The organism is Rhizobium sp. Rhizsp42 (genome assembly GCF_047304155.1).
GTDB lineage: Bacteria > Pseudomonadota > Alphaproteobacteria > Rhizobiales > Rhizobiaceae > Rhizobium.
In genome coordinates, this window is sequence record NZ_JBGLYS010000023.1 from 1 (window position 1) to 57,193 (window position 57,193).

50 protein-coding genes, 1 tRNA gene and 1 riboswitch (1 of these 52 cut by a window edge) are annotated in these 57,193 nt (G+C 62.7%); of the genes, 19 read left to right on the forward strand and 32 right to left on the reverse strand.

Annotated elements, in window-relative coordinates:
- Positions 1-53: 53 nt before the first annotated feature.
- Both ACCD05_RS20295 and ACCD05_RS20300 read left to right on the forward strand, forming a co-directional pair.
- Positions 54-935 (forward strand): ABC transporter permease, encoded by an 882-nt coding sequence (locus tag ACCD05_RS20295; protein ID WP_413394870.1) that lies wholly within the window; start codon positions 54-56, stop codon positions 933-935.
- Positions 932-1,726, forward strand: a complete 795-nt coding sequence (locus ACCD05_RS20300) for an ABC transporter ATP-binding protein (RefSeq protein WP_112536912.1) — start codon at positions 932-934, stop codon at positions 1,724-1,726. Before ACCD05_RS20295 ends, ACCD05_RS20300 begins: the two co-directional genes overlap by 4 nt.
- 60 nt (positions 1,727-1,786) lie before the next feature.
- Here ACCD05_RS20300 and ACCD05_RS20305 read toward each other — a convergent pair whose 3' ends face one another.
- Positions 1,787-2,416, reverse strand: coding sequence for a LysE family translocator (locus ACCD05_RS20305; RefSeq protein ID WP_413394873.1), 630 nt, complete (start codon positions 2,414-2,416; stop codon positions 1,787-1,789).
- Positions 2,417-2,514: 98 nt separating this feature from the next.
- Entirely contained in the window at positions 2,515-3,366 is an 852-nt protein-coding gene (locus tag ACCD05_RS20310) for an SDR family NAD(P)-dependent oxidoreductase (RefSeq protein WP_413394875.1), read from the reverse strand.
- 104 nt (positions 3,367-3,470) lie between these two features.
- Here ACCD05_RS20310 and ACCD05_RS20315 point away from each other — a divergent pair, with 104 nt between their 5' ends.
- The 3 genes from ACCD05_RS20315 (at position 3,471) to ACCD05_RS20325 (ending at position 5,278) form a co-directional block, all read left to right on the forward strand.
- Positions 3,471-3,665 (forward strand): type II toxin-antitoxin system ParD family antitoxin, encoded by a 195-nt coding sequence (locus ACCD05_RS20315; protein WP_413394877.1) that lies wholly within the window; start codon positions 3,471-3,473, stop codon positions 3,663-3,665.
- A gap of 22 nt (positions 3,666-3,687) precedes the next feature.
- Positions 3,688-3,936 (forward strand): type II toxin-antitoxin system ParD family antitoxin, encoded by a 249-nt coding sequence (locus ACCD05_RS20320; protein WP_413394879.1) that lies wholly within the window; start codon positions 3,688-3,690, stop codon positions 3,934-3,936.
- 118 nt (positions 3,937-4,054) lie between these two features.
- Positions 4,055-5,278 carry an argininosuccinate synthase gene (locus ACCD05_RS20325; RefSeq protein ID WP_113521363.1) on the forward strand — a complete coding sequence of 408 codons (1,224 nt, stop codon included), beginning with the start codon at positions 4,055-4,057 and terminating at the stop codon, positions 5,276-5,278.
- A gap of 123 nt (positions 5,279-5,401) precedes the next feature.
- On the opposite strand, the gene ACCD05_RS20330 is transcribed toward ACCD05_RS20325, so the two are convergent.
- The 5 genes from ACCD05_RS20330 to tesB all read right to left on the reverse strand — a co-directional run bounded on the left by ACCD05_RS20330 (position 5,402) and on the right by tesB (position 12,010).
- Complete coding sequence (locus ACCD05_RS20330) at positions 5,402-6,076, reverse strand: outer membrane lipoprotein carrier protein LolA (RefSeq protein WP_112982805.1); 675 nt, start codon at positions 6,074-6,076, stop codon at positions 5,402-5,404.
- A gap of 168 nt (positions 6,077-6,244) precedes the next feature.
- Positions 6,245-8,929: a DNA translocase FtsK 4TM domain-containing protein gene (locus ACCD05_RS20335; RefSeq protein WP_413394882.1), complete on the reverse strand. Its 2,685-nt coding sequence runs from the start codon at positions 8,927-8,929 to the stop codon at positions 6,245-6,247.
- Between the two features lie 240 nt (positions 8,930-9,169).
- The gene (locus ACCD05_RS20340) at positions 9,170-10,534 is read right to left on the reverse strand and encodes an ammonium transporter (protein WP_047508890.1); all 1,365 of its coding nucleotides are present in this window, start codon (positions 10,532-10,534) and stop codon (positions 9,170-9,172) included.
- Positions 10,535-10,563: 29 nt separating this feature from the next.
- Complete coding sequence (locus ACCD05_RS20345) at positions 10,564-10,914, reverse strand: P-II family nitrogen regulator (RefSeq protein WP_047508892.1); 351 nt, start codon at positions 10,912-10,914, stop codon at positions 10,564-10,566.
- A 211-nt stretch (positions 10,915-11,125) separates the two neighbouring features.
- Positions 11,126-12,010 carry an acyl-CoA thioesterase II gene (tesB, locus tag ACCD05_RS20350; RefSeq protein ID WP_413394884.1) on the reverse strand — a complete coding sequence of 295 codons (885 nt, stop codon included), beginning with the start codon at positions 12,008-12,010 and terminating at the stop codon, positions 11,126-11,128.
- A gap of 85 nt (positions 12,011-12,095) precedes the next feature.
- Here tesB and ACCD05_RS20355 point away from each other — a divergent pair, with 85 nt between their 5' ends.
- Together ACCD05_RS20355 and ACCD05_RS20360 are read left to right on the forward strand one after the other, a co-directional pair.
- Complete coding sequence (locus tag ACCD05_RS20355) at positions 12,096-13,310, forward strand: ubiquinone biosynthesis hydroxylase (RefSeq protein ID WP_413394886.1); 1,215 nt, start codon at positions 12,096-12,098, stop codon at positions 13,308-13,310.
- 195 nt (positions 13,311-13,505) lie between these two features.
- The gene (locus ACCD05_RS20360; protein WP_413394888.1) at positions 13,506-14,153 is read left to right on the forward strand and encodes a DUF4145 domain-containing protein; all 648 of its coding nucleotides are present in this window, start codon (positions 13,506-13,508) and stop codon (positions 14,151-14,153) included.
- Between the two features lie 45 nt (positions 14,154-14,198).
- Here the strand turns inward: ACCD05_RS20360 and ACCD05_RS20365 are convergent, their stop codons facing one another.
- From ACCD05_RS20365 to ACCD05_RS20380, 4 genes are all read right to left on the reverse strand, one after another.
- Positions 14,199-14,387: a Trm112 family protein gene (locus ACCD05_RS20365; RefSeq protein ID WP_018901898.1), complete on the reverse strand. Its 189-nt coding sequence runs from the start codon at positions 14,385-14,387 to the stop codon at positions 14,199-14,201.
- Between the two features lie 10 nt (positions 14,388-14,397).
- Complete coding sequence (locus ACCD05_RS20370; RefSeq protein WP_112941062.1) at positions 14,398-15,069, reverse strand: LON peptidase substrate-binding domain-containing protein; 672 nt, start codon at positions 15,067-15,069, stop codon at positions 14,398-14,400.
- A gap of 124 nt (positions 15,070-15,193) precedes the next feature.
- On the reverse strand, positions 15,194-16,192 hold the full coding sequence (gene trxA / locus ACCD05_RS20375; RefSeq protein ID WP_413394891.1) for a thioredoxin: 999 nt from the start codon (positions 16,190-16,192) through the stop codon (positions 15,194-15,196).
- 53 nt (positions 16,193-16,245) lie between these two features.
- Positions 16,246-16,755, reverse strand: a complete 510-nt coding sequence (locus ACCD05_RS20380) for a prolyl-tRNA synthetase associated domain-containing protein (protein WP_111562633.1) — start codon at positions 16,753-16,755, stop codon at positions 16,246-16,248.
- 255 nt (positions 16,756-17,010) lie between these two features.
- On the opposite strand from ACCD05_RS20380, the gene ACCD05_RS20385 reads away from it, so the two are divergent.
- Both ACCD05_RS20385 and ACCD05_RS20390 read left to right on the forward strand, forming a co-directional pair.
- A tRNA-Gly gene (locus tag ACCD05_RS20385) sits at positions 17,011-17,085 on the forward strand.
- A gap of 456 nt (positions 17,086-17,541) precedes the next feature.
- Positions 17,542-18,870, forward strand: a complete 1,329-nt coding sequence (locus tag ACCD05_RS20390) for a glucoamylase family protein (protein WP_413394893.1) — start codon at positions 17,542-17,544, stop codon at positions 18,868-18,870.
- A gap of 37 nt (positions 18,871-18,907) precedes the next feature.
- On the opposite strand, the gene ACCD05_RS20395 is transcribed toward ACCD05_RS20390, so the two are convergent.
- The 6 genes from ACCD05_RS20395 to ACCD05_RS20420 all read right to left on the reverse strand — a co-directional run bounded on the left by ACCD05_RS20395 (position 18,908) and on the right by ACCD05_RS20420 (position 27,183).
- On the reverse strand, positions 18,908-19,945 hold the full coding sequence (locus tag ACCD05_RS20395; protein ID WP_413394895.1) for an ABC transporter ATP-binding protein: 1,038 nt from the start codon (positions 19,943-19,945) through the stop codon (positions 18,908-18,910).
- Positions 19,942-21,603, reverse strand: a complete 1,662-nt coding sequence (locus ACCD05_RS20400) for an ABC transporter permease (protein WP_413394897.1) — start codon at positions 21,601-21,603, stop codon at positions 19,942-19,944. Before ACCD05_RS20400 ends, ACCD05_RS20395 begins: the two co-directional genes overlap by 4 nt.
- Before the next feature lie 59 nt (positions 21,604-21,662).
- Positions 21,663-22,694, reverse strand: a complete 1,032-nt coding sequence (locus tag ACCD05_RS20405) for an iron ABC transporter substrate-binding protein (protein ID WP_413394898.1) — start codon at positions 22,692-22,694, stop codon at positions 21,663-21,665.
- Positions 22,695-22,901: 207 nt separating this feature from the next.
- Entirely contained in the window at positions 22,902-24,440 is a 1,539-nt protein-coding gene (locus ACCD05_RS20410) for an aldehyde dehydrogenase family protein (RefSeq protein WP_413394900.1), read from the reverse strand.
- Between the two features lie 25 nt (positions 24,441-24,465).
- On the reverse strand, positions 24,466-25,749 hold the full coding sequence (locus ACCD05_RS20415) for an NAD(P)/FAD-dependent oxidoreductase (protein ID WP_413394901.1): 1,284 nt from the start codon (positions 25,747-25,749) through the stop codon (positions 24,466-24,468).
- 24 nt (positions 25,750-25,773) lie between these two features.
- A complete protein-coding gene (locus ACCD05_RS20420; protein WP_413394903.1) occupies positions 25,774-27,183 on the reverse strand; it encodes a VOC family protein in 1,410 nt (469 codons plus the stop codon).
- Between the two features lie 112 nt (positions 27,184-27,295).
- Between ACCD05_RS20420 and ACCD05_RS20425 the strand changes: the two genes are divergently transcribed.
- The 3 genes from ACCD05_RS20425 to ACCD05_RS20435 all read left to right on the forward strand — a co-directional run bounded on the left by ACCD05_RS20425 (position 27,296) and on the right by ACCD05_RS20435 (position 29,800).
- Positions 27,296-28,186, forward strand: coding sequence for a LysR family transcriptional regulator (locus ACCD05_RS20425; protein WP_413394905.1), 891 nt, complete (start codon positions 27,296-27,298; stop codon positions 28,184-28,186).
- Between the two features lie 72 nt (positions 28,187-28,258).
- A complete protein-coding gene (locus ACCD05_RS20430; protein ID WP_018901882.1) occupies positions 28,259-28,495 on the forward strand; it encodes an Lrp/AsnC ligand binding domain-containing protein in 237 nt (78 codons plus the stop codon).
- A gap of 138 nt (positions 28,496-28,633) precedes the next feature.
- Positions 28,634-29,800: a glycosyltransferase family 4 protein gene (locus tag ACCD05_RS20435; protein WP_413394907.1), complete on the forward strand. Its 1,167-nt coding sequence runs from the start codon at positions 28,634-28,636 to the stop codon at positions 29,798-29,800.
- A gap of 77 nt (positions 29,801-29,877) precedes the next feature.
- Here the strand turns inward: ACCD05_RS20435 and ACCD05_RS20440 are convergent, their stop codons facing one another.
- The 8 genes from ACCD05_RS20440 to epmA all read right to left on the reverse strand — a co-directional run bounded on the left by ACCD05_RS20440 (position 29,878) and on the right by epmA (position 41,462).
- The gene (locus tag ACCD05_RS20440; RefSeq protein WP_413394909.1) at positions 29,878-33,189 is read right to left on the reverse strand and encodes an alpha/beta fold hydrolase; all 3,312 of its coding nucleotides are present in this window, start codon (positions 33,187-33,189) and stop codon (positions 29,878-29,880) included.
- 89 nt (positions 33,190-33,278) lie between these two features.
- On the reverse strand, positions 33,279-35,753 hold the full coding sequence (locus tag ACCD05_RS20445; protein ID WP_413394911.1) for a glycoside hydrolase family 2 protein: 2,475 nt from the start codon (positions 35,751-35,753) through the stop codon (positions 33,279-33,281).
- Positions 35,754-35,769: 16 nt separating this feature from the next.
- Positions 35,770-36,750: a DUF1839 family protein gene (locus ACCD05_RS20450; RefSeq protein ID WP_413394997.1), complete on the reverse strand. Its 981-nt coding sequence runs from the start codon at positions 36,748-36,750 to the stop codon at positions 35,770-35,772.
- Positions 36,741-37,649: an amino acid--[acyl-carrier-protein] ligase gene (locus tag ACCD05_RS20455; protein WP_413394913.1), complete on the reverse strand. Its 909-nt coding sequence runs from the start codon at positions 37,647-37,649 to the stop codon at positions 36,741-36,743. Before ACCD05_RS20455 ends, ACCD05_RS20450 begins: the two co-directional genes overlap by 10 nt.
- Positions 37,650-37,654: 5 nt before the next feature.
- Positions 37,655-38,836, reverse strand: coding sequence for an acyl-CoA dehydrogenase family protein (locus ACCD05_RS20460; protein WP_413394915.1), 1,182 nt, complete (start codon positions 38,834-38,836; stop codon positions 37,655-37,657).
- Positions 38,836-39,087, reverse strand: coding sequence for an acyl carrier protein (locus ACCD05_RS20465; protein ID WP_018901875.1), 252 nt, complete (start codon positions 39,085-39,087; stop codon positions 38,836-38,838). The genes ACCD05_RS20460 and ACCD05_RS20465 overlap by 1 nt, the downstream gene beginning before the upstream one ends.
- A gap of 258 nt (positions 39,088-39,345) precedes the next feature.
- Positions 39,346-40,401, reverse strand: coding sequence for a lysine-2,3-aminomutase-like protein (locus ACCD05_RS20470; protein WP_413394917.1), 1,056 nt, complete (start codon positions 40,399-40,401; stop codon positions 39,346-39,348).
- Complete coding sequence (gene epmA, locus ACCD05_RS20475) at positions 40,398-41,462, reverse strand: EF-P lysine aminoacylase EpmA (RefSeq protein ID WP_413394919.1); 1,065 nt, start codon at positions 41,460-41,462, stop codon at positions 40,398-40,400. The genes ACCD05_RS20470 and epmA overlap by 4 nt, the downstream gene beginning before the upstream one ends.
- 151 nt (positions 41,463-41,613) lie before the next feature.
- Here epmA and efp point away from each other — a divergent pair, with 151 nt between their 5' ends.
- Complete coding sequence (gene efp, locus ACCD05_RS20480) at positions 41,614-42,183, forward strand: elongation factor P (protein WP_018901872.1); 570 nt, start codon at positions 41,614-41,616, stop codon at positions 42,181-42,183.
- A 153-nt stretch (positions 42,184-42,336) separates the two neighbouring features.
- Here efp and ACCD05_RS20485 read toward each other — a convergent pair whose 3' ends face one another.
- Entirely contained in the window at positions 42,337-42,597 is a 261-nt protein-coding gene (locus ACCD05_RS20485; protein WP_018901871.1) for a YMGG-like glycine zipper-containing protein, read from the reverse strand.
- Positions 42,598-42,627: 30 nt separating this feature from the next.
- Positions 42,628-42,783: a DUF3309 family protein gene (locus tag ACCD05_RS20490; protein ID WP_081619995.1), complete on the reverse strand. Its 156-nt coding sequence runs from the start codon at positions 42,781-42,783 to the stop codon at positions 42,628-42,630.
- 679 nt (positions 42,784-43,462) lie between these two features.
- Here ACCD05_RS20490 and ACCD05_RS20495 point away from each other — a divergent pair.
- The 5 genes from ACCD05_RS20495 to ACCD05_RS20515 all read left to right on the forward strand — a co-directional run bounded on the left by ACCD05_RS20495 (position 43,463) and on the right by ACCD05_RS20515 (position 49,749).
- Positions 43,463-46,597: a helicase-related protein gene (locus ACCD05_RS20495; RefSeq protein WP_413394922.1), complete on the forward strand. Its 3,135-nt coding sequence runs from the start codon at positions 43,463-43,465 to the stop codon at positions 46,595-46,597.
- A 3-nt stretch (positions 46,598-46,600) separates the two neighbouring features.
- Complete coding sequence (locus ACCD05_RS20500; protein WP_413394924.1) at positions 46,601-47,005, forward strand: RNA-binding S4 domain-containing protein; 405 nt, start codon at positions 46,601-46,603, stop codon at positions 47,003-47,005.
- 194 nt (positions 47,006-47,199) lie between these two features.
- Entirely contained in the window at positions 47,200-47,538 is a 339-nt protein-coding gene (fdxA, locus tag ACCD05_RS20505) for a ferredoxin FdxA (protein WP_026283614.1), read from the forward strand.
- A 395-nt stretch (positions 47,539-47,933) separates the two neighbouring features.
- Complete coding sequence (locus ACCD05_RS20510; protein WP_018901867.1) at positions 47,934-48,509, forward strand: CarD family transcriptional regulator; 576 nt, start codon at positions 47,934-47,936, stop codon at positions 48,507-48,509.
- A 379-nt stretch (positions 48,510-48,888) separates the two neighbouring features.
- A complete protein-coding gene (locus ACCD05_RS20515) occupies positions 48,889-49,749 on the forward strand; it encodes an RNA polymerase factor sigma-32 (RefSeq protein WP_018901866.1) in 861 nt (286 codons plus the stop codon).
- Between the two features lie 63 nt (positions 49,750-49,812).
- On the opposite strand, the gene ACCD05_RS20520 is transcribed toward ACCD05_RS20515, so the two are convergent.
- The 5 genes from ACCD05_RS20520 to ACCD05_RS20540 all read right to left on the reverse strand — a co-directional run bounded on the left by ACCD05_RS20520 (position 49,813) and on the right by ACCD05_RS20540 (position 56,739).
- Positions 49,813-51,357 (reverse strand): M48 family metalloprotease, encoded by a 1,545-nt coding sequence (locus ACCD05_RS20520; RefSeq protein ID WP_413394927.1) that lies wholly within the window; start codon positions 51,355-51,357, stop codon positions 49,813-49,815.
- Positions 51,358-51,598: 241 nt separating this feature from the next.
- On the reverse strand, positions 51,599-52,315 hold the full coding sequence (locus tag ACCD05_RS20525; protein ID WP_413394929.1) for an ATP-binding cassette domain-containing protein: 717 nt from the start codon (positions 52,313-52,315) through the stop codon (positions 51,599-51,601).
- The gene (thiP, locus tag ACCD05_RS20530; protein ID WP_413394931.1) at positions 52,308-53,957 is read right to left on the reverse strand and encodes a thiamine/thiamine pyrophosphate ABC transporter permease ThiP; all 1,650 of its coding nucleotides are present in this window, start codon (positions 53,955-53,957) and stop codon (positions 52,308-52,310) included. The genes ACCD05_RS20525 and thiP overlap by 8 nt, the downstream gene beginning before the upstream one ends.
- Entirely contained in the window at positions 53,957-54,937 is a 981-nt protein-coding gene (gene thiB, locus ACCD05_RS20535; protein WP_413394999.1) for a thiamine ABC transporter substrate binding subunit, read from the reverse strand. Before thiB ends, thiP begins: the two co-directional genes overlap by 1 nt.
- Before the next feature lie 80 nt (positions 54,938-55,017).
- A riboswitch (TPP riboswitch) is annotated at positions 55,018-55,133 on the reverse strand.
- A 73-nt stretch (positions 55,134-55,206) separates the two neighbouring features.
- On the reverse strand, positions 55,207-56,739 hold the full coding sequence (locus tag ACCD05_RS20540; RefSeq protein WP_413394933.1) for an MDR family MFS transporter: 1,533 nt from the start codon (positions 56,737-56,739) through the stop codon (positions 55,207-55,209).
- Positions 56,740-56,856: 117 nt separating this feature from the next.
- Between ACCD05_RS20540 and ACCD05_RS20545 the strand changes: the two genes are divergently transcribed.
- Positions 56,857-57,193 carry the 5' portion of a MarR family winged helix-turn-helix transcriptional regulator gene (locus ACCD05_RS20545; RefSeq protein ID WP_111562653.1) on the forward strand. 200 nt of this gene lie beyond the right edge of the window, so the window shows 337 of its 537 coding nt (coding positions 1-337); its start codon is at positions 56,857-56,859; its stop codon lies off the right edge, out of view.

Consider the following 57,193-nt stretch of genomic DNA (forward strand, 5'->3'; position numbering starts at 1 on the left):
GTGGGTTGGGAGGGGTCTTGTCCACGGAAACACCACAAGAAAGGGCAAAAGCCTTGAGTCAGATCGCATTCTGGGGAGCCGTGGAGCTGGGGTTGGTCTATGCCTTCGTCGCGCTCGGCGTTTACCTCGCATTCCGTGTGCTCGATTTTCCGGATCTGACCGTCGACGGCTCGTTTCCGCTCGGCGCCGCCGTGACCGCGGTGCTGATCATAGCCGGCGTCAATGCCTGGCTGGCGGCGCTGATCGCCATGGCGGCGGGGGCTGCGGCCGGCATGGTGACCGCCATTCTCAACGTGCGCTTCAAGATCCTCAACCTTCTCGCATCCATCCTGACGATGATCGCACTGTTTTCCGTGAACCTGCGCGTCATGGGCAAGCCGAATGTGGCGCTGATCAATGCCGATACGATGATCAACCCGTTCTTCGGCCATGGCCTGCGTGATTTCTACGTGCGTCCGCTCTTCGTCGGCGTGCTTGTCGTCATCGCCGTCATCGTCGTCTGGCGCTATCTCGAAAGCGATTCCGGCCTCGCCATGCGCGCCACCGGCGCGAACGCCCGCATGGCCCGCGCCCAGGGTGTGGATACCAACCGCCAGATCTATCTCGGCATGGCGATCTCCAATGCGCTGGTGGCGCTCGGCGGCGCGCTGTTTGCGCAGACCAACGGCTTCGCCGACGTGACCTCGGGTGTCGGCACCATCGTCGTCGGCCTTGCCGCCGTCATCATCGGCGAGACACTGCTTGGGAAGCGCGGCCTGTTGATCGCGCTCATCGGCTGCGTCATCGGCTCGATCCTCTACCGCATCGCCATCCAGCTGGCGCTTTCCAGCGACGTGATCGGCCTGCAGGCCTCTGACCTCAATTTCGTTACTGCTGTCCTTGTCACGGTGGCGCTCATCCTTCCCCGCCTGCGTCGCGGAGGTGCCTCGTCATGATCTCGCTCAAGGATATCAAGGTCGTCTTCGGCAAGGGAACGCCGCTGCAGAAGCAGGCGCTATCAGGCGTCAACCTGACGATCGAGGAAGGCTCGTTCGTGACCGTCATCGGCTCCAACGGCGCCGGCAAGTCGACGCTGCTTGGCGTGCTCGCCGGCGATGTGCTGGCGAGCGAAGGCCAGGTGATGATCGGCCACACCGATGTGACGCGCAAGCCGACCGCCGCGCGCGCCGGCCTCGTCGCCCGCGTGTTCCAGGATCCGCTGACGGGGAGCTGCGGCGCGCTGTCGATCGAGGAAAACCTGGCGCTGGCCGCACGTCGCGGCGAGCGGCGGGGGCTGACCTCGGCGCTCGGGCCGCGCCGGCGCGAGCATTTCCGCGAACGCATCGCCGAGCTCAATCTCGGGCTCGAAACCCGCATGAAGGACCGCATGGACCTGTTGTCCGGCGGCCAGCGGCAGGCGATCTCGCTTGTGATGGCGACGCTTGCCGGCTCCGAGGTGCTGCTGCTCGACGAGCATACGGCGGCACTCGACCCCGGGATGGCCGAGTTCGTCATGGGATTGACCGACCGGGTGGTCTCGGAGCGCAAGCTGACGACGCTGATGGTCACCCACTCCATGCGCCAGGCGCTGGACTACGGCCACCGCACCATCATGCTGCACGGCGGCGAGATCATGCTCGACGTCTCCGGCGACAATCGCAAGGACCTGCAGGTCGAGGACCTGATCGACATGTTCCGCAAGATGCGCGGCCAGACGCTCGACGACGACGCGCTTTTGATCGGCTGATTGCGAAGATGACATTCACCCCGGGACCGCCAAGCGATCCCGGGGTTTTTATTATTGATGTCAGCGCGCCTGGGTGAGCAGTATCTTCGCCGCGAAGACGGAGAAGGTGTAATCCATCCCGCGCAGAACCTTCCTGTTGTTCTGCAGCCATGTCGCCAGTCCGTCGGAAGCGAGGACGACGAGCGCGTTCACGGGCATGCCGATGACGATGAAGAAGAAGCCGAGGAAGAGCAGCTTCTGCGTGACCGCTGGATCGCCTGCGGTGACGAACTGCGGCAAGAAGGTCATGAAGAAGATGATGACCTTGGGGTTCAAAAGATTGACCCAGAAGCCACTGGCGATGTTCGACAGCGGCGTGCCCTTGATCTCCTCGACCTTCTCGACCGAGAGCTTGGAGCCGAAGCGGATCGCCTGCACCGCCAGCCAGAGCAGATAGGCGGCGCCACCGGTCTTCAGGATCAGGAAGGCCGTCGGCGAGGCGGTGATCAGCGCCGAGATGCCGAAGGCGACCAGCATGGTGTGAACGACGATGCCGAGGCTGGTGCCGAGCACGACGTAAAGCGCCGGCTTCTTGCCCTGCGACAGCGCCCGGCTGATCGACAGGGTCATGTCAGGGCCAGGGGTCGCGGCCAAAAGCAGGCTCGCGGCGGAAAAGGTCAGAAGCGTCGGCAGGCTCGGCAGAAAATCCATGGCACACTCTTGAAGCCGGTTATGAAAGCAATGTCTCATATCCGGCTTTCAAGGAATGCACCAATCAAACCTTCTAATAGGCCCGATCGGCTCAGCCGTTACTTACCCTCGAGAAACGCCTTGAAACGCTCGGCATAATCGGGATGCCAGCGCGACAGCGGCGGGCGGTTCTCGATGATGTCGCCGACGGCCCAGGCCATGCGGCGCTCGTCGACCGGGCGGGCGACGTCGTTGTCGGGGCAGAGGATGTAGAAATCGCCCTTCTCAAGGCTCTCGATCATGAAGGCGACCGTCTGCTCGGCGGTCCAGGCGGCGGCCGGCTTTTCACCGCCAAAGCCCTTGGAAAGGCCGGTGAAAACGAAGCCGGGGATCAGGAGGTGGGCGGAGAGCTTGCCGCCCTCGGTGTTGCGCAGTTCGTGTTCCAGCGCCTCGGTGAAGACCTTCACGCCTGATTTCGAGACATTGTAGGCCGGGTTGCCCGGAGGCGTGGTGATGCCCTGCTTGGAGCCGGTGTTGATGATCAGGCCTGGTTCGCCATGGGCGAGCATATTGGGGCCGAAGGCGCGGGTGCCGTTGACGACGCCCATGAGATTGACGCCAAGGATTGCGTCCCAGCTGCTGTCGTCGCTGAAGATCGAGGTTTCCGGGCCGATACCGGCATTGTTCATCAGCACATGCACCTTGCCGAAGCGTTTCGTGACCTGCCGCTCCAGCGCCTGCAGCGCCGCCTTGTCGGAGACGTCGGTCTCGACGGCCAACACACGGTCGTCGCTCGAAACGGCCGCGATCGCCTTTGCCGCTGCCGCCAGTCTATCGGCGCCGAGATCGGCGATGACGACAATCATTCCCTTGCTTGCAAAGTGCTTGGCGGCCGCCAGGCCGATGCCCGAGGCGCCACCGGTGATGACGGCGACATTGGAGGGCTTGATGATGTCGGTGAGATCGGTCACGGCTTGGCCTTTCGCCTGGGATTGTTCGCTCGCAGCCAGATATGGTAATCTTGAGGGGCAAGTCAAACCACGGGCAAAGCGGATCGCGGGAGCTGACCAAGGTCATGTCGGTAACGATCGATGATCGCAAAGATTTCATCGAAGAGCAGCTCGGCGATGGAGCCATCGATTCCGGCCTACAGCATTTGCGCGATCAGGCCGAGATCGAGGCGATCCGAGTGGCCATCATCGAGGGCGAAGAGTCAGGCGAGCCGCAAGACTTTGACGGCGAGGCATTCCTGAAGGAGATGCATCACTAATATGTCCGCTAGGAGCTCCAACATGGGCAGGTTGGAAACCATTCGCCTCGACGCACAGATCGAAGAGTTTATCGACGCACAGCTGCGGGACGGCAGCTACGGTTCCGTCGATGAGGTCGTCGATGCGGCATTGCGGATGCTGCAGCACAAAGCCGAGCGTGACGCGATCGAAGCAGCGATCATGGAGGGCGAGCAGTCGGGAGAGCCGGTCGAGTTCGACTTCGACGCGTTTCTCGAGCGAAAACGGGCGGAACGCCGAAAGCACCTCTAGCGACCCGGTTTAAGGACACCCTTGCCCTTGCGTCCGGCGTCAATCTCGCTAAAAGTGCCCGGCGATACCGGGTCTTGCGGCTGGCCGCGACCCTCCTGGCACAACGGATCTCATCATCATGGCATCGCACAAAGACGTAAAGAAAGTCGTTCTCGCCTATTCCGGCGGTCTCGACACCTCGATCATCCTGAAGTGGCTGCAGACCGAGCTTAACGCCGAAGTCGTCACCTTCACGGCCGACCTCGGACAGGGCGAAGAGCTCGAGCCGGCGCGCAAGAAGGCCGAGATGCTGGGCATCAAGGAGATTTACATCGAGGACGTGCGCGAAGAATTCGTGCGCGATTTCGTCTTCCCGATGTTCCGCGCCAATGCCGTCTACGAAGGCGTCTACCTGCTCGGCACCTCGATCGCCCGTCCGCTGATCTCCAAGCACCTGATCGACATCGCCAAGAAGACCGGCGCCGACGCCATTGCTCACGGTGCGACCGGCAAGGGTAACGACCAGGTTCGTTTCGAGCTTTCGGCCTATGCGCTGAACCCCGACATCAAGATCATCGCTCCCTGGCGCGACTGGTCGTTCAAGTCGCGTACCGACCTGCTCGCGTTTGCCGAAGCCCACCAGATCCCGGTCGCCAAGGACAAGAAGGGCGAAGCGCCGTTCTCCGTCGACGCCAACCTGCTGCACTCCTCTTCCGAGGGCAAGGTCCTGGAAGATCCGGCTGTCGAGGCTCCCGAATACGTGCACATGCGCACGATTTCGCCGGAAGCCGCACCCGACAAGGCCACCATTATCAAGGTCGGCTTCGAGAAGGGTGATGCCGTCTCGATCAACGGCGTGCGCATGAGCCCGGCAACGCTGCTCGCAGCACTTAACACTTACGGCCGCGACAACGGCATCGGCCGTCTCGACCTCGTCGAGAACCGCTATGTCGGCATGAAGTCGCGCGGCGTCTACGAGACCCCCGGCGGCACGATCCTGCTGTCCGCGCACCGCGCGATCGAGAGCATCACGCTCGACCGTGGTGCGGCACACCTCAAGGACGAGATCATGCCGCGCTACGCCGAGCTGATCTATTACGGCTTCTGGTTCTCGCCGGAACGCGAAATGCTGCAGGCGCTGATCGACAAGAGCCAGGAGCATGTCGAGGGCGAAGTGACGCTGAAGCTCTACAAGGGGAACGTCATGGTCATCGGCCGCGAGAGCGACAAGTCGCTCTACTCCGACACGCTCGTCACCTTCGAGGACGACCAGGGCGCCTACGACCAGAAGGACGCCGCCGGCTTCATCAAGCTCAACGCGCTGCGCCTGCGCACGCTCGGCAAGCGCAATCTCACGAAGTAATCGGCGTTTGCTGATCTTGTTTGGAAGGCCCGCCTCGTGCGGGCCTTTTTCTATGCGGGCTTTTGTTGTGCAAGCACCAAGCCCACCGGTGCGGCAGCGAAGCCACCACCCCGTCGGCTTACATCAATCGCGATAGGCAGCCGTTCCCGGGATCACCTCGTAAGGCACCTTGAACACCTTGTCGTCGAACTGCACGCCGGTCTTCACGTTGAAGACCATGACCGAGGTGTCCTTGCCCTGGTTGTCGGTGATCGTCCACTGGCGCAGGTCATAGGTCTTCGGGTCGAACATCATGGTGATGGTCGAGTTACCGAAGACAGTGTTGTTGCCGAGCGCGATGGTCGTCAGGTCGGACTCTTCCTTGACGCTCTTCACCGAGCCGGCCGACAGGTCGATCTTCTGCGCGAGAAGCAGGCTGAGCGGCGTCTTCGACAGCGGGTAGAGGTCCCAGGTCTTCAGCTTCATGTTGCCGATCGCCACGTTCTTCCCATCGGCGATCACGCGGATCGGCGACGGGTCGTCGTAGTTGAAGCGCAGCTTGCCGGGGCGCTGGATGAAGAACTTGCCGCCGGTCTGCTCGCCCTTGGGGCCGAACTGCACGAACTCGCCCTGCATGGTGCCGACCGAGGAGAAGTGGTCGGCGATCGCCTGCGCGGTGCCGCTGGTGGATGCAGCCGCGGCCGCCTGGGCGAAGACGTTGAGCGGCAGCGCCGTGGACGCAGCCGCGACAGCAAGCGCACCCAGCATGTGGCGCCGTGTCAGCGTGAAGCGGTCCAGGAATGTGTCGGAGTGGTTCATGAAAGTCTCCTTTATGCAGTCTGCATGCTGCCGAAACGCGGCGTCTTCATGGCGTGTTCGCACGACCGGCCAAAGGTAACGTTTTCGCGCCGATCAGGTTTCCGTGAGGTTCGGGCCCATGCGACATAAATCGCGCTGAAAATGCCGGAATCAAGGGCGCAGGCGCCCTTACCGGTCGAGAATATCGCCTTCGGTGGGAACCAGGATCTCGCGCTTGCCGGCGTGGTTGGCCGGGCCGATGATGCCCTCCTGCTCCATCCGCTCGATGAGCGAGGCGGCGCGGTTGTAGCCGATGCCGAGACGGCGCTGGACGTAGGAGGTCGAGGCCTTCCCGTCGCGCAGAACGATGGCGACGGCCTGGTCGTAAGGATCGTCGGAATCCGAGAGATTGCCGGTGCCGGCTGGTCCGCCGCCGTAATCGCCATCCTCGTCGTCATCGGCGGTGATGGCATCAAGATATTGCGGCGCGCCCTGTGTCTTCAGGTAGGCGACGATGTCTTCCACCTCGCCATCGGCCACGAACGGGCCGTGGACGCGCTGGATGCGGCCGCCGCCGGCCATGTAGAGCATGTCGCCCATGCCGAGAAGCTGTTCGGCGCCCTGCTCGCCCAAAATGGTGCGGCTGTCGATCTTCGACGTCACCTGGAAGGAGATGCGCGTCGGGAAGTTGGCCTTGATCGTACCAGTGATGACGTCGACGGACGGGCGCTGCGTCGCCATGATCACATGGATACCGGCGGCGCGCGCCATCTGCGCTAGGCGCTGCACGGCGCCTTCAATATCCTTGCCGGCCACCATCATCAGGTCGGCCATTTCGTCGATGATGACGACGATATAGGGCAGCGGCTTCAGGTCGAACTCTTCCGTCTCGTACATCGCCTCGCCGGTCTCCCGGTCGAAGCCCGTCTGCACGGTGCGCGAGATCGCCTCGCCCTTGGCCAGCGCCTGCTCGACACGCGAATTGAAGCCGTCGATGTTGCGCACGCCGATCTTCGACATCTTCTTGTAGCGCTCTTCCATCTCGCGCACCGTCCACTTCAGCGCCACGACGGCCTTCTTCGGATCGGTGACGACGGGCGAGAGCAGATGCGGAATGCCGTCATAGACGGAGAGTTCGAGCATTTTCGGATCGATCATGATCAGGCGGCACTGTTCCGGCGTCATCCGGTAGAGCAGCGACAGGATCATGGTGTTGATGGCGACCGATTTACCCGAGCCGGTGGTGCCGGCGACGAGCAGATGCGGCATCTTGGCGAGGTCGGCGATGACGGCTTCGCCGCCGATCGTCTTGCCGAGCGCCATGGCGAGCTTGGCCTTGGAGGTCTCGAAATCTCTGGAGGCGATCATCTCGCGCAGATAGACGGTCTCGCGGATATTGTTCGGCAGTTCGATGCCGATGGCGTTGCGGCCCGGCACGACGGCGACGCGGGCGGCGATCGCGCTCATCGAGCGGGCGATGTCGTCGGCAAGGCCGATGACGCGCGACGACTTGATGCCGGGCGCAGGCTCCAATTCGTAGAGCGTGACGACGGGGCCGGGACGGACGTGGATGATCTCGCCCTTGACGCCGAAATCCTCGAGCACGCCTTCGAGCATGCGGGCGTTCTGTTCAAGCGCGTCGGCGGACAGCGTCGAATCGCGCACGACGGCCTTGGGCTCGGCAAGCAGGTGCATGGACGGCAGCTGGAAACCTTCGGGGCGGATGAAGGAGCCCTGCTGCTCGCGCTCGATGCGGGCGCCGAGCTTGGGGCGGGCGGCGGCCTGCTGGACGCGCGGCTCGGCGCGACCGCCGGCCTGTTTGGCAGGCGCGCGCATCATCCAGCCATTGTCGTCCTCGTCGTCGGGCAGGATATCGGCCGGGCGCGGCGGCATGTCGCCGTCATAGCCCATATCGTCGTCGTCATCGTCGTTGAGCGAGATCGACGGCGCGGAGACCACGCGGCGCGGCGAACCGGCCCGGGGCGCGATCGACGGATCCATCGAGGGATCCATGCGCTCGCCGCGTTGGGGCGCCTTGGCGCGCACCGGCTCGTTAAGCTTGCCGAACTCGTCATCGTTGAAATCGTAAGGCGCGTCGTAATCGTCAAGCTTGCGCTTGCGCGGGCCCATGCCGAGCATGCGGCGCATGCGTGCCTGGCTCATGTACCAGGCATGCGTCAGCGCGCCGAAGGCAAGCCAGCCGCCCTCGTCATCTTCCTCGTCCTCATCGCCCACCGAGCGCAGCTTGGAGCGGCTGACGGCGTAGTTTTCTTCCTCTTCCTCGGCCTCTTCCTCCTCGGTGCGGCCGACGATACCAGCGGCAAAGAGCATCATCCACACACAGGGGACCGCGAAGATGCAGCCGACGGCGGTGGCAAACGTGCCGGTCGGATAGGCGCCGACGAACAGCGCCGGGAAGCGGAGGATCATGTCGCCGATGACGCCGCCGATACCATTGGGGATCGGCCAGGTGAGCGGCGGCGGAAAGCAGCCGAGAACGGCCGACGAAAGTACGGAGCCGAGGCCCCATGCGGCGGCGCGCGCCGGAATGCGGGTGAAGCGGCGGCCGGAGATCAGCGCCAGCGCCCAGGCGACGACGGGGAGCAGCGCGACAACGCTGGCAAGCCCGAAAAATTGCATCAGGATATCGGCGAAGGCGGCACCGCTGTAGCCGAGCACATTGGTGGGCTCGTTGCCGGTGGCGTAGGAATAGCTCGGATCGGCGACGTTCCAGGTTGCCAATGCCGCGACGGCCAGTGCCATCGCAATGAAGATGGCAAACCCCAAAAGGGTCTGCGCCTGCCGGAAAATGAACCCCGAGAGGGAGAAACGGTCCGGCCGGCCATCCATTGCTGGCGATGTGCTTCTTGCCATGTGTTGTACCCGTCCAATGCCTGATGCGTGCGAATCGCCAATGCGCTTCGCGCCCAATGCGTCCGCTCCACCTAACCAAAGGACGGTTAAAGCGATGTTAACCATGCAAGGTCTGGCTGATGCCCCGGAAAATAAAAAGGCCCGAACCTTCGAAAGGTCCGGGCCAAAAGCGGCTCAAGTGTTGATTAAGCCGCAACGGGCTGTTGAGCGGCGCCCATGTTTGAGCGCCGCAAGCCTTGGTTAGGAGTGGTAAGCAGCTTCGCCGTGCGTTGCGAGGTCGAGGCCTTCGCGCTCGGCTTCGACAGGAACGCGCAGGCCAACGATGACGTCGACGATCTTGTAGAGGATCACCGAGCCGATACCGCACCATACGATGGTGATGGCGATCGCAGTGATCTGCGTCATGACCTGGCCGCCCATGGTAACGCCTTCGGCATAGCCGACACCACCGAGCGATGCGCTGGCGAAGATGCCGGTGAAGATCGCGCCGAACATGCCACCGATGCCGTGAACGCCGAAGACGTCAGCAGTATCGTCGTAGCCGAACTTGTTCTTCACCACGGAGACGAAGAAGTAGCACAGCGGCGAAACGATCAGACCCATGATGATCGCGCCCATCGGGCCGACGATGCCGGCAGCCGGCGTGATGGCGACCAGACCGGCAACCATACCGGAAGCGCCACCGAGCATGGAAGCCTTGCCGCGGGTAAGCGTTTCAACGACAGCCCACGAAACGACGGCGGCAGCCGTGGCGACGAAGGTGTTGACGGTAGCGAGCATCGCGCCGCCAGAAGCTTCGAGGTTGGAGCCGGCGTTGAAGCCGAACCAGCCGAACCAGAGCATCGAGGCACCGACCATGGTCAGCGTCATCGAGTGCGGAGCCATCATGTCCTTGCCGAAGCCGGTACGCTTGCCGACCATGATCGCGCCGATCAGACCGGCAACGCCGGCGTTGATGTGAACGACGGTACCGCCTGCGAAGTCGAGCGCGCCCATTTTGAAGAGCAGGCCGTTTGCATCCCAGACCATGTGAGCGATCGGGAAGTAGACGAAGGTTGCCCACAGTGCGCAGAAGAGCACCACGGCCGAGAACTTGATGCGCTCGGCAAACGCGCCGACGATCAGAGCAGGCGTGATGGCCGAGAAGGTCATCTGGAACATCGCGAAGATGAACTCAGGAATGACGACGCCCTGCGAGAAGGTCGCAGCGGTCGAATCCTTGGTGACGCCGGCGAGGAACATCTTCGCCGTACCGCCCCAGTAGGCGCTCTCGGAGCCGCCGAAGGCGAAGGAGTAACCGTAGATGACCCAGATGAGCATCATGACGGCGGCAACCATCGTGCACTGCATCAGAACCGACAGCATGTTCTTGGCGCGAACGAGACCACCGTAGAACAGCGCCAGGCCCGGCAGAATCATGAACAGCACGAGAAGCGTGGAGATGAACATGAAGGCGGTGTCGCCCTTATCCGGAACCGGAGCAGCAGCAGCAGCCGGAGCGGCCGTCGTGGCGGCATCCTGCGCGAAGGCGACGACCGGCGCGAGAAGCGCTGCGGACGCAGTGGCAAGGCGCGCCAGAGTGGGAGAAAACTTCGAAATTGACATAGAGAAAAGCTCCTTGGCTCTACCGTTACTTACAGCGCTTCTGCGTCGGTTTCGCCGGTACGGATGCGCACGGCATGGTCGATCGAGTAAACGAAGATCTTGCCGTCGCCGATCTGGCCGGTCTTGGCCGACGAGGCGATGGCTTCGACAGCCTTGTCGACGATCTCGCTTGCGACGGCGATCTCGATCTTGAGCTTCGGCAGGAAGCTGACCGCGTATTCGGTGCCGCGATAGATTTCGGTATGTCCCTTCTGGCGCCCGTAACCCTTCACTTCGGTCACGGTCAGGCCCTGAATGCCGATCGCGGTGAGGGCTTCACGCACCTCATCCAGCTTGAACGGCTTGATAATGGCCATCACAATTTTCATCTGGTTTCCCATCCTTCGTTACCCTCGGCACGGAGCCGACTCTCCTTGCCACTGCCGTTTGCGACCAGCGACCGTCCTCTTACATTCAAGGGCCGTGCCAGATTCGAAACGATTTGTTAAGGTATTGAAAAATAAGGGGTATATTTATGAGCGCCAATAAACAGGCAAATGATTGCCTAATAATCGCTCAAAAAATACACAAACCGACAAATTTGCACCCAAATTAGTCATTTGCCCTTTTACGAATCAAGCCCTCCTGCGCCACCGACGCAATCAGGACACCATCTCGCGTATAGAGGCTACCGCGCGTCAAACCTCGCGCGCCGGATGCGGAGGGGCTGTCCTGTGTATAAAGGAGCCAATCGTCGAGCTTGACCGGGCGATGAAACCACATGGAGTGGTCGAGGCTGGCGACCTGGATCGTCTGGTCGAAGATCGAGGTGCCGTGCGGGTAGAGCGACGTGTCGAGCAGCGTCATGTCGGAAATATAGGCGAGCACCGCCGCCTGGGCATGCCGGTCATCGGGAACCGGACCATTGGCGCGCACCCAGACATGCTGCAGCGGATCGAGCTTCTTGTCCGAGAAATAGTGGGTGAGCGAGACCGGCCGGATTTCGATCGGCCGCTCGCGGCCCCAATATTTGCGGATCGCCTCGGGCGCATGCGCGAGATAGCGCTTGGCGATCTCGTTCTCATCGATCAGCGTCTCGGGCATCGGCACGTCGGGCATGGCGACCTGGTGCTCGAAGCCGGGCTCGACGATCTGGAACGAGGCCGACAGCGCGAAGATTGCCTTGCCGTGCTGGATGGCGACAACGCGGCGGGTGTTGAAGCTGGATCCATCGCGGATGCGCTCGACCTGGTAGATGATCGGCACCGAGGGATCGCCCGGTCGCATGAAATAGGCGTGCAGCGAATGCACCAGCCGCTCGGCATCCACGGTGCGCTGCGCCGCCATCAGCGCCTGCGCGATCACCTGCCCGCCGAACACACGCTGCCAACCCACCTGAGGGCTCGTGCCGCGAAAGATATCGACCTCGATCGGCTCAAGATCGAGGGTTGCGAGCAGGGTTTCCATCGCGGTCGGCTTTTCGGTGAGGCGCGTCATTTTGTATGGCTCCGGCAGGTAGGAAGTGTGGCGATGATGATCTATATAGATCAAGAGGATATTCTAAAAGAACGGGACTGGCGTTATGCGTGACATGCTTGTGGTTGGCGGAGGTTATGTCGGGCTCTCCATGGCTGTCGCGGTCAAGCAGGCGGCGCCGCATCTCGATGTCGCGGTGGTCGAGGCCGCTCCCGCGGACGTCTGGCGCAAGGACCCGCGCGCATCCGCCATCATCGCTGCCGCCACAAAGATGCTCGACGTTTTCGGCATCTGGCACGAGATCGAGCCGACAGCGCAGCCGATCACCAAGATGATCGTCACCGATTCCAAGACCTCCGATCCGGTCCGTCCGGTATTTCTCACCTTCGACGGCGAGGTCGAGGACGGCAAGCCCTTCGCCCACATGATCCCGAATGTCGCCATGGTCGGCGCGCTCCGCGGCGCCTGCGAACGGCTCGGCATCGAGATCACCCACGGCCTCAGCGCGACCGGCCTGAAGACGCTCGACACGCACGCCGAGATCACGCTTTCCGATGGGAGCACGATCGAGACCAAGCTGGTGGTCGCCTGCGATGGCGTACGCTCGCACCTGCGCGATCTCGCCGGCATCAAGACGGTCCATTGGGAATATGGCCAGTCCGGCATCGTCACCACCGTCGAGCACGAGCGCCCGCACAATGGCTGCGCCGAGGAGCACTTCCTTCCCTCAGGCCCCTTCGCAATCCTGCCGCTGAAGGACAACCGCTCCTCGCTGGTCTGGACGGAAACGACAGCGGACGCCAACCGCCTGGTGCGCTCCGACGACCTGATTTTCGAGGAAGAACTGGAGCGCCGCTTCGGCCACAAGCTCGGCGCGCTGAAGGTGGTGGGCGACAAGCGCGCCTTCCCGCTCGGCCTGACGCTGGCGCGCGCTTTCATCGCCCCGCGCCTAGCGCTCGCCGGCGACGCCGCCCACGGCATCCACCCAATCTCCGGCCAGGGCCTCAATCTCGGCTTCAAGGATGTGGCCGCCCTTGCCGAAACCATCGTCGAAGCCGATCGTCTCGGCCTCGACATCGGCTCGATCAACATTCTCGAGCGCTACCAGGCCTGGCGCCGTTTCGACACCTTCCGCATGGGCGTGACCACCGATGTGCTGAACCGCCTGTTTTCCAACGACCTCGCGCCGATCCGCATCGCCCGCGACTTCGGCCTCGGCCTCGTCGACCGCCTGCCGGGTCTCAAATCCTACTTCATCGGCCAGGCCGCCGGCACGACGGCAGCGGGCAACCCGCGCTTGCTGGCGGGCGAGGCGATTTAGGTTGAAGCGAGGTGAAGGACGCGAAATAGAGATCGCTCCTTTCATGCCTCGTGCGGATGAGAGACGGTCGGAGCGCGTCCGTTAACGTGGACAATGACTCACTCAAGAGATCATCAACGTCTGCTATTAATCGCAATGCCATGACAACCACGCAGACCTAAGTTTATCTTGGGTTGCAGCACAAGAGAGCTTCAGATGAAATGTCCGCATTGTGGCGTCGCAGCAAACTTTCGAGAGCATGAAACACCCGTCAACTTTGGCAGCAAGTACACCGCGCGGAAGATATCTACTTCTTTTTGTCCCGACTGCGGAGAAATCATCCTATATTTGGGTCGCATTCATCGCGAAACTGGTGAGACAGATTGGACGTTGATAGAGCCACAAGGCGCAAATCGCGGACCGGTACCCGCAGAAGTGCCGAAGCTAATTGCCGCAGACTATATTGAAGCTTGCAACGTTCTACCAATCAGTCCCAAGGCGTCCGCAGCGTTATCTCGGCGATGCCTTCAGGGAATATTGAGAGGTCACGGCTACACGGCCAAAGATTTGGCAAAGGAAATAGACCTTCTGCTGGGTGAGACTGATACGAGCAAGGCAATTCCGTCATCGTTGCGAATGATGGTTGATGCCATCCGCAATTTCGGAAACTTTAGTGCTCACCCGATCACCGACGTGACGACATTGCAAGTAATTGAAGTAGAACCCCAAGAGGCCGAGTGGTGTTTGGAGGTTCTTGAAGAATGCTTCCAGCATTTCTATGTTCGGCCAGCTCAAGCTTTGGTCCGGAAAGCAGCGCTCGACGCTAAGTTAGCTCAAGCTGGAAAGCCTGCCTCAAAAGGATGATGAACGCTTGTTCCGCGCGCAACTTGGTTCATAAATCAGCTTGCTCTATTCCTCGATCTCGCGCGCTTCCGATACCAGCATGATCGGAATGCCGTCGCGGATCGGGTAGGCGAGCTTTGCCTTTTCGGAGACGAGTTCGTTGTGCTCGCGATCATAGGTGAGCCGCCCCTTGGTCAGCGGGCAGACCATCAGTTCCAGAAGCTTGGGATCGACGCGGCTCAGTTTTTCGTCCATGCGAACGCTTCTACTGCAAAATCGTGTCCGAGTCACCGAAGACCCGGGCAAGGACGATCTCGGTGATGGCGATCAGCGTTTCCGCGCGCGTCTTCAGATCCGGCGCCTCGAGAAGCGCCTGCTTTTCCGCCGGGCCGAAGGGCGACATCATCGCCAGCGAATTGACCAGCGTCATGTTGCTGGCGCGCTCCACGCTCTCCCAGTCCGCCTCCAGCTTGTTGGCTTCGAGATAGGCCTTGAAGGCGGCGAGAAGCGCTGCGCGATCGACCGCATCCTCTTCGTTGCGCGCCGAGAGATCGGAGATGAACGGCGCGATGCGGAAGGTGCGGTAAGGCTGGTGCGTATCCTTCTCGTCAAGCAGACGGAAGCGGCAGACGCCGGTCAGCGAGACGATGTAGCGACCGTCGCCGGTCTCCGCGAACGAGGTGATGCGCCCGACGCAGCCGACGGCGCTGAGATTGCCGTCGCTATTCTTGTCGTCGCTCTCGCCAAGCGCCGGCTGCACCATGCCGATCAGCCGGTTTCCCGATATCGCCGCGTCGAACATGGCGAGATAGCGGGGTTCGAAGATGTTGAGCGGGAGCTGGCCGGTGGGAAGCAGCAGAGCGCCGGTCAAGGGGAAGACGGCGATCGTGTCAGGCACATCGCCGCTCTTCAGATATCGTGCATTCCCCACTTGCATCGGCACTCGTCCCGCATAATCGGCGGACCTAAACCACACGTCCGCATCTAAACGAATGTGGGGTACGCCATCGAAAACGCAAGGGTCGATGGCGGCAAACCGAATGGCGAAATGTCGCTGATGCTTAAGAGAACAGCAGCGCCGAAAGCTTGCGCCGTCCCGAAACGCTGGCCGGATCCTTGAAGCCCCAGACCTCGAAGAACTGCAACAACTGACGGCGCGCGCCGTCATCGTCGAAGGTACGGTCCTTGCGCATGATGTAGAGGAGGTGATCGGCCGCTTCCTCGCGCGCTCCCTCGACATTGCGGATCTTGGCGAGCTTCATGCGCGCTTCGTGATCGTCGGGGTTGGCGGCAAGCGCCCGTTCCAGCGCCACGGGATCGCCGAGCTTGCGGGCTTCCTCGATCTGCTCGAGCTTCTTCACCACCGCCTGGATCGCCGGATCGGCTGCCATCTCGTCGGGGAGTTCCTTCAGCGCCTCGCGCGCCCGCTCATGCTGGTTGGCGGCAATCATGCACTGCGCCATGCCGGCGAGCGCCTTGGCGTTGTCGGGATCGGCCTGCATGACGGCGCCGTAGAGCTGCGCCGCGCCATTGATGTCGCCGCTGGCGAGCAGACCGTCGGCCTCGACGAGCACGGCCTCGATCTCGGCCGCCTGATCGGCACCGGCAGGACCGGCGACGCGATCGATAAACTCACGGATCTGGCTTTCGGGTACGGCACCCATGAAGCCATCGGCCGGGCGGCCGCCGACAAAGGCGATGACGGCGGGGATCGACTGGATGCCGAGCTGGCCGGCGATCGACGGATGGTCGTCGATGTTCATCTTGACGAGCTTGACGCGGCCCTGGGCCTCGTTGACCACCTTTTCGATTACGGGGGTCAGCTGCTTGCACGGGCCGCACCAGGGCGCCCAGAAATCGACGAGAACGGGCTGGTTGCGCGACTCCTCGATGACGTCCTTGCTGAAGGTCGCCGTCGTCGTATCCTTGATATAGCCGCCGGCGGACGCCATTGGTGCCTGCGCCGCTGCCTGGGCAGGTGCTGCAGGCGCGCCGCCATAGCTCGCCGTTGCCGACATCTGGCCGAAGGAATTGCTGTAGGGATTGTCGTTGCCGCTCATGAGTATCTCCCGCCGCGCCGGTCAGCCGGCTTTTCTAGCGTTAAAATCGTATGTCAGGACGTCACTTTCAAGACAAGCGGCGTGTGACCGGTCGCTTCCATGAAGCGAACGAGGTCCGCACTTGCAATCGACGTGGTCGCGTCGTTGGACAGCGGATGGCAATTGATAATCTCGTCCTTCATGAGATCGGCATCAAGAACGAATGTGACCTTGTGATCCGAATCATTGATCGCGCCGAAGGCCGTGACCGAGCCCGGAATGACGCCCAGATACTCCATCAGTTTCTCCGGCTTGCCGAACGACACCTTGCTGGCGGCACCGATCAGCGTGTGCACCGTCTTCAGGTCGACCGAGGCATTCTCCTCGACGGTAAGCAGGAAGAACTGGTCCTTCTTGTCCTTCACGAACAGGTTCTTGGTGTGGCCGCCGGGAATCTCGTCGCGCAGCGCCACCGATTCGGCCACCGTGAACACCGGCGCATGCGTCTTGGTGCTGTGCTTGATGCCGAGCCCGTCGAGAAAGGCGTAGAGTTCGGTTGCGGTCTTCGGCGTCTTCTCGGTCATGGCTCGTTCCAGCACTCTATTGGGATAAGGCGCCCCCTGATTACGTCTCCCTCCCCTTTTTTGCAACGTGCCTATTCGCCGCTTTTCCCTGCATTTGCGGCATTTTAGCTGGGGCCGGGAAAGCTTTTCAAATTTTTCTTCGCCTTTCCGTCATTTCCCTGTTGCATTTGAAAATCGTTTGGGCGATATAGCGCCCGTCGCCGCAAGGTGGCGCCCACGGTCCTCTCTAACTACCACAGGCCGTCGGGATTATGAGCGGGTGTAGCTCAGTGGTAGAGCACAACCTTGCCAAGGTTGGGGTCGAGGGTTCGAACCCCTTCGCCCGCTCCAAAGCTTCCCAACCAATTGATATGTTGTGATTATACGATCGCCGATTGGCCGCGTCGATCGACGCGACCGTAGGATCGAAGCGCGAAACCGCACGCGCGACCGTCATCCTCGGCCTTGTGCCGAGGATCTGAGCACGGTCCCTCTTGCTCAACTTGAATGGACACTTGGCGCCCTGTTTTCGACAGTTGGGTGACGCTCGACGGCGAACACCGCCCCGCCGCAAACATCAGCACCGTTGAATTAGCGGAAACGTGCTTAGACCCTCGGCACAAGGCCGAGGGTGACGGTCGAGAGGGCAGATGCCTCCCGCCTCAAGGCCAGAAACCAATCTCCTCTATGTCCCGCGATGCGCCACGTGCGCGCCGCCTCAACCCCACCCCTCAAAAAACATTGATTTGCGCATCGCACCTGCCCATGTTGAAGCAAGGGGCAGGATAACCGATTGGGCGGGAGAAGATGCTGCAACGGACCGAGGAAACAGATGCCGCGCTGGTCGACAGGCTGCAGCAGGCGGCGTTCAATTACTTCCTGAAACATTCCAACCCCGATAACGGACTTGTCGCCGATACATCGGTCGCAAACGTGCCCTGCAGCATCGCGGCCGTCGGCTTCGCGCTGTCGTCCTACACCGTCGCCGTCGAGCGCGGCTGGATGACGAGGGCCGACGCGGTATCACGCACCACGACGACGCTCTGCTTTTTCGCCAACGGCCATCAGGGTCGCGAGCGGCATGCGATCGGCTACAGGGGCTTCTTCTACCACTTCCTGCACATGGACACCGGCCACCGCGCCTGGAACAGCGAGCTGTCGACCATCGACACGACGCTGCTCGTCGCCGGCGTGCTGACGGCAGCCGCCTATTTCGATGGCGACGACGAGGCCGAGGCCGAAATCCGTCGGCTCTCGACGCTGATCTACGAGCGCATCGACTGGCGCTGGGCGCTGAACAAGGGCGAGACCATCTGCATGGGCTGGAAGCCCTCAAGCGGCTTCCTGCGCTGGCGCTGGCAGGGGTATGACGAGGCGGTGCTGCTCTACACGCTGGCGCTCGCCTCACCCACGCACCCGATCCCGCAATCGAGCTACGATGCCTTCACCTCGAGCTATTCCTGGATGCTCTTCAACGAGAAGTGCTATCTCTATGCCGGGCCCTTCTTCATCCACCTCTTCTCGCATGCCTGGATCGATTTCCGCGGCATCCGCGACAGGCCGATGGCGGCGCGCGACAGCGATTATTTCCGCAACACCCAGATCTGCATCGAGGTGCAGCGCGACTACGCCGAGCGCAACCCCGGAAATTTCATCGGCTATTCCAGGGATGTCTGGGGCCTGTCTGCCTCCGACGGTCCACCGCCCTCACGCAGCCGCCATGGCGACCGGCGTCCGAGCGTGCTGGGCTACGCCGCTCGCGGCGCGCCGCTTGGCCCCGATGATGGAACGCTTGCGCCATGGTGCGCGCTCGCCGCCCTGCCCTATGACCGCGAGGCGGCTATATCAGGCACGCGGGCATTGCTGCAGGCCTATCCCGACCTCTGCTATGAGGGCCGTTTTCCTGGTGGTTTCAACCCAAGCGTCAAGACGGCGGGACCGGAGGGTTGGGTGGACGACCGCTGCGTCGGCATCGACCAGGGGTTGCTCGTCATGTCGATCGAAAACGATCGCTCTGATTTCATCTGGAGCCTGATGCGCAAGTCCGACATCATCCGCACTGGCCTGGAACGCGCGGGCTTTACCGGCGGCTGGCTGGAAGACGAGGCGGAAGACGAAGAGCTCAAGATCGCCTGACAGCGTTTAGCGGGTGGGCGAGCGCGGAGGGCGCCCCTCAGCGCACGAAAACATGCGCCTTGCCGGCGATCTCCAGCCGCACGCGGTCGCCGCGCGAAGGCAGCGCCACGCTGGAGGTCTTGATCAGGATCGGCGGCAATGCCACACCGTCAAGCGAAACAGCAACCGTGCAGGTCGCGCCGCCGAAATCCACCTCAACCACGCGCCCGCCATAGGGCTGCTCGCTGCTGTCGGTGACGACGCGGATCTGTTCGGGCCGGAGCATGATCTCGACCTTGCCCTGATGCTCGCTGTCGACGGCGACATGGCCGAGCGCGCAATCGGCATGGCCGTTGCGGATGATCGCAGGCAGCATGACTGCGTCGCCGAGAAAGAGTGCCGTCTCGCGGTCGCGCGGCGCAAGATAGAGCGACTGCGGCGATCCGGCCTGCACCAGCCTGCCGTCGCGCAGAACGGCCACCTGATCGGCATAGGACAGCGCCTCGGCCTGGTCGTGGGTGACGAGGATGCTGGTGATGCCTGCCGCCTGCAGCACGCGGGCGACCGCCTTGCGCATGTTTTCGCGAAGACCCGTGTCGAGCGCCGAGAAGGGTTCGTCGAGCAGCATCAAGCGCGGCTCGCGGCCGAGCGCGCGCGCCAGCGCCACGCGCTGCTGCTGGCCGCCAGAAAGCTGGTGCGGGCGGCGCGTGAGCATGCCGCGGTCGAGCTCGACCATGTCGAGCAGGTCGAGCACCCGCTTGTCGCGGTCGGTCGCGCCTCGCGCGATGCCGAAACCGATATTGCCGACGACGTCGAGATGCGGAAACAGCGCGCCTTCCTGCGAGACGATGCCGATGCCGCGCTTGTGCGCGGGCACCGCCGCCGGCCCATCGGCCAGCAGCTCGCCATTGAGCGTGACGCGACCCTGATCGGGCTGCTCGAAGCCGGCGATGATACGAAGCAGCGTCGTCTTGCCGGAGCCGGAAGGGCCGACCACCGCCGTGCGGCTGCCTGCCGTCACCTCAAGCGAGATATTATCGAGCGCCTGCACCTGACCGTAACGCTTGCTGGCACCGTCTATCGTAAGCAGCGTCATTGTCCGGCAGTCCGTTTCGATTGAGCATGGAGAAGAAGGGTCAGCGGCAGCGACAGCACGACCATCATGAAGGCGTAAGGCGCGGCCGCGACATAATCGATCTCGCTGGTGAGCGACCAGAATTTCGTGGCCAGCGTCTCGACGCCGTTGGGAGAGAGCATCAGCGTTGCCGTCAGCTCGTTGGTGATCCCGAGCGCCACCAGCGCGATGCTGGCCGCAGCACCCGGCGCTGCAAGCCGCATGGTGATCTGCCGCACCGCCTGGCCGGGTGTGCGCCCAAGCGCCATTGCGGCGCGTTCGAGCTCCACCGGCGCCTGCGCGATGCTGGCGCGAAGGCCGACCATGGCGCGCGGCAGGAAGAGCAGGATATAGGCGAGCAGCAGCGTCGCGAATGTCTGATAGAGCGGCAGCACGAGGCGCACGGTGATCGTCACCAGCGCCAGCGCCACGACCACACCCGGCAGCGAGCCGACATAATAGTGGCAGGCCTCCAGCACGCGCTGCACGCGGCCCGGCGCGCGCACGGACAGCCACGCCATGGGCGCGGCCGCGATCGTCGCCAGGATACCGCCGGCAAGCGCCAGCACGATCGACTGCACGAAGGCATTGCCCACCTCGACGCGCCAGATACCGGCGCCGCCGAGATAGAGCCAGCGCACCAACGTGACGAAGGGAACGCCGAGCGTCAGCGCCGCGACGATGACGGGCAAAAGCACAGCCGGTACCGCGAACCAGCCGAGACGGCGGCGATCGGCGGGACGCGCCGAGCCGGAACCGACACGGGCGTAGCGCTCGTTGCCGCGCACCAGGACTTCGATCGCGAGCAGAAGCAGGCAGCAGGCGACCAGCACGCCGCCGAGCATATTGGCGGCCGGGCTGTTATAGGCCGACTGGAACTGGTCGACGATCGCGGTCGCAAACGTGTCGAAGCGGATCATCACGAAGAGCCCGTATTCCGACAGCAGATGCAGCGCGATCAGCAGCGAGCCGCCGCAGATGGCAAGCCGAAGCTGCGGCAGGATGGTGCGGAAAAACACCGCCCAGGGCCCGAGCCCCAGCGAAGCCGCCGCATCCTCGATCGCCGGATCGAGCCGGCGCAAGGCCGCCGCGACGGGCAGATAGAGGAACGGGTAGTATGCCAGCACCGAAACGAAGACGCCGCTCTGCAGCCCGCGCATTCCGGGCACCAGGCTGACCCAGGCGTAGGAATGCACGAAGGCAGGCACCGCGAGCGGCGCCACGGCAAGCCAGGCCCAGAGCCTGGCGAAGGGAACATCGGTGCGCTCGGTGATCCAGGCAAGCGTTACCGCCAGCACGATCGACAGCGGCACGGTGATGACTTCGAGGGCGACGGTGTTGACGAGCAGCTCGCCGACGCGCGGGCGAAACACCAACTGCTTCACCGTTTCCCAGCCGACATCGACGGTGATCCAGCCGATGAAACCGAGGGGAACGAGGCTGAACAGCGCGACGATTGCGGCAAAAAGCACGACGGGCGCATAAGGCATGCCCCGGCGCGGTCGCGCCAGTCCTGCCGCCGGCCGCGCCGCCGGCATATCGGAAGCAAGCAATCTGTTGTCCTGCAGCAAGGCCGCGCCTTTGACACGCTGAAAAAGGAAGGCAACCGTCTTTGACAGACGGTTGCCGTGTATCGTCATGGCCTAAAGTTTTCTTGAGGCAAAAGCAACAGTTTTGCCCGGCCGCCGCGCTGCAGCCGTTAGATCAGGCCGGCGGCGGTGATCATCTCGACCACCTTCTTGCTGTTCAGCTGCGAGGCATCGACTGCGGGCGCCTGCAGGTCGGCCATCGGCACGAGCTTGTCGTTGGAAGCCGCACCCTTGCCGACGGCGTACTCATAGGACGTGCCGTTCTTCAGGATCGCCTGCCCCGCCTTGCCGGTAATGAACTTCAGGAAGGCCTGCGCCTCCTTCTGGTGCTGGCTCGACTTCAAGATACCACCGCCCGAGAGGCTGACGAAGGCGCCCGGATCCTGGTTCTTGAAGTAGTGCAGCGCGACGTTCTTGCTGTTTTCAGCCGTCGCCGCCTGATCGCCGAACCAGTAGTAATGATAGATGATCGCGCCTTCGACCTCGCCCGCGTTGACCGCCTTCATGGCAACCGTGTTGCTCTTGTAGGAGGTCGCGTTTTCCTTCAGCGCCTTCAGCCAGGCGGCCGTCGCCTCCTCGCCCTTCAGCTGCAGCAGCGCGCTGACGATAGCCTGGAAATCGGCGCCGACAGGTGCAGCACCCCAGCGGCCTTTCCACGAGGGATCGGCGAGATCCATCATCGATTTCGGCAGCTTGTCCTCGGTGAGCTTGGTCTTGTCATAGGCAAACACGGTGGAGCGCGCCGCGATGCCGGCCCACATCCCATCCTTCGCGCGAAACTCTTCTGGCAGCTGGTCGAGCGTTGCCTTGTCGATCGGCGCGAAGAGCCCGGCGGCATCGACCAAGGTCATCGCCGGCGAATTCTCGGTGAGGAAAACGTCGGCGGGCGACGCCTCGTCTTCCTGGATGATCTGGTTGGCGAACTGCATGTCGCTGCCCTGGCGCATCGTCACCTTGATGCCGGTTTCCTTGGTGAAGGCGTCCACCCATTCCTGGCCGAGGCTCTGGTGCTGGGCGTTGTAGACGACGATACCTTCGGACTCTTCCTCCTGCGCCTTGGCGCCCGAAGCCAGCGATGTCGCGGCAAGAAGCATGGCGCCGAACGCGGCGACCTGCGAGAGGCGATTAAGGGAGACGGTCATGATGCCCTCCATGGCATGTCATCTGCGATATCCATGATATTGCAGCGGTATATTTTCCTTGGCACTCGATTTCAAGTTTAGGCGACCTCAAGGCCATCACAAAGGCTTGAAATAATTGGAAAATACTTAGAACGATTCTAGCCGGCAGCAAAAAGGGCGGCAACGCCTTCGCGCTCCCGCCCCTTTGTCATCACAGCCGTCAGACGGTTATTCGACGTCGAACTTCACGCCCTGCGCCAGAGGCAGCGTCTTGCCGTAGTTGATCGTGTTGGTGGTGCGGCGCATGTAGGCACGCCATGCGTCGGAGCCGGACTCGCGGCCGCCGCCGGTTTCCTTTTCGCCGCCGAACGCGCCGCCGATCTCGGCACCCGAGGGGCCGAGGTTGACGTTGGCGATGCCGCAATCCGACCCGCGCGCCGAGACGAAGGTTTCGGCTTCGCGCATGTCATTGGTGAAGATCGACGACGACAGGCCCTGCGGCACGGCGTTGTGATCTTCGAGAACCGCGTCGAAATCGCTGTACTTCATGACGTAGAGGATCGGCGCGAAGGTCTCGTTCTCGACCGGACCGGTCTGCGCGGGCATTTCGACCAGCGCCGGGCGCACGTAGAAGGCGTCGGAGGCGCCGTTTTCGACACGCTCGCCACCGGTGACCTTGCCGCCCGCGGCCTTCGCCTGCTCCAGCGCCGACTGCATGTTTTTGTAAGCCTGGCTGTCGATCAGCGGTCCGACCAGCGTGCCTGTTTCCAGCGGATTGCCGATGCTGACGGAGCCGTAAGCCTTCTGCAGGCGCGGAACCAATGCGTCGTAGACGCTCTCATGCACGAACAGGCGGCGCAGCGTGGTGCAGCGCTGGCCGGCGGTGCCCATGGCCGAGAAGGCGACGCCGCGCAGCGTCAGGTCGAGATCGGCCGTCGGGCAGATGATCGCGGCGTTGTTGCCGCCGAGTTCCAGGATGGCGCGGGCAAAGCGCTGCGAGAGGCGCGGCCCAACGGCGCGGCCCATGGCAGTCGAGCCCGTGGCAGAAACCAGCGGCACCTTCGGATGATCGACCAGCGCCTCGCCGACATCGCGGCCGCCGATCAGAAGCGTCGAGAGATTGGCCGGCGCCGTGCCGCCTTCGGCGACGAAGCGCTTCAGCGCCTTTTCGAACAGCGCCTGCGTGGCAAGTGCGGTCAGCGGCGTCTTTTCCGACGGCTTCCAGACGGTGGAGTTGCCGCAGACAAGCGCCAGCGCTGCATTCCAGGACCAGACAGCGACGGGGAAATTGAAGGCCGAGATGATGCCGACGACGCCGAGCGGGTGCCAGCTTTCCATCATCCGGTGCTCGGAACGCTCGGTGGCGATCGTCAGGCCGTAGAGCTGGCGCGACAGGCCGACGGCGAAATCGCAGATGTCGATCATTTCCTGCACTTCGCCGAGACCTTCGGACGTGATCTTGCCGACCTCGATCGACACCAGCCGGCCGAGCTCGGCCTTGGCCGCGCGCAGCTCCTCGCCGAGCAAGCGCACAAGCTCGCCGCGCTTCGGGGCCGGAACGGCGCGCCATTCGAGAAACGCCTTGTGGGCGTTATCGATCGCGGTCTTGGCATCAGTGACCGACACTTCCTTCAGCGCGCCGATTTCCTTGCCTGTCACGGGCGACGTTACCCGCAGCGTACCGCCGGTGAAGCGGTCGGCGCTGACGCCGAGCTTGGCAAGCAGGGTCTTGGTTTCGGTGGCGAGATCGAGCGTTTCGATGGTCATTGTCGTGGTTCCAACCTTATTGTTCTTAAAAGCGGGCATCGGCGAAGTGGGCGACCTGGGCGCCGGCTTCGTACCATAATTCCTTGGCGGCGCGGAAGCGCGGCTCGGCGGGATCAGTAAGCGGCAGCGGTAGCTCGGCCTCGCTCATCTCCCCCAGGATGTGGCGGGCGAGCGTGCGGCCAAACACCGTTCCCGGCGCGATCCCCCGGCCATTATAGCCGGAAAAGCCGACGACATTATCGGCGAACTTGTGAAAGCGCGGCAGCGAATTGTCGGTCATGCCGATCTTGCCGTACCACTCGCATTCGAACTCGACATCGCCAAGCTGCGGGAAGAGCTTCTTCATCGCGCGCCGCGCCCAGCCCTTGTGGACGGACAGCCCCGTGTTGCGCAGCGCACCCACACTGCCGAACACCAGCCGGCCGGCCTGGTCCATGCGGTAGGAGGAGAGAATTTCCTTCGTGTCCCAGACGCCCTCGCGGCCAGCCAGGATCGACTTGCGCAGATTGTCGCCGAGCGGCCGGGTCGCCAGGTTGAAATAGGGCAGATGCACCTGCTCGTTGCGCACCTGTTCCCAGGGGCCGGTGCTGTAGGCATCCGTCGCCACGATGATCCAGTCAGCGGTCACGGAACCTTTCGCCGTCTTCACCGTCCAGCGCTTGCCGTTTCTCTCGGTGGCGATGACGGGGCTCGACGTATGCAGCGCAACGCCCGCCTTGACGGCGGCATGCGCGAGGCCGCGCGCGTAGGCGAGCGGCTGCAGTGTGCCGGCGCGCATGTCGAGCAGCGATCCGGTATAGGCCTGGCTGCCGACGCGGCGTGCCGTCTCGGCGGCGTCGAGCAATCTGACATCGGCACCCCGCGCCGCCCACTGGCTGGCGCGATCGGTGATTTCCTTGAGGCCATCGGCGCCGACGGCGACATGCAGCGTGCCGTTGCGCTCAAGCTCGCAGGCGATCTTGTGCTTGTCGATCAGCTCCATCACCAGCTTCGGCGCATTGCCGAGCAGGTCGAGCAGGCGCTCGCCATAGACGGGGCCGAGCACGCCGGGCAGATCGTCGGGCATCACCCACATGCCGGCATTGATCAGCCCGACATTGCGGCCCGCGCCACCGAAGCCGACTTCGTTGGCCTCGAGCAACACGACTGACTTGCCGGCTTCCGCCAGATGCAGGCTGGACGACAGCCCGGTATAGCCCCCGCCGACCACGACGATATCGGCCGTAACGGACCCTGACAGCGGCACCGTTGCCGGCGGCTGCGGCGCGGTCTTTTCCCAGAGGCCGTGGGAGCGCGGATCATTCAGCATCGGAGAGCTCCGTTCCGAGGTCTATCAGGCAACGTTGCTCAGGCGCAGGCCGGAAAGCCCGAGCAGATCGATCGCCGCCTCCAGCGAGCGTGCCTGACGTTCCGCGTAGAGGTCAAGCTCATCCGTGACGGTCGCGCCGAGCGCCTCTTCGAAGGCCGAGCGGTTGGAGCGGGTCGCGTAGTTCTGCTGCTGGTCCGTGCCGAGGTTCGACTGGAAGATCCCGGCGGCACTCACAGGCAGGAAGTCCTCGTAGACGATGGGATCGAAGGTGAGATAACCCATCTCGATCAGCGCCTCGGCATCGTCAGGCAGCGCGCCGTCGACGGCAGCGGCAACGCCCTCGGGCGTCGCGGAATAGTGGAAGAAGGCCAGCTGCTCGGCCCGAAGCACCGCCCAGCTATCCGGCAGTTCGCGGAACCGCTCGGCAAGCTCGCTGTCGTAATCGCCAGCCTTGGCGCCGGCGGCACCGACCTGCACCTCGCCGCGAACCGAAGCCAGCAGCCGGTCGTAAAGCACCCGGCCCTTGGCCGTCAGCGCCACGCCGCGCTGCTCGATCTCGCCGAAGCGCGCCGTATGCGTGCCCTTGGCAGCGCTCGTCTCGCCGGCAAAGGCGATCGCCTCTTCCAGCGCCTTGAAGCTGGTCTGGCGCAGCAGGATATCGCAATCACGGCGCGGCGGCCCCTCAATGACGGCCTTCGGCGTGATGCCGCGCTCCGGCATGCGGGCCTGCACGGCGTCGATATCGAGCGTGCGCGGGGTCAGGTGGTTGATATGCGGCCCCTTGAACGAGACGACGTCGGCGATCAGCCGGTGCGCGTCGTGCAGGCGCTTGTAGGTCTCGGCGGTGACCGTCGCCTCGCCATGCCAGCGGAAGGTTTCCAGCGCCTCGGCGACGAACTCCTGCGCTTCCGCCTCCGTCAGCCCGCCGACCTCTTCATGACGCTCGATCAGCTGGATGGCGCGCTCGGTATAGATGCGGCGCTTCGACAGAATATCGGCGGCCTCGGCGCGCAAAGCCTCGTCCTCGATGAGTTCGAGCCTGAGCAAAGAGGTGAAGACCCGGAACGGATTGACGCTGAGCGCCGCCAGGTCGACCGGGCGGAAGCAGGTGGAATGAACAGGCACGCCCGCCACCGAGAGATCGTAATAGCCGACCGACTGCATGCCCATGACGGCAAAGAGGCGGCGGATGGTGAAAAGCTCTTCAGGAGTACCGAGACGAATGGCGCCATGGCGCTCGACATCGATGCGCTCCAACTCGCCGGCCCGCGTCAGGCGCTCGCGCAGGCCTTTATCCTTGGCCAGCACCTCGGCATTGACGTCCGCAACCAGTTCCAGCAGCGTTCCGTATTGCGGCACCTCGGCGCGATACATCTGCGACATCGCTTCGGTAAACAGCGAGCGGATGCGGTCTGTGGAAACGAAGCCTGCCATGATAGAGATCCCCACGTTCATTCCGATTATGATTAGTGCAGCTATTTACAAGCGCCCGAAAGCCATAAATATCGACATTTCGGAAATAGCTCATTCTGAAATGGAATGACCCATGCTGACGTCAAGGCGTTTTCTACCCTCCACCGCGCTGCTTTCCGCCTTCGAGGCGGTATCGCGCACCGGCAGCGTCACGGCGGCCGCCAAGGAACTCGACCTGACGCAGAGCGCCGTCAGCCGCCAGATCAAGACGCTGGAGGAGCAACTCGGCGTCGAGCTCTTCATCCGCGAGCGCCAGACGGTGCGCCTGACGCTTGCCGGCGACGGCTATGCCCGCGAGATCCGCGAGGCGCTGCGGCGCATCTCCAGCGCCTCCTTGAACCTGCGCGCCAATCCGCACGGCGGCACGCTCAACCTCGCGATCTTGCCGACCTTTGGCACCCGCTGGCTGGCGCCGCGCCTCGGCCGCTTCCTCGCCGCCAATCCCGGCGTTACCATCAACCTCGTCACCCGCCTCTCCTCCTTTGATTTTCGGCTCGATTCGATCGACGCCGCCATCCATTTCGGCCATCCGCTCTGGCCCGGCGCCGAGCTCACCTTCCTGATGTCGGAAAAGACCGTGCCCGCCTGCAGCCCCGATTTCCGCGACCGGTACGGCATCAGCCAGCCATCCGATCTCGTTGATGTGCCGCTCCTGCATCTCACCACCCGGCCGGATGCCTGGGAACAATGGTTCGCCGATAACGAGGTGCCGCCACAAACCGTTCACGGCATGCTCTTCGACCAGTTCGCCACCGCCGCCCAGGCGGCCATCGCCGGCCTCGGCGTGGCGCTGCTGCCGACCTTTCTCATCCAGGACGAGCTGAAGCGCGGCGATCTCGTGGCATCAGTCAATCGCGAGATGGAGAGCAAGGAACGCTATTATCTGGCCTTTCCCGCCGAGCGCGCCGACTACGCCCCGCTGTCAGCCTTCCGCGACTGGATCGTCCGCGAGGCCGGCGGTTGACGGAACCGCTTGCGCCGCACCCGTCGTTTCGCGCATTATGCGCCGCAACAGAATTCGACCCAGGAAATCCTCATGAAGCCGATCTTCGTCCAGCTCCAATGCGCCCCCGGCAAGACCTACGAGGTCGCCGACGCCATCTACAAGACCGAACGCGTCTCGGAGCTCTATTCGACCAGCGGCGATTACGACCTGATGCTCAAGGTCTATATCCAGGAAGGCGAGGACATCGGGAAATTCGTTAACGATCAGATCGCCAGCATTCCCGGCATCGTCCGCTCGCTGACGACGCTGACCTTCCGCGCATTCTGAGACTGGGTCACGGTCGGTTAACTCTTCCCAAAAGCAAATCCCCGAAGGCGCGGACATTTAACGCCGCCTTAACGCGGGCGGTCGCCATGTGGCATCGATGAAAGCCGCGACCAGCAATCGCGGCCGAAGGAATGACATATGTCCGCCGCCGAACTCTATTCCCATGACGCCGAACCGGTCGCCGCCAGCGCGCCGCTGATCATTCACGTCATCCGCCAGTTCCTGCCCAATCGCGGCGGCCTTGAGGACGTAGTTGCCAATCTCGCGCGCCAGACGCTGAAGCGCGGCTACCGCGTTCGCGTCGTCACGCTCGACAGCCTGTTTACCGACCGCGACAAGAAACTGCCTTCACGCGAGACCATCGACGGCATCGACGTCGTCCGCATCCCCTGGTCGGGCAGCACGCGCTATCCGCTCGCGCCTGAGGTCTTCCGCCATCTCGGCGACGCCGATCTGATCCATGTGCATGCGATCGACTTCTTCTTCGATGCGCTTGCCTGGGGCCGCTTCCTGCATCGCAAGCCGATGGTGGTCACCACCCATGGCGGCTTCTTCCACACGACGAAATTCGCGGCGATCAAAAAGGTCTGGTTCCAGACCATCACCCGCCTCTCGGCCATGGCCTACAAGCGGGTCATCGGCTGCAGCATGTCGGATCTCGCGCAGTTCGAGAAGATCGCGCCGAGCCGCAGCATTCTCATCGAAAACGGCGCCGATATCGGCAAGTTCGCCGACCGCGCATCCCGCAGCCCCAAGCGCCGGATCGTCACGATCGGCCGGTTCTCGGTCAACAAGCGCCTCGACAGGCTGATCGACGCCCTGGCGGTGCTGAGGGTGTGCAATCCGGATTGGCATCTCGATATCGCCGGCGTCGAATCCGATCTGACCCAGCAGGACCTGATGGCCCAGATCGACCGGCTGAAGCTGAACGACGCCGTCACCATCCATGTCGGCGCCGACAACGACGCGATCGGCCGGATCATCGCCGACGCCTCGATCTTCGCCTCCGCTTCATCCTATGAAGGTTTTGGGCTTGTGGCGCTGGAAGCCATGAGCGCCGGCCTGCTGCCGGTGCTCAACACCAACGAGGCCTTTAGAACGCTCGGCGCGCGGCACAAGGACGTCCTGCTCGTCGACTTCGCCGATACGGCCGCCGCAGCCCTCGCGCTGGAAACGGCCTACAAGCGCCTGGAAGCGCAGGGCCCGGCGGTGCGAGCCGCCCTTCTCTCCGATGCGTCTGGCTATTCCTGGGATGTCGTCGCGGAACGTTACATCGGCGTCTACAAAGAGCTTATCGCCGGCTAATAAAAGCCGGCGCTTCTGCCCTCGACAATCCGTAGAATCTACAGACCCAAAGCGGACAGGCGCACGCCTGTGCCCGCTCAGGCCTTCGCCAGCCGCGCGATCTCGGCGAACACCGTCCGGCGCGATTCCGGCGGGGTCAGATTGTGATCGGCATCCGGCAGCATCACCAGCCGCACGTTCGGATGGCGCTCGAACTTGCGGCCGCCGGGGCCGAAGTGGAAGTACATGTGCTCCAGCCCGACATCGCCTTCGCTGTAGATCAGCGTCAGCGGCACCTTGCGCTTGCCGACGGTGACGAAGGATTTTTTCACCTCGCTCGCCGTGTGCCTGCGGCTCGGCAGATATTCGAGCAGCGGCGCGATGCGCACCGACATGCGGCGTGAGAAGGCGATGATGACATTGCGCGTCGCCGCCAGCACGTCGATATCGCCCTTCAGCAGGCGCTTGACCGTGGCAAAGCTGGAGAGCCGCTGGCCGTAATCCTCGAAGCTGCGCGGCACCGACACGACATGCTTGCGCTCGACTGGCTGGTTCGGATCCCAATAGTAGACGAAGGGATTGATCGAAACGGCCGCCTTGACCCTGACATCGTCGACGGCCGACCGGATGGCGACATAGCCGCCGCTGCAGCGCCCGGCAACCATCAGCGGGCCCGGCACCATGCCCTCGAGCAGATCGAGTGCGGCCTGCGCATCGGCGTTCTGGGTCGCGGAATAGAGGATTTGATCCGGGGCATCCGGACGCGGCGGGCTGTCGCCGACATTGGCGGAATCGAAGCGGATCGAGGCGACGCCCTCGCGGGCAAGCCCCCGGGCCATATCGGTGATCGCGCGACCCCAGCCGGACTGGCGGTCGTATGCGGTCGACAGGAACACCACGCTGTTCCCTCGTGGCCGTCCGATCGGGCGCGTGACGACGCCGACCAGATGATTGAACGCCCCGAAACGCACCGGCACTTCCTCAAAGCCGTCGCCTGCGAGCGACTGCGTGTCGACAGTGGTGGCGGAAGGTGCAGCAGCCGGATCGACCGACGTATGCTCGTCCACCCATTGCGCCAGCGTCTCGACGACCTCCATCGGCGTGCGCGAAAAGACCGGGTCGGAGATCAGCCTGTCGTAGCCCTTGAACGTCTGCTGCTCGACCGTCGCGCCAAGCGCGGTCAGGTTATCGGCGAGCGTCGTGTCGTCGGCGCGCTCGGGGCGCTCCAGAATGAGGTAGCGCTGTGCTGCCAGCGTTTCCGGCGCGGCGATGCGGACCTTCGACAGTTCCGCGGCGATCCCATCGGGCATCTGCAGCCCGGCGATCATGTGCTTGCCCTCGGGAATGGCATCCTCGCCCAATCCCAGGTGATGATTGATGAACGTCGCCCATGCGCGAAGCTCGCGCAGATAGGCGCGGCCATTGACGACGGGACCGAGCAAGGCAATGGCATCGACGCCTTCGATCGACGGCGCGGTTCTCTGCGCCAGTGCCGCACCGAGCCCCTGCGCGACGATGATGATGCGGCCGCAGCCGCTCAGCTGCTTCAGCCGCTCGGCGGCGTCGCGGATCGCGTCTTCCCAGATCTTCAGACCAACGGTGTCTTCGACATCGAGCGCATCGCCGGCGCCGGGATAATCGAAGCGCAGGCTGGGAACGCCGAGGCTTGCGAAATGCTCCGCCGTGACGCGGAAGAACCGCCGGCTGCACATCTCCTCAAGCCCCCAGGGATTGACGAAGAGTACGGCCGTGGAGCGCTTGGCAACGCCAGCGTCTTCCGGCTTGAACAGGCCGATCGTGCCATCAAAGGCAAAGGGCAGCGCGGCCTCATTGCCGGCGCCTTCGGCAAGACCGGTCTCGACGGTGATCTCGATCGCCTCTTCCGCTTCCGCCGTCTTGGCGCTTGCTGGCGCAATGAAGGCGACTGCCTTGCGGGCGGACTTTCCTACCGAGCCGGGCAATTTTTCGACAATAGACGACATAACATCGGCATCCTCTCGCGGAATTGCCTTTAAAAGCTTGAGCGCAACAATATAGCCAGCGCCCCCAAGAACGACTGCGAGAAGAAGTCCAATAGAACCATTGATATAGTGTAAAATTCCGAGAGCTATAATTGCGCACAGAACCGATGCGGCAAACGTCTTGAGCAGACTTACGTACAAACCGGAGAGCTGAGAGCCGAAACCGGTCTGCCGCACCATGATAATACACATAATCGTGAACACGCCGATGCGCACCATCGCGGCACCCTCGGCGGCGAAGAACGGAACGACCGCAAGGCAGCTGAGCGTCATCACGGCGGCGCCGACGAGGCTGACTTTCAGCCGGTCGCGGGCGCGATCCATCGACAGCAGATAGAGGCTGAGCGTCTGCATGAAGGTGTAGGACGGGGCGGCAAGCGCCAAGAGCGCCACGACGGTTCCGCTGCGCGCGAATGCCTCGCCGAACACCGCGCGCACCAACTCGCTCGATATGGCGGCAAGCCCGAAGCTCATCGGCAGGATGATATAGGCCATGCTGCGGGTCACGGCCGCAAATACCTCGACCGGCAGGGTGCGGTCGTCGCTCGAGTGGCGCCGCTCCGAGTAATAGGGGAGCAGGCTGCCCGTCATCTGGATCGGCAGCTGCAGCGCGATATTGGCCACCGACAGGCCGACGGCATAGAAGCCGACCATCTCGACCGACCAGAATTGCTGCAGGAACAGGAGCTCTAACCTGTTTAGAAAGATGGAATCGATCAGGAACTGCGCCGAGAGCACGATCGACGAGGCCGCCAGATATTTCAGCGGCACCCCGCAGCGATCGCGCGGCGTCATCAGGATAGGGATGGTGGCGATGAAGAACACCATCTGCCCCAGCAGATAGCCGACCAGAACACCTTCGACCCCATAGAGCACGGCGCCGGCGCCGACGCCGATCAGCTGCAGCAGGCACACACCCATGGCGAGCTTGAAGAAATCGGTCAGCCGCCGCTCACCGATGAGGTAGAATTTGACGAAGGATCCGATCGCCTGCACGAAGAACAGCGCGCCCGTGACATAGGCGACCGAGGGGGCGGTCTTCGCCCAATGCATCTGTTCCGACGTCAGGAAGAACAGCGCGTAGAGGCCGAGCAGAAACAGCGTCGAGCACAGCATGACGGTGACGAGCAGCGAGGCAAAACCCAGCCGCCGGCGCGCGTCAAAACCTTCCGCCTGCAGCTGCGGCAGCGTCTTCGACATGGTGATGCTGGAGCCGAGCTCGGCGATCGACGCGCCGGTGACGACGAGCCAGAGCGAGAAGGCGACGATGCCGTTCGCCTCCGGCCCAAGCAGCCGGGCGGTGATGATGGAAGACAGGAATCCCGTTACCAGCAGCAGCATTCCCGCCGCGCCGTTCATCACAGAATTCGCGATAATTCCCTTAGACATACCGTATCCGCTTTAGGCCGTTCGAAGGGCCTATTTTAGTAAGAAAGTCTTTCGAAATTGATTGCGCCTCATCTTTCGCGGTGAACGCGCTAGAACGAAAAGGCGCGCGCGCCGCCCGGTCTCAGTACCTCGCCGGTCGGGTGATCATCCGCGCTTCGCCCGGAAAGCGGGCGCAGCAGAACGCGTTTGGCCGCTCCCGGCGCCAGATGGAACCAGTCATCGTCGGGCCGGAAACCATCGACGCTGAAATGCACCGACTGTGCCAGCCTGTCGGTCGCCAGATCCGCAAACCACGCGCCGCCGTCTTCGACCAGCGACACCTGGATCTCGGCATCGTGCACAGCCTTCGAGCGCCCCTGCGGGAAATGGAAGGCATCGGCCACCACCGCGCCCCCCTCGGGAAGCCTCAGCCGCGCCACCGTGACGTCATGCGCTGGCGGCCCGAAGCGGAAGGCGTAAGTGGTGTCGAAGAAGGCGCCGAAGAGATCGGTTGCGGCAAACGTCTCGGTGCTGCGTGGCGCAAGCGTCAGGATGCGTCCGCCGCTCGCCACATTCTGCCGGCCGTTTCTGAAGCAGATGACCTCGAGATCGAGTTGCAGGCTGTGCTCGGTCTCGTTGATGACATGTACGTCGAGGCCGTTGGTCCCCTCGTCGGTCATAAGCACCTGAACCGGCCGGAAGGCGCGGCGCAGCGCGTACCAGATCGGCTTCGGTGCGCCGGTTGAATCGATCACGCCCCAGCCGGCGCCGGGCAGCAGATCCTGAAGCGTCCAGACCAGCGCGCCATTGCAGCTCGACCCCTTGCGCCGCCATTCCGCGAACGTCTCCTCCGCCACCTCGCCGGTGACGGCGCGCGACAGGTCGAGATAGAGATCGCGATTTTCGCGGCGCAGGCGCGCCGGATCGACGTCGTAGAGATGGCCAAGATAGAAATCGCGCACATCCTCGAAATCCCAGGAAGCGCCGCGATCCCTTGGCACGCGCGATTTCCATAGCGGGCTGTGCACCGGCGGCACGTCGAGATGCCGCTGCAGCGTTTTCTGCTGCGGCACATTGGCGAAGGCGAGGCTCTCGGCCGCGAAGCGCACATTGGCGCGGCGAGCATCGTCAAGCGGCCGCATATAGGCGCCGACGCCGTAATAATGCGTCACGCCGGCATTCGGCGAAAACGGCATGGCGCCGCCGGAGGGCGAATTGGCGACATAGGGAATTTCGGGGCAGAGCCGCGCCGCGATCGCCGGAATGATCTCGTCGGTGATCGGTCCCGACCAGAATTCCGACGGCAGGCCGAGCATCGCCGCCTGCTGGTAGATCTCGCTGCCGCCGCAAAGCACCGTAAGCGACGGCGAACCCTGTACACCGTGCAGGAACTCCTCGACCTCGGCATGCACATGCGCGGTAAAGGCCTTGTCGTTCTTCGGATAGTCGAAATTGGCGAACATGAAGTCCTGCCAAACCATCAGCCCAAGCTCGTCGCAAAGCTGGAAGAACTCGGGCGTCTCGTAGGCCATGGTGCCGCCGATGCGGATCATGTTCATGCCGGCCTCGGCCGCCAGCCGCAGGAACGGCTCATAATCAGCCCGCGCGCCCGGGAGCTTCACGATATCGGCCGTCGTCCAGACAGCGCCGCGGCAAAACACCCGCTCGCCATTGATGAGAAGCGCGAACTCGCTGCCATCAGCGCCGCAATCGGCCACGACACTTCGGAAACCGGTCTTGCCCAGCGGATGCTCGACACCATCGATGACGACGGCGTAATCGTAGAGGCGCGGCGTCCCATGGGTGTGAGGCCACCAGGGCTCCACGTCCTTCAACCTCAGAATGGCCGAGTAGTGCCGCTCGCCGACCTTTTCGAACGCCTGCTCGATGTCGCCGCAGCGCAGCGACAATTCGGGTGCCTCGGCATCGGTGCGGAGCGACACGCTGAGCTTGCCCGAACCATCCGGCTCCAGCACCGCCCTCACGCTGACATCATCCAGCGAGACGACATCGCGACGCACCAGCGTGACCGGACGCCAAGGGCCGGCGGCGTGGATCTCAGGGCACCAGCCGGGCATGCGGCCAAGCAGCGTGGTGCGGACGTTCTTCAATCCCTGCGGCGTGATCATCTGCGGCCGCCAGCGGGCGCGCGGGCCGTTGTCGGCAATCCTGGGCGCAAGCGCGCGAAAGCAGAGCGCCAGTTCGTCGCCGCCTGACAGCGTCACCGGCACCTCGTGCATGGTGAACATGCTCTCCGACGAGAGGATTTCCTGGCCGTTCAGAAACACATGGCAGAGCGTCGCCAGACCCTCGAAGCGCAGGATGGCATCACCCGGCGCGGCGTCGAACAGGCGGCAGACATACCAGGCATCCCTGTTGTCGAGCGGCACGGGATTTTCGCGGTCGAACAGGCCCGCTCGCTCCAGCGCGGCAGCGACCGTGCCCGGCACCTCGGCGGGGATGAACTGAGCGGAAAGCGGCAGGTCGTGCGGATTGGCGCAGGCGCCGGGTTCCGTCAGAACCAGGTTCCATCCTTCGCTGAGCGCGATCTCCTCCGCCGCAATGCTCGCCAGTCTCCCACGCATGATCAGGCCTCCGGCTTCAAAGACGTTTCGTGAGCGAAGCCATCATCGAATCCCACGCATCGGCCGCCGGATCAAGCGCGGTCGCTAGCGGCTCGAACTTCTTGCGCGTGACGGCGCGTGCCAGCTGGAACTGCACGGATTTCGCAGCCTCCGACAGCTTGCGCGCATGCTCGGCGGCTTCACCGAATTCGGCTTGCGAATGCCAGACCAGATGATCGGCCAGGAGCTCGAAATTGGCACCGAACTGGCGCAGCGTGTTGAAGGCGTATTTGTGGAAGAAGCCGAAGGGCCGCTCGGCCACCGCCTCGACCTGCTCTGGAAACACGCCAGCGAAAGCTCGGATCGGGTTTTCACGCGGGCGGCGGGCGAAGTGCGAAGACAGCAGCGCGCGCGAGACGCCGCGCGTCGCCTGCGGATCGACAGGCACGTCGGGGAACTTGGCGAACTCGGTATAGGGCAGAAACTGCGGATCCTCGTCGCGAAGATTAAGCTGGAACAGCCCGTCGAAATCCTCGCCCTCAAGCGAAAAGAAGCCGCCATTGTGGAAGTAGTCGACACGCTTGTTCGCGACATCCAGCCGGTTGATCGCAACCGTCGTCTTGCCGTGCTCCTGCCGGTAGGCGGTGCCCTGCGTGTCTGGCATGTAGAAGCTGTCCATCTCGATCAGGCAGAGACGTCCGCGCGCAATCTGCGTCGCGACGTGCCGCTCGACCTTGTCGAAGATCGCAAGCTCGGTGACCCTGATGCCGTAAAGCGCTTCCAGATCCTCGAGCGGCACCTTGAAGAAGGTGAACTGGTCGCCCTCGAAATCCTGGCCAAGCGTGAAGCCAAGCATCGCCTCGGGCGCGAGTCCAAGCGTGCTGAGCACCTCGATCCAGAGGTCGATATAGCAATTGGTCTCCGGCCACATGCGCTCCATGGAATGCAGCGCATGCGGGGAGTAGCTGTCCGGGCTGATCCCCGGGAAGACGGATGCCATCGTTTCCCTTAGCCCCAGAGCGCCTGGTGCACCGAGGCCGGCCACAGCTTGACGTCGAGGCCATGGTGATGGAACAGCGCCAGCGCGATGCGTTCCAAGCCGAAGCCGACGCAGGCCGTGAAGGCAACGCCGCCGTCCTCAAGGTTCAGACCCCACTTCAGGCCGAAGGAATCCTGGTGGAAGTTGAAGCTCATGCAGGCCGTCGGATTGGCGGTCGAGGTGATCGGGATGAGCAACTCGAACTTCAGGTTCTGGTCACGCTGGTTATTGACCATCATCTTGCCGGCGCGGCCGAAGAACGGATCGTTGGCGACATCGATGGTGACGTCGAGACCGACGAGCTTCATCATCTCAAGGCCGCGATCCATCCACTTCTGGCGGAAATCGGTGACGTGCAGCTCGGTGCCCATGCAGACATATTCGCGCATGCGGAACAGCTGCTGGCGGGCCGGATCGCGCGACGGCTCATGGCGGAAGCAATAGGACTGCAGGTCGAACAGCGCGCCGTCCTTCGGCAGGTTGCCGCGGCGGGCAACCGTCGGGTAGAGCGGATAGCAGGCGGCCGGCGTCAGCACGATTTCAGTGGCTTCCTGGCCCTTGGTCCAGTCGTCGCCCACTTCCATGCACTGCAACAGGTTCATGTGGTCGAGCTCGTTGCCGCAGAAGCTGTGCACCGTGCCGGCCAGCTGCGGGAAGCTCTTCATGTAACCGCTCTTTTCGAAAATCTCGCGGTTCATGCCCGGCGGAAAGCGCATGGCTTCCGCGCCATCCGCGCCGCCGAAGCGATCGATCAGGCGCTCGAAGGCGGCGATCACGTCCTCGAACTGGCCGCTGCGGCCATAGAGGCCGTCAACGCCCATATCGATCAGAAGGCCGGATTCAAAAAGCCGGTCCAGAAAGGAGGTCTGCATATCCATGTGAGTTACCCCAGTAGGCTAGTGTCCTGCTTGTGGACAAGGAGCATGCTCGACGTGTTGCCAAGGATGCGGTCGTTGGAAATCATCAATTGAGCGGAATGCGCATCGCGCAGATGCCGTCCGAGACTGAAGGGCGTACCGTTCTTGTAGCCCATGATGCCGCAGATCAGCATCGCGTGGTTGACGATCTCAAGGATCGTCTCGGACGATGCGATCTTGACGTTGTTCATCGCCACGGCAAACGCCATGGACGACAGCTTGTCGGGATCGGCCTTGGCATCCTCGTAGGCCTTAAGCCCTGCGACGACGTTGGACTTCACCATCTGCAAGAGGTTCGACACTTCGGCGAGACGCAGCGCACCCGGAGGCGGCGCGCCCGGCGACTTGCGGGCAGCGGCGCGCACGAAAGCCTGCGCGCGGGAGAATGCATCGATGGCAATCCCGTACCACACGCCGCTCCAGAGCAGGTGCGAGGAGGCCAGCATCGACTGCGCCGCGATCTCGGCGAAAGGCTTCGGCAGGATCTGGCTCGCCGGCGCTTCACCCTTGAACAGGAAGCCGTCGGAGCAGGTACCGCGCATGCCGAGCGTGTTCCAGGCATGCGTCTTTTCGAGCGTGTATTGATCTTTCAAAAACGCCGTCAGAACCTGATCGGAAGGCGCCGCATCCGCATGGGCGCGCGAAGTAATCAGGATCGCGTCGGCGTGGGCGCCATAGGAAATGACCGTCGCATCCTTTTCGAGACGGCAAGCACCGCCCTCGACATGAATGGCGCAAATGCTGTTGCGCAGATTGCCGCCGATGCCGCCTTCGGTCGTCGCCGATCCGATCAACAGCTGTTCGGCCGCGATGCGGCGCATGAAATCGGCGTGCCACGCGCTGTCCGCCCCATGCTCGACGAGGCTGGAAAGCTTGATGTGGTGCATGGCGAAAACCATGGCGCTGGCGGCGCAGGCCTGGCCGAGCATCGAGCAGAGCTCGGCGATCTCGGTCGTCGTTGCGCTTTCGCCACCAAGGCTGCGCGGAATCTGGATGCTGAGCAGGCGCTCCGCCTTCATCGCATCCACGGCCTCCTGAGGAAACCGGCCTTCAAAATCGACGGCGTCCGCGAATTTCGCCGCAATAGCGGCAACGCGGGCAGCCCTTGCTGCAAAACTGTCTTCCGTGATTTTGACCGGGAAGTTCATCAGGCGACCTTCCGGCTATCCTTGATCAGATCAACGGTCCGGGCGATGGCCGAGATGCTGGCGAAGGACTTGCGATTGAGGAGATTGTCCGGGAACTCGATATCGAAGGCGTCCTCGATGCCGAGCATGAGCTGAACCGATGCGAAGGAGGTGAGCCCCGCCGCGTACAGATCGGCATCGTCAGCCACGGTGTCGATGGCCACAGGCAGCTTGCCGAATTTCGCAAGCAGTTCGCGGATCGTCGTATTCATCCTCACATCTCCAAGCTGTCATAACCAGAGCGGGCGCTCATCGCCCTGTCATGGAGGTGCTTTTAAGGAGGAAAAACCAATATTCCGCTAAGGCATGTGGTTAAATCTGGCCACGATGAAAAGCTAAGAATTTAGCGTCTTCGGCTAATCAGTAGAGATAAAGCAAATCGGATCATTGCTTTGCGGGAAAAGCTTAAACAACGCTTTGCCCGAGCATGAATGAACCCGAGTGCTGAAATGAAACGAAGAACGGAACAGTTAACTCCCGCGCGGCGGGTAGATATGCTCTTGTCCGTTGTAGTCGGAAACCGAATAACAACCCTCCGCGTTTCTGCGGATCGAGTTTTGGCCGATATCGGCTTTGCCGTATCCTCCTGGAATATCCAGAATATAGGTCGGTTGGCACAATCCAGAGATGCGACCACGCAAGGAAGCGACGATCGCCTGCCCCTCTTCGACCGATAGCCGGAAATGGCTGGTACCAGGCGCGAGATCGGGGTGATGCAGATAATAAGGTTTTACCCGCGTCTCGACGAAGGCCTTCATCAGCTCCGCCAGAACATCGGGATCATCGTTGACGCCCTTGAGCAGCACCGACTGGCTGACCATGACGATGCCGGCATCGATGAGCCGGGCGCAGGCGGCGCGCGCCTCGGCCGTGAGCTCGCGCGGGTGGTTGGCATGCAGCGCGACATAGGTGGTCTTGCCGCTCGCCTTCAGCGCCTCGATCAGCGCCGCGTCAATCCTCTCCGGGTCGACAACAGGCACGCGGCTGTGGAAGCGAACGATCTTGACGTGATCGATATCCTTGAGCTGTTCGAGGATATCCCGCAGCCGGCGCGGCGACAGGACCAGCGGATCGCCGCCGGTCAAGATGACCTCCCAGATCGCGTCATGGCCTCTGATGTAATCGAAGGCCGCCGCCATCGCGGCGGGATCGAGCGTCCCCAGCCCCTGCGGCCCCACCATCTCGCGGCGGAAGCAGAAGCGGCAATAGACGGGACAGACATGCACCGCCTTCAGAAGCACGCGATCTGGATAGCGATGAACGATGCCCTCGACGGGGCTATGCGCGTGATCGCCGATCGGATCGGCCCGCTCCTCCGGCGTCATCATGAGCTCTGCGGCATCGGGCACGAACTGGCGCGCGATCGGATCATTGGGATCGTCGTGGTCGATCAATCGCGCCATGTCAGGCGTCACCGCGATCGCATAGCGCGCCGCGACGTCGTCCAGCGCCTCGCGGTCGCGATCGGCGATGAGCCCGGCATTGGCGAGCTCGTCCACCGTCTTGATCGGCCGGGTGATCGTCACTGCCCGTACTCCGCCACCGGCGCCCACAGCACCTGATCGATCCGCCGCGCACCCGTCGCCAGCATCACCAACCGATCGAAGCCGAGCGCGATGCCGCTGGCATCGGGCATGATCGCCAACGCGTGGAGCAGATCATCGTCAATCGGATAGGTTTCGCCATAGATGCGCTTTTTCTCCGCCATCTCGATCTCGAAGCGGCGGCGCTGCTCGACGGGATCGGTCAGCTCGCCGAAACCGTTCGCCAGCTCGACGCCGCAGGCATAGACCTCGAAGCGCTCGGCCACACGCGGATCGGCGGCCGATGGCCGCGCGAGTGCTGCTTCGCAGACCGGATATTCGTCAAGGATCGTCACGCGCCCCATGCCAAGATGCGGCTCGACCTTCTCGACCAAAACCCGGCTGAAGAGATCGGCCCACTGATCGTCTTCGGCGACGCGCATGCCGTGGCGCTTCATCTCGGCCGCCAGATGCTCACGGTCGGTCGAGCCATCGGCGCTGACCGAGGCCAGAAGATCGATATCGGCATGACGGCGGAACGCTTCGGCGACGCTCACACGCTCCGGCCCGGCGAAGGGATCGCAGGTCGTCTCACAATAGCTGAGCATCGTCGTCTGCATCGTCTCGGCCGCCAGCGCTATGATGCGCACGCAGTCCATCATCAGGCTCTCATAGCTCTCGCCGGTGCGATACCATTCCAGCATGGTGAACTCGGGATGATGCAGCGGTCCGCGCTCGCGATTGCGATAGACATGTGCGAAGCAGGCGATGCGCTCCTCACCGGCGGCAAGCAGCTTCTTGCAGGCGAATTCGGGCGAGGTGTGCAGATAAAAAGGAGCGACCTGCCCATCCGTGGTCAGCGCCTCGGTGGCAAAGGCATGCAGATGCGCCTCGTTTCCAGGCGACACCTGCAGTGTCGCCGTATCCACCTCGATGAAGTCCTCGCGAGCGAAATAGCCGCGCAGCGCCGCCTGAATCCGGTTGCGTCCGATCAGGAACGGCCGGCGGTCGGCATGCACACTGGGCGTCCACCAGGGCGACGCTTTGGCGATCGAGGGTTTCATCGAATGCTGTCCTGACCGGATCAACCAACGCAAGGGCTGGCTATTTGCCGGATTTTAGGTTAGTTGCGCCCCCAAAGAACACCTGATTGCGTCTCCGGGGCCATTTCGACAGTCCTCTACGACGCCAAAAGCCGAGTTACAAGGAACTCTTATGGTCAAGGTCATCGCCTCTTCCGTCCGCAAGGGCAACGTCCTCGATGTGGACGGCAAGCTCTACGTCGTTCTGACGGCCAACAACTTCCACCCGGGCAAGGGCACGCCGGTCACCCAGGTCGACATGCGCCGCATCGTCGACGGCGTGAAGGTCTCCGAGCGCTGGCGCACGACCGAGCAGGTCGAGCGCGCCTTCGTGGAAGACGTCAACCACCAGTTCCTCTACGAGGACGGCGAAGGCTTCCACTTCATGAACCCGGAAAGCTATGACCAGGTTGTCGTCGACGTCGAAACCATGGGCGACCAGAAGGCTTACCTGCAGGAAGGCATGGTTTGCATCTTGTCCATGCACGAAGGTGTAGCGCTCGCCCTGCAGCTGCCGCGCCACGTGACGCTCGAAATCACCGAGACCGAGCCGGTCGTCAAGGGCCAGACGGCATCGTCTTCCTACAAGCCGGCCATGCTCTCCAACGGCGTCCGCACCTCGGTTCCCCCGCACATCGACGCCGGCACCCGCGTCGTCATCGCGACCGAAGACAACTCCTACGTCGAGCGCGCCAAGAACTGATCCGGCGCCGGACCGAAGCTTCAAAGGCCGTATCGCCCCGCGATGCGGCCTTTTTCTTTGGCGGCTTCCCCCGACTGCAAGACAACAAAAAAAGGCGCCGGAAAACCGACGCCTTTATCTTATCCGTAGGCCCGATCGCTCAGGCCAAAGCCATTAGCGCGGGCAACGTGCTTCGTAGCGGCGGCCGTAGCGATCGCGGTAGACGCAGTAGCCGCGGCGTTCGACCGACTGGCCGATGAGCGCGCCGGCGAGACCGCCGGCAACGGCGCCAACGGCCGCACCACCCCAGCTGTGGCTGACCGCGCCGCCGATGACCGCGCCGGTGCCGGCACCGATCGCGGTGCCTTGTTCCGTGGCCGTGCAGGATGCGAGCGCGCCGACCAAAGCGCCGATGAGTACAATCTTCTTCATCATAACTATGTCTCCCAGGGTTTTTGGCGCGCTTTAGATGCGGCCCATGAGTACGAGAATGATAATAATCACAAGAACTAAGCCCAAACCGCCAGAAGGTCCATAGCCCCAGCTGCGACTATAACCCCAATTCGGTAGGGCTCCGAGCAAAAGCAGAATAAGGATAATGAGTAGTATCGTTCCAAGCATATCCCGTGACCTCAGCGCATTTCGAGTTTGAATGAGCCAGTAACACGTAAGCCGGCTTTTGGTTCCGCCGATTTTTTCCAAGAGGACAATATTTTTCAGCAGGTAAGCCGACATCGTCTGGTATCCTCACGCTGACGCATAGCAGGCGCGGCGCCAAAAGCGCATTTGCGCCTATGGTTAAAATTTCCATAAAATACAATAGGTTGTCGCGAACAAACCGGGAAGTCGGCAAAGTCGCTGATTCGTCTGCCCTTTGTTCCGGATTTGATCGAGCCTGCTTCGAAACGGATTTTTTACGTTTCGGGCGGAACCGAAGTCACCGCTACACGCCCCTTCCTTATCCGCCGAACAAAAACCTCGACACACGCCAAACGAGAATCTTCCGATTCAGCATCTGGTGGGAAAAAGTGATTCAAAATCAATACTTAGCAGTGAACAAACCCTGAATCATCGGGAGTCAGCGATTCGTCTCCGATTCGTTCTACTGCTGTTCCGAATCGCTATGCGAGCATTCCACAAGCTATTCGCGAGAGCTAAAATCCGCCGGTGAAATTGAAATCAGCCCTTGCGTTTGCGCCAACGGCTGTCCATTTGTTTGTCTGCTTCGGATCAGGAGCTTGGTTTTACCCCCGGGGCACCCCGCCCCGTCTGCAGGACAAAGACACTGACATCGCAGCCGATGATACTGAGTGGGCGCGGCGTGACCGCGGTGCTCGGTCCAACCAATACAGGCAAGACCCATTATGCCATCGAGCGGATGGTTGCCCACGGCACCGGCATCATCGGCCTGCCGCTGCGCCTGCTCGCGCGCGAGGTCTATACGCGTGTCTGTGAAAAGGTTGGTGTCCACAACGTAGCACTGGTGACCGGCGAGGAGAAAATCTCGCCGCCGAATGCGCGCTACTCGGTCTGCACTGTCGAAGCCATGCCGCGCGAAACCAAGGCCGCCTTCGTCGCCATCGACGAAGTGCAGCTATCAGGCGATCTCGAGCGCGGACACATTTTCACCGACCGTATCCTGCATCTGCGCGGCCGCGACGAGACGCTGCTGCTCGGCGCCGGCACCATGCGGCCGATCCTCCAGCATCTGCTTCCGGGCATCACCGTCGTCGAGCGTCCGCGCCTGTCGCACCTGCTCTATGCCGGCCAGAAGAAGATCACCCGCCTGCCGCAGCGCTCCGCCATCGTCGCCTTTTCGGCCGACGAGGTCTATGCGATCGCCGAGCTCATCCGCCGCCAGCGCGGTGGCGCGGCTGTCGTTCTCGGCGCGCTGAGCCCGCGCACCCGAAATGCCCAGGTGGCGCTCTACCAGGCCGGCGACGTCGAATATCTGGTGGCGACCGACGCGATCGGCATGGGGCTCAACCTCGATGTCGACCATGTCGCCTTCGCCCAGGATCGCAAGTTCGACGGCTACCAATTCCGCAACCTCAATCCCGCCGAGCTCGCCCAGATCGCCGGCCGCGCCGGACGCCATCTGCGCGACGGCACATTCGGTGTGACGGGCCATGTCGACCCGTTCGACGAGGAGCTGGTCGGCCGCATCGAGGGCCACCACTTCGACAACGTCAAGGTGCTGCAGTGGCGCACCACGGACCTCGATTTCAAGTCGATCCAGACGCTGCGCGCCAGCCTTGAAACCGGGCCGCGCGTACCCGGCCTGACGCGCGCGCTGCCGGCTGTCGACCAGCAGGCGCTCGAGCAGCTGTCGCGCTATCCCGAGATTCGCGATCTGGCCGATACGCCGGCAAGGGTCGAAAAGCTGTGGGAGGCCTGCGCGCTGCCGGATTATCGGCGCATTACGCCGGCCCAGCACGCCGATCTGATCGCGACCCTCTTTTCCGATCTCGTGCGCTATGGCACGGTAAATGAGAATTTCCTTGCCGAACAAGTGCACCGCGCGGATCGAACTGACGGTGAAATTGACACGCTTTCGGCGCGAATCGCGCAGATAAGGACGTGGACCTATGTATCGAATCGGCCCAGCTGGCTTGCCGATCCGACACACTGGCAGGAAAAGACGCGGGAAATCGAAGATCGATTGTCCGATGCGTTACATGAAAGGTTGACGAAACGCTTTGTTGATCGCAGGACATCTGTGCTCATGAAGCGCCTGAGAGAGAATGCGATGCTGGAAGCTGAAATCAGTGTAAATGGCGATGTCTTCGTAGAAGGACATCATGTAGGGCAGTTGTCGGGTTTCCGGTTCACGCCTGTATCGGGAGCGGATGGTCCGGACGCGAAGGCTGTCCAGGCTGCTTCGCAAAAGGCGCTTGCTTTGGAATTCGAAGCCCGCGCAGCGCGTATTCACGCGTCCGGCAACGGCGATCTGGCGATCGGCTCCGACGGCTCGATCCGTTGGCTTGGCGATCCCGTGGCACGCCTGGCGGGCACCGAGCACATCATGCGTCCGCGCTTGATCCTGCTTGCCGATGAGCAGCTGACCGGCAATGCGCGCGACCACGTCGCCGCCCGCCTGGAGCGCTTCGTCAATCACCACATCTCGACCGTGTTGAAGCCGCTCGATGATCTGTCGCGCGCCGAAGACCTGCAGGGCCTTGCCAAGGGTCTCGCGTTCCAGCTGGTGGAAAATCTTGGCGTGCTGTTCCGTCGCGACGTGACCGAAGAGGTCAAGTCGCTGGATCAGGACGCGCGTGCCTCGATGCGCCGTTACGGCGTTCGCTTCGGCGCCTACCACATCTTCGTTCCAGCGCTCCTGAAGCCGGCTCCGGCCGAGCTCATCACGCTGCTCTGGGCGCTGAAGAACGACGGCCTCGACAAGCCGGGCTACGGCGACCTCATTCCGGTTCTGGCCGCTGGCCGTACCTCTGTCGTCACCGATCCGAGCTACGAGCGCAATTTCTACAAGCTGGCGGGCTTCCGCTTCCTTGGAAAGCGCGCCGTTCGCGTCGATATCCTCGAGCGCCTGGCCGACATCATCCGTCCGCTGCTGCAGTGGAAGCCGGGTCAGCCGAACCGGCCTGAAGGTGCCTATGACGGCCGCCGCTTCACCACGACCACGGCGATGCTCTCCATTCTCGGCGCTACGCTCGAGGACATGGAAGAGATCCTGAAGGGTCTCGGCTACCGCGCCGACGCCGTGAAGGCCGAGGAAGCAGCCACCTATCTGGCAGCACAGGACGCCGCCGCGACGCCGGCCGCAGCAGCAACGACGGAAGCAACCGCTGACGCCGCCGCTGAAACCGCCGAGCACGACGACGCCGACAGCGCCTCTGCTGACGAGACGGCTGCGGAAGCGCCGGCTGCCGAAACCGCCGAAGCGCCTGTTGCCGAAGTGCCGGCCGCTGAAGCACCAGTCGCTGAAGCAACCGCGACCGAAGCCTCTGCCGAAGCTGCGCCCGCAACCGAAGCCGCTGTAACAGAAGCCGAAGAGCCGAAGCCGGTTCTCCTCTGGCGTCTTGGCGGCCGCACCGACGGCAACCAGCGTCAGGCACGCGGCCATGGCGAGCGCCGTGGCGGCGAACGCCAGGGTGAGCGTCAGGAGCGTGGCGAGCGCCAGGGTGATCGCCAGGATCGTGGCCACGGCCATCGTCGCCAGGGCGGCGAAGGCGAGAACCGCGACGGCAACCGCCAGAACCGTGGCAAGGACGGCGGCAAGCCGCACCAGGGCCGCAACGACCAGCGCGGCGACCGTCAGGACCGTGGCGGCAAGGGTCGCGACGACCGCAACAACAACCGTGGCGGCTCTCAGCCGCTGCGCTTCGAGGCAAAGCCCCCGCGCAAGGAAAAGCCGGTCGATCCGGATTCGCCCTTCGCCAAGCTCGCTGCCTTGAAGGAGCAGATGAAGAAGTAATCGATGAGCGAGAAGACACAGCCATCAAGCGGTTCGCGCCAGCGCATCGACAAGTGGCTGTTCTTCACGCGCATGATCAAATCGCGCTCGCTGGCACAGGCCCATGTCCAATCCGGGCATGTGCGTATCAACGGCGAGCGCGTTTCCCAGCCAAGCCACCAGATCAAGACCGGCGACAGGATCGAGCTCTCGCTCGACCGCCGCGAGTTCGTTCTGATCGTCAAATCCGGTGGCGCTCGGCGCGGCCCTTTCGAGGAGGCCCGCCTCCTCTACGACGACATCTCACCATCACAGCAAGACCGCAAACAGCTGACGCCCTACGAGCAGGCGACCCGCGATACGGGTTCTGGACGCCCGACCAAGAAAGAGCGCCGCGCAATCGACCGCCTGATGTCCGACGACGATTAGAAAATCCGTCTCCAAACTCGGCGCTTTCGCGCTTTCTTTATCCTTGAAATCCGGCACTAAAGCCGATACTTCACAAGCAACTTGCCGGATGGCGTGGCAGTTCCCAAGACTGGTCATGTCCGTCTCCGGCCAGGGGAAAGGCGCGACGTTCCAGGTTGCCCGGCCCCGTCTGCGTGAAAATCCTGGAGTTCTTCATGACCTATGTCGTGACCGACAACTGCATTCGCTGCAAATATACCGATTGCGTTGAAGTCTGCCCCGTTGATTGCTTCTATGAAGGCGAGAATTTCCTCGCGATCAATCCTGACGAATGCATCGACTGCGGCGTCTGCGAGCCGGAATGTCCCGCCGAGGCGATCAAGCCGGATACCGAACCGGGCCTCGACAAGTGGCTGAAGATCAATGCCGAGTTCGCCAGCATCTGGCCCAACATCACCGTCAAGAAGGACGCGATGGATGGCGCCAAGGACGTGGATGGCGAGACCGGAAAGTTCGAGAAATACTTCTCGGAAAAGCCCGGCGCCGGCGATTGATCGCCCGTTGATACTATAGTCTGAGACAGGGCTGGAATCTGCCCAATCTCACGGCGGATATGCATGACTTATGGGGGCGACATGTGTTGCCCGCATGACTCATACGCAGTAAATTATTGATTTCCTCATATTTTTGTGGTAACTTTCACACACTGTTCCTTTTGCGGCATCAAGGATGCCCCAAACCACCACGAAAGCAAACAAATCCAAGCGCGATTTCCGTGACATATCATGATCTTGAGCTGTCACGCCCCAAGATTGCGTGTCTGAATATGCTTGCTTCTTCCCGGTGGGACCAGAAGTAAAGTCACCCGACGGATCCGACCGTCTCATCCGGGCCTGACTGACCCGGCTCCGGCCTTGGCCGGAAGCGTAACAGGGAGTTTTTGACAAGAATGACGATCCAGCAGAAAAAGCCTTCAGCAGCCCGCCATGGTTTCAAGACCGGTGAATCGATCGTGTACCCCGCTCATGGCGTCGGTACCATCAGCGCCATCGAAGAGCAAGAAGTTGCCGGGATGAAGCTCGAACTTTTCGTTATCGATTTCGAGAAGGACAAAATGCGCCTGAAAGTGCCGGTCGCAAAGGCCATGAGCATTGGCATGCGCAAGCTTTCCGAGACGGATTTCGTCGAGCGTGCTTTGAAGGTCGTGCAGGGCAAGGCGCGCGTCAAGCGCACCATGTGGTCCCGTCGCGCGCAGGAATACGATGCCAAGATCAACTCCGGCGACCTGATCTCGATCGCTGAAGTCGTTCGCGACCTTTATCGTGCCGAAAACCAGCCGGAACAGTCCTATTCCGAACGCCAGCTTTACGAAGCAGCGCTTGACCGCATGGCGCGCGAAATCGCCGCCGTCAACAAACTCTCGGAAACGGAAGCCGTCCGCCTCGTCGAGACGAACCTGAACAAGGGTCCGAAGCGCGGCAAGGCTGTGGAAGAAGACGAAGCAGAAGAGGAAGAAGCAGCCTGATTTCAGGCTTTCTTCTCACCAAAAAACCCGGCCATCGTGCCGGGTTTTTTTATTGGAACCTTTTCCAAAGTCGCGCGTTTACACACTGTCACCACGGACTTCCGGGAGAAAGCAATTTCGCTGGAGGTCCGGTTTTCATGTCAGGATGCGACGAGGAGCGGATCATGCCTTCCACAAATTGCCGGTTTGGCAACGTGAAGAAAACGGTCTGGGCTCGCGGCATAACCAGCACATAGCAGTAACTAGGGCCTCTCTCTGAGACGTCCAGAGTTAGAGGCCTTCATATCTTCCAGCCATGAATTTGATCCGGTCCGCAATGTCCGGAAGCAAGCCTTGTTTGCCCTTTTCAGGGCTAAAAGTCTGAACTCAGGAGACCGATATGAAGAACATGTCTGCAGACCGGCGCATGATCAAGATCGCCATGGCGGCTCCCTATCTTGCCCGCGAGGAAGAACACGACCTCGCTGTCCGTTGGAAGCACAACGACGACCGTGGGGCACGCAACCAGATCGCAATGGCGCATATGCGCCTCGTCATTTCCATGGCCGCGAAATTCCGCAACTTCGGACTTCCCATGAGCGACCTCGTCCAGGAGGGCTATGTCGGCCTTCTGGAGGCCGCCGCACGCTTCGAGCCGGAGCGCGATGTACGCTTCTCCACCTATGCAAGCTGGTGGATCCGCGCCTCGATCCAGGATTACATTCTCCGCAACTGGTCGATCGTGCGCGGCGGCACCAGCTCGGCGCAGAAGGCGCTATTCTTCAATCTGCGCCGCCTGCGCGCCAAGCTCGCCAAGGGCGATACGCAGCTGACGCTGCAGTCGATCCACCAGGAAATCGCCGCGGCACTTGGCGTCAGCCTCTCCGACGTCCAGACCATGGATGCACGTCTCTCCGGCAACGACGCCTCGCTTCAGGCACCATCTGTGTCTGGCGATGCCGATAGCGCCGAGAAGATGGATTTCCTCGTCAGCAACGAACCGCTGCCCGATGAACAGGTCACCAACATGATCGACGGCGAACGCCGCCGGGTGTGGCTTGCTTCCGCGCTCACCCATCTCAACGAACGCGAGATGAAGATCATCAGCGCCCGCCGCCTTGCCGAAGATGGCGCGACGCTCGAAGAGCTCGGCGCCGACCTCGGCATCTCCAAGGAGCGCGTCCGCCAGATCGAAAGCCGCGCCATGGAAAAGCTCCGGACAGCGCTCGTCAGCGCCGACCCGTACATGGCTGCGCACTAACCCCGATTACTCCGAGATTACTCCCCAGTGATGCAACTGGCCCGGCGCAAGCCGGGCCTCTTTTTATTCAGAGATGATTTTGACGCGGTCGCCGGGCGCAACGGAAGCGCCGGTCGGCAGGGCGTTGATCAGCTTGAACAGATCGAGCTTGCGATCCGTCCCCATCATCCGCGCCGCGAGCGTGGTGATGTTATCTCCAGGCTGCACCGTCAGCACACGCACCCGAAGCGGCTTCAGCGACGCGGCCTCTGCCGGCGTCATGCGCCGGAAGCTGGAGCGCAGCACATCGGCCGTCGATTGCAGCGCGGTGCTTCCCTTCGGCACGGCCGTGAGGAAGCGGAAGATTTGCGAGTTGTTGCGCACGACAGTCACGTCGAAATCCCAGCGATCGGCGCTGGCGCGCGCGGTCGCGGCCTCCATGCCGTTGACGGTGATCTGCTGGATGGTCGACGGATCAAGCCCGGTGACCCAGCCGCTCGAGATATAATTGGTCAGCGACTGGTTCTGGTTATCGGCCACGCCGTCGAAGCGGATGGCGATATCGCCGGGACCGGTCGCCATGACCGCCTCGACCTTGTTGTCGATCTTGAAGTCCGGCGGCACGTCGAAGCGGATGCCGAGACCGCCGTGCAGGAAGGTCTGGCCGCGAACATAGCCCTCTTCCGGGCTGTCGCCATAGAGCAGGCCATCGATACCGTCGAGATAGTATCCGCGCCCGGTATCGCCGACCTTGCCCTCCTGGCCGAAGGCGCGGGCATGGTCGCGCGCAAGCTCGATGCGCTGCGCCGAATTCGGATGGCTCGACAGGAAGTCCAGGCTCTGGTCGGCATCGGGATCAACAGACATGAAGCGGCTGTAGCCGGCCATGGAATCGAGGAAGCGGCTGGCCGCATAGGGATCGTAGCCGGCTTCGCCGAGCATGCGCACGCCGATGACGTCGGCCTGCAATTCCTGCTGGCGCGAGAAGGCGGCAAGGCGCAGCTTGCCGCGCGCCAGCGCCTGCTTGCCGGCGATATCGCTCGAAAGCACTTCGGCGACGACGCGGCTGGCGATCACTTCCGCCTCTTCGCGCTTCTGCCGCTCGATGCCGTGATTGGCGGTGACGTGGCCCATTTCGTGCGACAGCACGGCCGCCACTTCCGACGCATCATTGGCAAGCGCCAGAAGACCGCGCGTGACATAGAGATAGCCACCGGGCAGCGCGAATGCGTTGATCGCCGGCGAATTGAGAATGGTGATGCGGTAGGACTGGCTCGGATTTTCCGACACCGCCGTCAGCGCGCCGGCAATGCGCGCCACCAGACGCTCGGTCTTGGCATCCTTGTATTCGCCGCCATAACTCGCGACGATGCGCGGATGCTCGCGCGCGCCCATCGCCGCACGCGGATCGTTCTTCTGCACTTCATCGACGATCTGCGGATTGGACGAAGGGCCGACACTGGGCTGATAGGATTGTTCAAGCGCCGACTGACAGCCGTAGAGCGCCAGCGTGGAGGCGGAGAGGATCGACGCCCGTCGCGCCCAGCGGCACGCTGCGAAGAACACATCACTGGAAGGCGCGGGCAGTTTCCACGTCGTCATGCGGTCCAGTCTGGCTCTCCGAGTCATCGCGCTTCTCGGCCGGCTCGCCGTCATGGCGCCCCGGTCGTCTTCATCAAGGTTCAACAGGCGTACGCCCCCGTTTCCGCAGTGCACAATCGAGGGCCCAAGCCTTTGCTTTAGCTGATTTCCGCATCGGTTGCATAGCGAGACTCTGCCTAAATATGGCGGCTTTATACTTTAGCAAGCCTAACGTGGTTAAGGAGTTCTCTGGGTCGCCGCAAATTATGGCGAAAGTGCCGTTGTCTTGTTAAGATTCGTCGATCCGCAGAAATTGCCGCAGCGCGGAATTGTTCTCACCGGTCGAAAATCGCGCGATCGGCGCGGCCACCGCGACTCTGCCCTGATCGATGAAAATCGCATAGTCGGCAATCCGTCTGATCTCGTCGGCATCGTGCGACACGATGACAACCGTGTTGCCGCTGTCGCGGTGCATGGCCAGAAGCAACCCCGCCATGTCGCGGCGCAGGCTCGGATCGAGTGCCGCGAAGGGCTCGTCGAGCAAAAGGATGGGTCGCCGGCGCACCAGCGCCCGGGCAAACGCCACCCTCTGCCGCTCGCCACCGGAAAGCGTCGCCGGCATCCGCTTTTCAAAGCCTGACAGCCCGACCTTCGCAAGCGCCGACGTGATCGCCCGCCGATCGGTGTCTCCGAGTTTCAGCGCCGGATGGATGCCGAGCCCGATATTGGTGAAGACATCGAGATGCGCAAAGAGGTTGTTGTCCTGAAACACCAGCGACACGGGCCGCTCGGCCGGATGCTGATGGCCGATATCCTTCCCGTGAAATAGGATCTGCCCTGCATCCGCCGTGTCAAAACCGGCCAGCAGATTGAGGAAGGTCGACTTGCCCGCGCCCGACGCGCCGGTGACGCCGATAACGGCGCCCTCAGGCAGCGCGCAATCAAACACGAATGAGTTCTGGCCAAGCCGCAGCGTCACGCCGCGCATCTCTATGGCATCAGTCATGCGATAGCGCCTCCCGCTTCGGTTCATCCGCCGCCCCCGAGCCCATCGTGCCCGAGATCGTCAGCAGCAGGCAGATGACGCCAAGGATAAGCGCCAGCCCATCCGCATCATTGGTGCGATAACTCCCAAGACTGGAATAGACCAGCCACGGCAGCGTCACGAAACTATCCGAACCGAACAGCGCCACGGCGCCGAGGTCGCCCAGCGACAGCGCCATCGCAAACGACAGCGCCGTCAGCACCGGCTTGCGCAGATCCGGCCACGAGATGAGCCGCAGCTTGGCAAGACCGGAGATGCCGAGGCTTGCACTCAGCCGCTGCGTGCGGCGCTGGTGGATTGCGTAGGCCGGCTCCAGCACCCTGACGACGAAAGGCATCGCCATCAGCGCGTTGATCGCGACAACGAGCACCGGCGCCACGATATTGACGTCGCCGACATCACGCGCCGCCAGGAACCATCCCGTGGCGAGAACGATGGGTGGGAAGAGCAGCACGAGCGACGATGCCGCCCCCATGGCGGCAAAGAAGGACCGCGCGCCGCGCCGCGCTCTCTTCTCAAGCGAAAGCGTATGGCGCGCGCGCACGAGCGGCATCGACAAAGCGAGCGACAGCAGGGCCGACGAGAGCGCCATCACACCGCTGGTGGCAAGGGCCCGCCAGAAGATCGCTTCACCGACGAGCTTCACCAGATCGGCGCGCAGGCCGGCGATGACGATGAAGAGCAGCGGCAGACCGAGAAACAGCACGGCCAGCAGTAGAAGCGCGCGATCGGCAATCCATGCACGGAACAGCGTGCCATCCGGCCGCCGGATCGTTCGGCCCGCCGTCAGCCCCGCATCTCCGGATGCCGGCAGCAGCGACAGGATGCCGAGCACAACGGCCGTTAACGCAATTTGCAGCAGGGACAGGCCCACCGCGCGGCCGGGATCGAAATCAAACCGCAGCGACTGGTAGATCGCCACCTCGATCGTGGTCGCCGCCGGGCCGCCGCCGAGCATCAGCACCAGCGTAAAACTGGTGGCGCACAGCATGAAGATCAGCCCCGCCACGCCAGGGATGACCGAGCGCAGCACCGGCCACTCAATGAAGCGGAAGACGGAGACCGGCCGCATGCCGAGGCCGCTCGCCACCAGCCAGTATTCGCCCGGCACCCGCTCCAGCGCCGCCAGCATCAGCCGGCAGGCGAGCGGCAGGTTGAAGAACACATGCGCGAGCAGAATGCCCGACAGCCCATAGATGCTGACGGGCTGGTCGATCCCCGTCCACGAGAGCATCGTGTTGACGACGCCCTGCCGGCCCCAGATGCCGATCAGACCGAGCGCGCCGATCAGCACCGGCAGTCCCATCGGCACCGCCATCAGCCGGATGATCCAGATGCGGCCGATAAATCGCGGCTGCCGCGCCAGCGCCCGTGCCACCGGAATGGCCAGCACAACCGACAGCAGCGTCGAAAGCGCCGCCTGCAGAAGCGTGAAGCGCAGAACGCGCAAGATGTATGGATCGGAGAGGATCGCGCCGACAGGCATGCCGTCGGTGGAGATCAGCAGCGAGAGCGTAGCGACCGTCACGAAGACAAGAATGGCGGCGAGGCTGAGCGCCCCGCCGGCCAGCGCATATCGTCTTTCGGACGGCGCAAGAAGCATCAATTCATACTCATGGCGGCCAGCCACTCGTCGATCCAGGCCTTGCGGTTCTTGGCGACCTCATCCGAGCTCATCAGGAAGGTCTTCGACGGGTTGACGAGCTTGCCGAAAGCATCCGGCAGCGGCTCCGAGGTCTTGGACACCGGCATCATCCAGTTGTTGGTCGGGATCGTGTCCTGGAAGCCAGGAGTGACCATGAACTTCAGGAAGTCCTGCGCCAGCGCCTTGTCCGGCGCGTTCTTCAACAGGCCAGCGACCTCGATCTGGATGTAGTGTCCCTCGGAGAAAGCGGCTGCCTGGTAGCGATCGGTGTTTTCCGAGACCATGTGATAGGCAGGCGACGTCGTATAGGAGAGCACCATCGGCGCCTCGCCCTTCGTGAAAAGGCCATAGGCCTCCGACCAGCCGGGCGTCACCGTCAGCACCCGCTTCTTGAGCTTCGCCCAGGCTTCCGGCGCCTTGTCGCCATAGACCGACTTCACCCAGAGAAGCAGACCAAGGCCCGGCGTCGAGGTGCGGGGATCCTCGATGACGATCTTCTGCGCGGGATCGCCGTCTACCAGTTCCTTCAGGCTCGCCGGCGGCGTCTTGATGGTCTGCGTGTCGTAGATAACGGCGAAATGGCCGTAGTCATAGGGCACGAAGACATCATCCTTGAAGCCGCCGGGGACCTGCAGCGCGCCGGTATCGACGCCGCTCGCATCGAACAGACCGGTGGCCTTGGCTTCGGTGATGAGGTTCGTGTCGAGACCGAGGACGACATCGGCCTTGGTGCCTGCGCCTTCTAGCTTCAGACGCGACAAAAGTGCCACGCCATCCGCGACGCTGACGAAGTTGACCGTGCAGCCGCAGGTCTTCTCGAACGCCGCTTTCACCTTCGGGCCGGGACCCCATTCGGAGGTGAAGCTCTCATAGGTGTAGATGGTGAGCGCCTTGTCGGCGGCCTGTGCTGCCGTTGCCGAAAAGCCCGCCAACAGCATGGCAGCGCCGAGCGCATAGGTCTTGAAATGGGTCATGACACCTCTCCTCTAGGTTCATTGAAGGGGAAAAGGGCGGTGCCTGGTGTCACGCGTCTAATCCCTCCGCCGGTGTTAGCCGGATCAGGTTCCGCGGGTTGGCTTTTGCAAGCCTCTCAGCCAAGCATCTGGAAGATACGAGGCACCCCGTTAGAGCGTCGCAAGGTGTATATCCGTAGCCGGCGTCTGGCAAGAGCGGACGTCGGCCCGGGTTCGTTGGCCAAGTTCGTTGTCTATTCGGCGGCCTCGGCAGCCGCTTTCGCCGGCGCGCCACCTGTGCGCGGCAATTGCACCGGCTTCAGCATGAGGGCCGCCACAAGCCCGATCAGCGCGATACCGCAGGACGTCATGAACAGCGGCACGAAAGCGTTGGCATAGGCCTCGGCAACCGCCTGGCGTGCGGCCTCCGGCAAGGCGGCCAGCATCTTCGGCGTCAGCTGCTCGATATCGGCAACGCCGGGAATGGAGGAACCGACGCGCGAGAGCTGCGAGCCGATGATCGCGCCGTAGATCGAGATCGCAATCGACGCTCCGCCCATGCGCGACAGTGTCACCGAACCGGTCGCCGCACCGATATCGCGCACCGGCGCCGCGTTCTGCACGCCGATGATCGGCACCTGTTGCGCCAGGCCGACGCCGACACCCTGCAGTGTCATCACAGCGCCGATGAAGATGAGCGGCGTGCCGGCATGAAACTGCGACAACAGCGCGAAGGCCAAGGCATTGCAGCTGAGGCTGGCGATGGCGAACGGCTTGTAGCGCCCCGTCACCGAGATGATCCGCCCGGCCGAGATCGACCCGCACATCAGGCCTCCGGTCAACAGGATGAAGAGCAGCCCGGCCGCGGACGGAGAAAGCCCTGTCGTGGTCTGCAGGAAGAGCGCGAAGTAGTTGACCATGCCGATAGCGATGCCGCCGCTCATGATCGACATGATCAGCAGCAGGCTGAAGGTCGAATTGCGAAACAGCGACAGCGGAATGATCGGTTCGGCGGCACGGCGCTCGACGAACACCCACGACACCAGGAAGACCGCGCCGGCGGCGATGATTGCAAGGTTCAGCGGCGCGATCAGCGAACCGAAAACCTGCGCGCCATCAGCGGCCAGAACGATGCTTGTCGTCGTCAGCGCCAGCAGAATAGCGCCGGCATAATCGATTGTCGGACGACGGTTCGGCTTGCGATAGGGAAGCATGAAAACCAGGCCGCCAAGTACGACAACACCGATAGGAATATTGACGAGGAAGATCGAGCGCCAGCCGAAGAGATCGCTCATCGTGCCGCCGAGCACGGGCCCGATAGCACCCGACGCCATCAGCACAAGGCTGACATAGCTCTGGTATTTGGCGCGCTCGCGCGGCTCGAAGAGATCGGCCGTCACCGCGAAGATCGACACCATGATCCCGCCACCACCGAGACCCTGCAGCAGGCGCGCGGCGATCAGCGTGTTCATCGAAACCGCCAGCCCGCAAACCGCCGAACCGACAGTGAAGATCAGGATCGCGGCCATCATCACATATTTGCGGCCGAAGAGATCGCCGAGCTTGCCGTAGAGCGGCATCACCGCGCTGACAGCCAGCAGATAGGCCGAGCCGACCCAGCTGAACCGCTCAAGATGCCCGAACTCCCCGACGATTGTCGGAAGCGCCGTGGCGACGATCTGGTTGTCGAGCATGGCCATGAACATGGCGGTCATCAGGAAAAGAAAGAGAATGAGCCGGCGACGGGGGTCGGTCACCAGCGGCTGCGCTGCGATCTGTGGATTCATGGGGGCGATCTTTCTGGTTAGTGCGCAATTTATGTGCTATCAGCATATAAATGTCAACGTCATATAAATGACATCAGCATATTTTCCTCCCCGATCGCTTCTGTTATCCTCCACCCCATGACAGACACTTTGCAAATCGATCCCGACACCACGCCGACCGAAGATGATATCGCCCATATCGGCCAAAGCATGAGCCGTATGCGGATGATCACGGGGCGACGACTGATTGCCCGTCTCGCCATCGAAAAGGTGGCTCCGGATCTGGAGCTTTCGCATCTGGATGTTCTCGAAGCCGTCAAGCTCGCCCGCAGGAATGGCGAGGTGACTGTGGGGACGATTGCCGAGGCCATGCGCATCGATCCGTCCCGCGCAAGCCGCATTGTCGCCGACATGGTGGGCCGCGGTGTACTCGAACGCGCGGCATCTCAGCAGGACGCCCGGCGGATCCTGGTGG

Excerpts from the sequence above, each read along its gene's own strand:
- ACCD05_RS20300 (WP_112536912.1), top strand. The coding sequence starts at position 932 with ATGATCTCGCTCAAGGATATCAAGGTCGTCTTCGGCAAGGGAACGCCG.
- ACCD05_RS20305 (WP_413394873.1), bottom strand. The coding sequence starts at position 2,416 with ATGGATTTTCTGCCGAGCCTGCCGACGCTTCTGACCTTTTCCGCCGCG.
- ACCD05_RS20315 (WP_413394877.1), top strand. The coding sequence starts at position 3,471 with ATGTCGGTAACGATCGATGATCGCAAAGATTTCATCGAAGAGCAGCTC.
- ACCD05_RS20320 (WP_413394879.1), top strand. The coding sequence starts at position 3,688 with ATGGGCAGGTTGGAAACCATTCGCCTCGACGCACAGATCGAAGAGTTT.
- ACCD05_RS20325 (WP_113521363.1), top strand. The coding sequence starts at position 4,055 with ATGGCATCGCACAAAGACGTAAAGAAAGTCGTTCTCGCCTATTCCGGC.
- ACCD05_RS20330 (WP_112982805.1), bottom strand. The coding sequence starts at position 6,076 with ATGAACCACTCCGACACATTCCTGGACCGCTTCACGCTGACACGGCGC.
- ACCD05_RS20335 (WP_413394882.1), bottom strand. The coding sequence starts at position 8,929 with ATGGCAAGAAGCACATCGCCAGCAATGGATGGCCGGCCGGACCGTTTC.
- ACCD05_RS20340 (WP_047508890.1), bottom strand. The coding sequence starts at position 10,534 with ATGTCAATTTCGAAGTTTTCTCCCACTCTGGCGCGCCTTGCCACTGCG.
- ACCD05_RS20345 (WP_047508892.1), bottom strand. The coding sequence starts at position 10,914 with ATGGGAAACCAGATGAAAATTGTGATGGCCATTATCAAGCCGTTCAAG.
- tesB (WP_413394884.1), bottom strand. The coding sequence starts at position 12,010 with ATGACGCGCCTCACCGAAAAGCCGACCGCGATGGAAACCCTGCTCGCA.
- ACCD05_RS20355 (WP_413394886.1), top strand. The coding sequence starts at position 12,096 with ATGCGTGACATGCTTGTGGTTGGCGGAGGTTATGTCGGGCTCTCCATG.
- ACCD05_RS20360 (WP_413394888.1), top strand. The coding sequence starts at position 13,506 with ATGAAATGTCCGCATTGTGGCGTCGCAGCAAACTTTCGAGAGCATGAA.
- ACCD05_RS20365 (WP_018901898.1), bottom strand. The coding sequence starts at position 14,387 with ATGGACGAAAAACTGAGCCGCGTCGATCCCAAGCTTCTGGAACTGATG.
- ACCD05_RS20370 (WP_112941062.1), bottom strand. The coding sequence starts at position 15,069 with ATGCAAGTGGGGAATGCACGATATCTGAAGAGCGGCGATGTGCCTGAC.
- trxA (WP_413394891.1), bottom strand. The coding sequence starts at position 16,192 with ATGAGCGGCAACGACAATCCCTACAGCAATTCCTTCGGCCAGATGTCG.
- ACCD05_RS20380 (WP_111562633.1), bottom strand. The coding sequence starts at position 16,755 with ATGACCGAGAAGACGCCGAAGACCGCAACCGAACTCTACGCCTTTCTC.
- ACCD05_RS20390 (WP_413394893.1), top strand. The coding sequence starts at position 17,542 with ATGCTGCAACGGACCGAGGAAACAGATGCCGCGCTGGTCGACAGGCTG.
- ACCD05_RS20395 (WP_413394895.1), bottom strand. The coding sequence starts at position 19,945 with ATGACGCTGCTTACGATAGACGGTGCCAGCAAGCGTTACGGTCAGGTG.
- ACCD05_RS20400 (WP_413394897.1), bottom strand. The coding sequence starts at position 21,603 with ATGACGATACACGGCAACCGTCTGTCAAAGACGGTTGCCTTCCTTTTT.
- ACCD05_RS20405 (WP_413394898.1), bottom strand. The coding sequence starts at position 22,694 with ATGACCGTCTCCCTTAATCGCCTCTCGCAGGTCGCCGCGTTCGGCGCC.
- ACCD05_RS20410 (WP_413394900.1), bottom strand. The coding sequence starts at position 24,440 with ATGACCATCGAAACGCTCGATCTCGCCACCGAAACCAAGACCCTGCTT.
- ACCD05_RS20415 (WP_413394901.1), bottom strand. The coding sequence starts at position 25,749 with ATGCTGAATGATCCGCGCTCCCACGGCCTCTGGGAAAAGACCGCGCCG.
- ACCD05_RS20420 (WP_413394903.1), bottom strand. The coding sequence starts at position 27,183 with ATGGCAGGCTTCGTTTCCACAGACCGCATCCGCTCGCTGTTTACCGAA.
- ACCD05_RS20425 (WP_413394905.1), top strand. The coding sequence starts at position 27,296 with ATGCTGACGTCAAGGCGTTTTCTACCCTCCACCGCGCTGCTTTCCGCC.
- ACCD05_RS20430 (WP_018901882.1), top strand. The coding sequence starts at position 28,259 with ATGAAGCCGATCTTCGTCCAGCTCCAATGCGCCCCCGGCAAGACCTAC.
- ACCD05_RS20435 (WP_413394907.1), top strand. The coding sequence starts at position 28,634 with ATGTCCGCCGCCGAACTCTATTCCCATGACGCCGAACCGGTCGCCGCC.
- ACCD05_RS20440 (WP_413394909.1), bottom strand. The coding sequence starts at position 33,189 with ATGTCTAAGGGAATTATCGCGAATTCTGTGATGAACGGCGCGGCGGGA.
- ACCD05_RS20445 (WP_413394911.1), bottom strand. The coding sequence starts at position 35,753 with ATGCGTGGGAGACTGGCGAGCATTGCGGCGGAGGAGATCGCGCTCAGC.
- ACCD05_RS20455 (WP_413394913.1), bottom strand. The coding sequence starts at position 37,649 with ATGGATATGCAGACCTCCTTTCTGGACCGGCTTTTTGAATCCGGCCTT.
- ACCD05_RS20460 (WP_413394915.1), bottom strand. The coding sequence starts at position 38,836 with ATGAACTTCCCGGTCAAAATCACGGAAGACAGTTTTGCAGCAAGGGCT.
- ACCD05_RS20465 (WP_018901875.1), bottom strand. The coding sequence starts at position 39,087 with ATGAATACGACGATCCGCGAACTGCTTGCGAAATTCGGCAAGCTGCCT.
- epmA (WP_413394919.1), bottom strand. The coding sequence starts at position 41,462 with ATGAAACCCTCGATCGCCAAAGCGTCGCCCTGGTGGACGCCCAGTGTG.
- efp (WP_018901872.1), top strand. The coding sequence starts at position 41,614 with ATGGTCAAGGTCATCGCCTCTTCCGTCCGCAAGGGCAACGTCCTCGAT.
- ACCD05_RS20485 (WP_018901871.1), bottom strand. The coding sequence starts at position 42,597 with ATGATGAAGAAGATTGTACTCATCGGCGCTTTGGTCGGCGCGCTCGCA.
- ACCD05_RS20490 (WP_081619995.1), bottom strand. The coding sequence starts at position 42,783 with ATGCTTGGAACGATACTACTCATTATCCTTATTCTGCTTTTGCTCGGA.
- ACCD05_RS20495 (WP_413394922.1), top strand. The coding sequence starts at position 43,463 with ATGATACTGAGTGGGCGCGGCGTGACCGCGGTGCTCGGTCCAACCAAT.
- ACCD05_RS20500 (WP_413394924.1), top strand. The coding sequence starts at position 46,601 with ATGAGCGAGAAGACACAGCCATCAAGCGGTTCGCGCCAGCGCATCGAC.
- fdxA (WP_026283614.1), top strand. The coding sequence starts at position 47,200 with ATGACCTATGTCGTGACCGACAACTGCATTCGCTGCAAATATACCGAT.
- ACCD05_RS20510 (WP_018901867.1), top strand. The coding sequence starts at position 47,934 with ATGACGATCCAGCAGAAAAAGCCTTCAGCAGCCCGCCATGGTTTCAAG.
- ACCD05_RS20515 (WP_018901866.1), top strand. The coding sequence starts at position 48,889 with ATGAAGAACATGTCTGCAGACCGGCGCATGATCAAGATCGCCATGGCG.
- ACCD05_RS20520 (WP_413394927.1), bottom strand. The coding sequence starts at position 51,357 with ATGACTCGGAGAGCCAGACTGGACCGCATGACGACGTGGAAACTGCCC.
- ACCD05_RS20525 (WP_413394929.1), bottom strand. The coding sequence starts at position 52,315 with ATGACTGATGCCATAGAGATGCGCGGCGTGACGCTGCGGCTTGGCCAG.
- thiP (WP_413394931.1), bottom strand. The coding sequence starts at position 53,957 with ATGCTTCTTGCGCCGTCCGAAAGACGATATGCGCTGGCCGGCGGGGCG.
- thiB (WP_413394999.1), bottom strand. The coding sequence starts at position 54,937 with ATGCTGTTGGCGGGCTTTTCGGCAACGGCAGCACAGGCCGCCGACAAG.
- ACCD05_RS20540 (WP_413394933.1), bottom strand. The coding sequence starts at position 56,739 with ATGAATCCACAGATCGCAGCGCAGCCGCTGGTGACCGACCCCCGTCGC.